The sequence below is a fragment of the Aerococcus sp. UMB7834 genome, assembly GCF_030215145.1.
Classification (GTDB): Bacteria; Bacillota; Bacilli; order Lactobacillales; family Aerococcaceae; genus Aerococcus.
This window is the reverse complement of record NZ_JASOLI010000001.1, coordinates 171,905-229,575: the sequence shown is the minus strand read 5'-3', so window position 1 is coordinate 229,575 and position 57,671 is coordinate 171,905. Positions and strand designations below refer to the sequence as shown.

General features: G+C 45.6%; 48 protein-coding genes and 1 tRNA gene (2 of these 49 running past the window's edge). 36 read left to right on the top strand and 13 right to left on the bottom strand.

Going from position 1 to position 57,671, the window contains the following annotated elements; translation table 11 throughout:
• From QP339_RS01090 to fsa, 4 genes are all read left to right on the top strand, one after another.
• Positions 1-701, top strand: the 3' portion of a protein-coding gene (locus QP339_RS01090; protein ID WP_284910127.1) for an aminotransferase class V-fold PLP-dependent enzyme. The gene continues 529 nt to the left of window position 1, outside the view; only the last 701 of its 1,230 coding nucleotides appear in the window; its start codon lies beyond the left edge, outside the window; the stop codon is at positions 699-701.
• A complete protein-coding gene (gene sufU / locus QP339_RS01085) occupies positions 688-1,173 on the top strand; it encodes a Fe-S cluster assembly sulfur transfer protein SufU (RefSeq protein ID WP_284910059.1) in 486 nt (161 codons plus the stop codon). Before QP339_RS01090 ends, sufU begins: the two co-directional genes overlap by 14 nt.
• Positions 1,174-2,574: a Fe-S cluster assembly protein SufB gene (sufB, locus tag QP339_RS01080; protein ID WP_284910058.1), complete on the top strand. Its 1,401-nt coding sequence runs from the start codon at positions 1,174-1,176 to the stop codon at positions 2,572-2,574.
• Between the two features lie 828 nt (positions 2,575-3,402).
• A complete protein-coding gene (gene fsa, locus QP339_RS01075; RefSeq protein WP_284910057.1) occupies positions 3,403-4,050 on the top strand; it encodes a fructose-6-phosphate aldolase in 648 nt (215 codons plus the stop codon).
• A gap of 265 nt (positions 4,051-4,315) precedes the next feature.
• Here fsa and QP339_RS01070 read toward each other — a convergent pair whose 3' ends face one another.
• Positions 4,316-4,621 carry a helix-turn-helix transcriptional regulator gene (locus QP339_RS01070; RefSeq protein ID WP_070617297.1) on the bottom strand — a complete coding sequence of 102 codons (306 nt, stop codon included), beginning with the start codon at positions 4,619-4,621 and terminating at the stop codon, positions 4,316-4,318.
• Positions 4,622-4,801: 180 nt separating this feature from the next.
• On the opposite strand from QP339_RS01070, the gene QP339_RS01065 reads away from it, so the two are divergent.
• Positions 4,802-5,002 carry a helix-turn-helix domain-containing protein gene (locus tag QP339_RS01065; protein ID WP_070617299.1) on the top strand — a complete coding sequence of 67 codons (201 nt, stop codon included), beginning with the start codon at positions 4,802-4,804 and terminating at the stop codon, positions 5,000-5,002.
• A 40-nt stretch (positions 5,003-5,042) separates the two neighbouring features.
• Here QP339_RS01065 and QP339_RS01060 read toward each other — a convergent pair whose 3' ends face one another.
• Entirely contained in the window at positions 5,043-5,330 is a 288-nt protein-coding gene (locus QP339_RS01060) for a hypothetical protein (protein ID WP_070486541.1), read from the bottom strand.
• Between the two features lie 239 nt (positions 5,331-5,569).
• Between QP339_RS01060 and QP339_RS01055 the strand changes: the two genes are divergently transcribed.
• A complete protein-coding gene (locus QP339_RS01055; protein WP_284910056.1) occupies positions 5,570-7,468 on the top strand; it encodes a M13 family metallopeptidase in 1,899 nt (632 codons plus the stop codon).
• Positions 7,469-7,556: 88 nt separating this feature from the next.
• The gene (argS, locus tag QP339_RS01050) at positions 7,557-9,248 is read left to right on the top strand and encodes an arginine--tRNA ligase (RefSeq protein WP_284910055.1); all 1,692 of its coding nucleotides are present in this window, start codon (positions 7,557-7,559) and stop codon (positions 9,246-9,248) included.
• A gap of 86 nt (positions 9,249-9,334) precedes the next feature.
• Here the strand turns inward: argS and QP339_RS01045 are convergent, their stop codons facing one another.
• Positions 9,335-10,531, bottom strand: coding sequence for an O-antigen ligase family protein (locus tag QP339_RS01045; RefSeq protein WP_284910054.1), 1,197 nt, complete (start codon positions 10,529-10,531; stop codon positions 9,335-9,337).
• A 180-nt stretch (positions 10,532-10,711) separates the two neighbouring features.
• Between QP339_RS01045 and QP339_RS01040 the strand changes: the two genes are divergently transcribed.
• A complete protein-coding gene (locus QP339_RS01040) occupies positions 10,712-11,395 on the top strand; it encodes a dihydrolipoamide dehydrogenase (protein ID WP_284910053.1) in 684 nt (227 codons plus the stop codon).
• An 88-nt stretch (positions 11,396-11,483) separates the two neighbouring features.
• Here QP339_RS01040 and QP339_RS01035 read toward each other — a convergent pair whose 3' ends face one another.
• The gene (locus QP339_RS01035; protein WP_284910126.1) at positions 11,484-14,153 is read right to left on the bottom strand and encodes a cation-translocating P-type ATPase; all 2,670 of its coding nucleotides are present in this window, start codon (positions 14,151-14,153) and stop codon (positions 11,484-11,486) included.
• Positions 14,154-14,902: 749 nt separating this feature from the next.
• On the opposite strand from QP339_RS01035, the gene QP339_RS01030 reads away from it, so the two are divergent.
• The 10 genes from QP339_RS01030 (at position 14,903) to glgA (ending at position 25,656) form a co-directional block, all read left to right on the top strand.
• Positions 14,903-17,050 (top strand): Tex family protein, encoded by a 2,148-nt coding sequence (locus QP339_RS01030; RefSeq protein WP_284910052.1) that lies wholly within the window; start codon positions 14,903-14,905, stop codon positions 17,048-17,050.
• Entirely contained in the window at positions 17,040-17,528 is a 489-nt protein-coding gene (locus tag QP339_RS01025; RefSeq protein WP_284910050.1) for a SprT family protein, read from the top strand. The genes QP339_RS01030 and QP339_RS01025 overlap by 11 nt, the downstream gene beginning before the upstream one ends.
• 286 nt (positions 17,529-17,814) lie before the next feature.
• Positions 17,815-18,615, top strand: a complete 801-nt coding sequence (locus tag QP339_RS01020; protein ID WP_284910049.1) for a hypothetical protein — start codon at positions 17,815-17,817, stop codon at positions 18,613-18,615.
• A 66-nt stretch (positions 18,616-18,681) separates the two neighbouring features.
• Positions 18,682-18,766: transfer RNA gene (locus QP339_RS01015), tRNA-Leu, on the top strand.
• On the top strand, positions 18,740-18,973 hold the full coding sequence (locus QP339_RS01010; protein WP_284910048.1) for a hypothetical protein: 234 nt from the start codon (positions 18,740-18,742) through the stop codon (positions 18,971-18,973). Before QP339_RS01015 ends, QP339_RS01010 begins: the two co-directional genes overlap by 27 nt.
• A gap of 340 nt (positions 18,974-19,313) precedes the next feature.
• On the top strand, positions 19,314-19,700 hold the full coding sequence (gloA, locus tag QP339_RS01005; protein WP_067971571.1) for a lactoylglutathione lyase: 387 nt from the start codon (positions 19,314-19,316) through the stop codon (positions 19,698-19,700).
• Positions 19,701-19,941: 241 nt separating this feature from the next.
• Positions 19,942-21,900: a 1,4-alpha-glucan branching protein GlgB gene (glgB, locus tag QP339_RS01000; protein ID WP_284910047.1), complete on the top strand. Its 1,959-nt coding sequence runs from the start codon at positions 19,942-19,944 to the stop codon at positions 21,898-21,900.
• A gap of 11 nt (positions 21,901-21,911) precedes the next feature.
• Entirely contained in the window at positions 21,912-23,054 is a 1,143-nt protein-coding gene (locus QP339_RS00995) for a glucose-1-phosphate adenylyltransferase (protein WP_284910046.1), read from the top strand.
• Positions 23,041-24,186 (top strand): glucose-1-phosphate adenylyltransferase subunit GlgD, encoded by a 1,146-nt coding sequence (gene glgD, locus QP339_RS00990; protein WP_284910045.1) that lies wholly within the window; start codon positions 23,041-23,043, stop codon positions 24,184-24,186. The genes QP339_RS00995 and glgD overlap by 14 nt, the downstream gene beginning before the upstream one ends.
• Positions 24,187-24,210: 24 nt before the next feature.
• On the top strand, positions 24,211-25,656 hold the full coding sequence (glgA, locus tag QP339_RS00985) for a glycogen synthase GlgA (RefSeq protein ID WP_284910044.1): 1,446 nt from the start codon (positions 24,211-24,213) through the stop codon (positions 25,654-25,656).
• 55 nt (positions 25,657-25,711) lie between these two features.
• Here glgA and QP339_RS00980 read toward each other — a convergent pair whose 3' ends face one another.
• Positions 25,712-27,025, bottom strand: coding sequence for an amidohydrolase (locus tag QP339_RS00980; RefSeq protein ID WP_284910043.1), 1,314 nt, complete (start codon positions 27,023-27,025; stop codon positions 25,712-25,714).
• A 172-nt stretch (positions 27,026-27,197) separates the two neighbouring features.
• Between QP339_RS00980 and QP339_RS00975 the strand changes: the two genes are divergently transcribed.
• A complete protein-coding gene (locus QP339_RS00975) occupies positions 27,198-28,562 on the top strand; it encodes an aspartate kinase (RefSeq protein ID WP_070617392.1) in 1,365 nt (454 codons plus the stop codon).
• 616 nt (positions 28,563-29,178) lie between these two features.
• Here QP339_RS00975 and QP339_RS00970 read toward each other — a convergent pair.
• Positions 29,179-30,006 carry an undecaprenyl-diphosphate phosphatase gene (locus QP339_RS00970; protein WP_284910042.1) on the bottom strand — a complete coding sequence of 276 codons (828 nt, stop codon included), beginning with the start codon at positions 30,004-30,006 and terminating at the stop codon, positions 29,179-29,181.
• A gap of 109 nt (positions 30,007-30,115) precedes the next feature.
• Positions 30,116-31,144: a lactonase family protein gene (locus tag QP339_RS00965; RefSeq protein ID WP_284910041.1), complete on the bottom strand. Its 1,029-nt coding sequence runs from the start codon at positions 31,142-31,144 to the stop codon at positions 30,116-30,118.
• Between the two features lie 116 nt (positions 31,145-31,260).
• On the opposite strand from QP339_RS00965, the gene QP339_RS00960 reads away from it, so the two are divergent.
• Positions 31,261-32,475: an AI-2E family transporter gene (locus QP339_RS00960; RefSeq protein WP_284910040.1), complete on the top strand. Its 1,215-nt coding sequence runs from the start codon at positions 31,261-31,263 to the stop codon at positions 32,473-32,475.
• 178 nt (positions 32,476-32,653) lie between these two features.
• Here the strand turns inward: QP339_RS00960 and QP339_RS00955 are convergent, their stop codons facing one another.
• Positions 32,654-33,295: a type 1 glutamine amidotransferase gene (locus QP339_RS00955; protein ID WP_284910039.1), complete on the bottom strand. Its 642-nt coding sequence runs from the start codon at positions 33,293-33,295 to the stop codon at positions 32,654-32,656.
• Entirely contained in the window at positions 33,292-34,650 is a 1,359-nt protein-coding gene (locus tag QP339_RS00950) for a Mur ligase family protein (protein ID WP_284910038.1), read from the bottom strand. The genes QP339_RS00955 and QP339_RS00950 overlap by 4 nt, the downstream gene beginning before the upstream one ends.
• Before the next feature lie 852 nt (positions 34,651-35,502).
• On the opposite strand from QP339_RS00950, the gene QP339_RS00945 reads away from it, so the two are divergent.
• From QP339_RS00945 to QP339_RS00915, 7 genes are all read left to right on the top strand, one after another.
• A complete protein-coding gene (locus QP339_RS00945) occupies positions 35,503-36,105 on the top strand; it encodes a thymidine kinase (RefSeq protein ID WP_284910036.1) in 603 nt (200 codons plus the stop codon).
• 23 nt (positions 36,106-36,128) lie between these two features.
• Positions 36,129-37,211: a peptide chain release factor 1 gene (gene prfA / locus QP339_RS00940; RefSeq protein WP_070617339.1), complete on the top strand. Its 1,083-nt coding sequence runs from the start codon at positions 36,129-36,131 to the stop codon at positions 37,209-37,211.
• Positions 37,195-38,097, top strand: a complete 903-nt coding sequence (gene prmC, locus QP339_RS00935; RefSeq protein WP_284910035.1) for a peptide chain release factor N(5)-glutamine methyltransferase — start codon at positions 37,195-37,197, stop codon at positions 38,095-38,097. The genes prfA and prmC overlap by 17 nt, the downstream gene beginning before the upstream one ends.
• A complete protein-coding gene (locus tag QP339_RS00930) occupies positions 38,075-39,091 on the top strand; it encodes an L-threonylcarbamoyladenylate synthase (RefSeq protein WP_284910034.1) in 1,017 nt (338 codons plus the stop codon). Before prmC ends, QP339_RS00930 begins: the two co-directional genes overlap by 23 nt.
• A gap of 107 nt (positions 39,092-39,198) precedes the next feature.
• The gene (gene upp, locus QP339_RS00925; RefSeq protein ID WP_070617351.1) at positions 39,199-39,834 is read left to right on the top strand and encodes a uracil phosphoribosyltransferase; all 636 of its coding nucleotides are present in this window, start codon (positions 39,199-39,201) and stop codon (positions 39,832-39,834) included.
• 119 nt (positions 39,835-39,953) lie between these two features.
• Positions 39,954-41,255 carry a UDP-N-acetylglucosamine 1-carboxyvinyltransferase gene (gene murA, locus QP339_RS00920; RefSeq protein WP_284910033.1) on the top strand — a complete coding sequence of 434 codons (1,302 nt, stop codon included), beginning with the start codon at positions 39,954-39,956 and terminating at the stop codon, positions 41,253-41,255.
• An 8-nt stretch (positions 41,256-41,263) separates the two neighbouring features.
• Positions 41,264-41,443 carry a DNA-directed RNA polymerase subunit beta gene (locus QP339_RS00915; RefSeq protein ID WP_284910032.1) on the top strand — a complete coding sequence of 60 codons (180 nt, stop codon included), beginning with the start codon at positions 41,264-41,266 and terminating at the stop codon, positions 41,441-41,443.
• A 566-nt stretch (positions 41,444-42,009) separates the two neighbouring features.
• On the opposite strand, the gene QP339_RS00910 is transcribed toward QP339_RS00915, so the two are convergent.
• A complete protein-coding gene (locus QP339_RS00910) occupies positions 42,010-44,217 on the bottom strand; it encodes an LPXTG cell wall anchor domain-containing protein (RefSeq protein ID WP_284910031.1) in 2,208 nt (735 codons plus the stop codon).
• A gap of 204 nt (positions 44,218-44,421) precedes the next feature.
• Between QP339_RS00910 and QP339_RS00905 the strand changes: the two genes are divergently transcribed.
• From QP339_RS00905 to QP339_RS00895, 3 genes are all read left to right on the top strand, one after another.
• On the top strand, positions 44,422-45,609 hold the full coding sequence (locus QP339_RS00905; RefSeq protein WP_284910030.1) for a phosphoenolpyruvate hydrolase family protein: 1,188 nt from the start codon (positions 44,422-44,424) through the stop codon (positions 45,607-45,609).
• An 87-nt stretch (positions 45,610-45,696) separates the two neighbouring features.
• Entirely contained in the window at positions 45,697-46,917 is a 1,221-nt protein-coding gene (locus QP339_RS00900; RefSeq protein WP_284910029.1) for a Tm-1-like ATP-binding domain-containing protein, read from the top strand.
• 2 nt (positions 46,918-46,919) lie between these two features.
• A complete protein-coding gene (locus tag QP339_RS00895) occupies positions 46,920-47,747 on the top strand; it encodes a phosphoenolpyruvate hydrolase family protein (protein ID WP_284910028.1) in 828 nt (275 codons plus the stop codon).
• On the opposite strand, the gene QP339_RS00890 is transcribed toward QP339_RS00895, so the two are convergent.
• Complete coding sequence (locus tag QP339_RS00890; RefSeq protein ID WP_284910027.1) at positions 47,737-47,871, bottom strand: hypothetical protein; 135 nt, start codon at positions 47,869-47,871, stop codon at positions 47,737-47,739. The genes QP339_RS00895 and QP339_RS00890 overlap by 11 nt on opposite strands.
• Before the next feature lie 51 nt (positions 47,872-47,922).
• Between QP339_RS00890 and QP339_RS00885 the strand changes: the two genes are divergently transcribed.
• From QP339_RS00885 to QP339_RS00860, 6 genes are all read left to right on the top strand, one after another.
• A complete protein-coding gene (locus QP339_RS00885) occupies positions 47,923-49,833 on the top strand; it encodes a BglG family transcription antiterminator (RefSeq protein WP_284910026.1) in 1,911 nt (636 codons plus the stop codon).
• On the top strand, positions 49,833-50,288 hold the full coding sequence (locus tag QP339_RS00880; RefSeq protein ID WP_284910025.1) for a PTS sugar transporter subunit IIA: 456 nt from the start codon (positions 49,833-49,835) through the stop codon (positions 50,286-50,288). The genes QP339_RS00885 and QP339_RS00880 overlap by 1 nt, the downstream gene beginning before the upstream one ends.
• Positions 50,289-50,307: 19 nt before the next feature.
• Positions 50,308-52,947 (top strand): glycoside hydrolase family 38 N-terminal domain-containing protein, encoded by a 2,640-nt coding sequence (locus QP339_RS00875; RefSeq protein ID WP_284910024.1) that lies wholly within the window; start codon positions 50,308-50,310, stop codon positions 52,945-52,947.
• Positions 52,948-52,965: 18 nt separating this feature from the next.
• Positions 52,966-53,274, top strand: a complete 309-nt coding sequence (locus QP339_RS00870) for a PTS fructose transporter subunit IIB (RefSeq protein WP_070617383.1) — start codon at positions 52,966-52,968, stop codon at positions 53,272-53,274.
• A 12-nt stretch (positions 53,275-53,286) separates the two neighbouring features.
• Positions 53,287-54,312 (top strand): PTS fructose transporter subunit IIC, encoded by a 1,026-nt coding sequence (locus QP339_RS00865; RefSeq protein ID WP_284910023.1) that lies wholly within the window; start codon positions 53,287-53,289, stop codon positions 54,310-54,312.
• Positions 54,313-54,676: 364 nt separating this feature from the next.
• Positions 54,677-55,798 (top strand): AbiH family protein, encoded by a 1,122-nt coding sequence (locus QP339_RS00860; protein WP_284910022.1) that lies wholly within the window; start codon positions 54,677-54,679, stop codon positions 55,796-55,798.
• 244 nt (positions 55,799-56,042) lie between these two features.
• Here QP339_RS00860 and QP339_RS00855 read toward each other — a convergent pair whose 3' ends face one another.
• Together QP339_RS00855 and QP339_RS00850 are read right to left on the bottom strand one after the other, a co-directional pair.
• Complete coding sequence (locus QP339_RS00855; RefSeq protein WP_284910021.1) at positions 56,043-56,813, bottom strand: hypothetical protein; 771 nt, start codon at positions 56,811-56,813, stop codon at positions 56,043-56,045.
• A 56-nt stretch (positions 56,814-56,869) separates the two neighbouring features.
• On the bottom strand, positions 56,870-57,671 hold the 3' portion of the coding sequence (locus QP339_RS00850; RefSeq protein WP_284910020.1) for a glycerophosphodiester phosphodiesterase family protein. Its footprint extends 53 nt past the window's final position; 802 of the gene's 855 nt are visible here — the last part of the coding sequence; its start codon lies off the right edge, out of view; it ends in the stop codon at positions 56,870-56,872.

The following is a 57,671-nucleotide window of genomic DNA, read 5'->3' as shown; positions in this document are numbered from 1 at the left end:
AAGATATTCAAGCCCTGGCTCAAGTCATCCATGATAACCAAGGCTATATCGTAGTGGACGGGGCCCAGGGAGCGGCCCACTTACCCGTTGATGTCCAGGCCCTGGACTGCGACTTCTATTGCTTCAGTGCCCACAAAGTCTATGGGCCGACCGGGGTGGGTGTCCTCTATGGCAAGCGCGAGCTTCTCGAAGACATGGAACCCTTGGAGTACGGGGGCGAGATGATTACCCTGGTCCAACGTGAATCAAGCAGCTGGGCAGAGCTGCCTTATAAATTCGAAGGCGGGACGCAAAATATAGCTGGTGTGGTTGCCTTTTCGGCGGCTCTCGATTGGATTGAGAGCGTCGGTGGGATGGCGGCCATTGCCGACCATGAAAAAGAACTTACCCGCTATGCCATGGCTGCCCTAGCTGACTATGAGGCGGTGGCTATATACGGCTCTGCTAATCCAGACCACCACCACGGTGTGATTAGCTTCAACCTGGCAGGGGTCCACCCCCATGATCTGGCAACTGGTCTTGACCAACTAGGCGTTGCTGTCCGGGCCGGACACCACTGCGCCCAGGTCTTGATGCGGGAACTCTGCCAAGGGGCAACTGCCCGGGCGAGTTTCGCTTACTATAATACGAAAGCTGATGTTGACCGCTTAGTCAGCGCCTTAAAAGAAGTGGAGGAATTTTTCACCGATGGCTTTATCTAAAATGGAAAATCTATACCGCGCTGTCATCGTGGACCACTACCAAAATCCCCACCACCATGGGGCTTTGGACCAGGCCACTCAGACGATTGAAATGCTCAATCCAACTTGCGGTGATGTCATTTTCTTAGACTTGAAGATCGAAGATGACAAGATCACAGACCTCGCCTTCCATGGCCAAGGTTGTGCTATCTCTACGGCAAGTACTAGTATGATGACGGACTTAATTAAGGGCAAGACTGTGGAAGAAGCCCTTAGCTTAGCTCATAATTTTAATGAAATGATTACCTTGCCTGAATTGGATGAGGCTACTGACTACCATGACCAACTCGGCGAAGCTTCCCTCCTATCTGGAGTCCGCAAGTTTCCGGCCCGGGTCAAGTGTGCCACTTTAGGTTGGCAGGCCCTCCAAGAAGGTATTCATAGTGACGAAGAAACAGTTGAAGAAGATGTAGAAGAGGGGGAAGACGAATAAATGAGTGAACTTCCAGTAATTGATGATTATAAATATGGTTTTCACGACGATGTGGATTCCAAAGTTGAAATTGGGATTGATACTGGCCTAACCGAGGAAGTCATCCGTGAAATATCCGCCCAAAAAGAGGAACCTGAGTGGATGTTAGACTTCCGACTCAAGAGCCTTAAACGCTTTCAAAACAGTCACATTCCGGACTGGAACCCAGATATCTCCGACTTAAACTTAAATGACATTACCCTGTATAAGAAGAAATCAGACACGAATTCCAGAACTTGGGATGATGTCCCTGATAAGATTAAAGAAACTTTTGAACGGATTGGTATCCCGCAAGCTGAACGGGATAGCCTAGCCGGTGTCGTTGCCCAGTATGAATCTGAAGCCGTTTACCACAACACCAAGGCAATTTATGAAGACCAAGGGGTTATTTTCACCGATACCGATACGGCCTTGAAAGAATATCCCGAACTCTTCAAAAAATACTTCGCTACTTTAGTGCCACCATCGGATAACTTCCAAGCGGCCCTCAACTCCAGTGTCTGGTCAGGGGGGACCTTTATCTATGTGCCTAAGGGTGTTAAGGTCGACATCCCGCTCCAGACCTACTTCCGGATGAATGACGAAAGCATGGGGCAGTTTGAACGGACTCTGATCATTGTCGACGAAGGGGCCTCAGTGGAATACATCGAAGGTTGTACGGCCCCAACTTATTCTGCCAACAGCCTGCACGCTGCGATTGTTGAGATCTTCGTTGAAGAGGGGGGTTACTGCCGCTACTCCACCATCCAAAACTGGTCGGACAATGTTTACAACCTGGTTACCAAACGGTCCAAGGTTGGTAAAAATGCGACCATGGAATGGGTAGACGGCAACCTCGGCGCCAAGCTTACCCAAAAATATCCATCCTGCTACTTGGATGGCGAAGGGGCCCGGGGAACCATGTTGTCTGTCGCCTTTGCGAATTCAGGCCAGCACCAACATACTGGGGCCAAGATGATCCACAATGCCCCTCATACCTCATCTTCCATTATTTCCAAGTCGATCGCCAAGGGGTCAGGAATCACCGACTACCTAGGGGATGTGAAATTTGGTAAAAATTCAAAGGGCTCTAAGTCCCACATTGAATGCGATACTATCCTGATCGACAAGGACTCCAAGTCAGATACTATTCCGATGAACGAGATCCATAACTCCCAAGTTGACCTGGAACACGAGGCCAAGGTCTCCAAGATTTCAGAAGAACAGCTCTATTATCTCATGAGCCGGGGCCTCACTGAAGCCCAAGCGACTGAGATGATTATCATGGGCTTTGTGGAACCCTTCTCCAAGGAACTCCCACTGGAATATGCGGTTGAATTGAACCGTCTGATTTCTTATGAAATGGAAGGGTCTGTAGGCTAGAAGATGATAGGAGGTTGATGGCCAGGCCTTTCTTAGCTCTGTCATCGTTAATCTCTTCAAATCTTGCCCCTTATATTGCCCCTAGGAAAAATTTATGTGGTAATTTTTTATAAAATAGCTAGAGACGTCCAGTGTCGTCGTGGTGGTCCATCCATCAGATGACGCTGGGCGTCTTTTTATTTAGCTGGAAATTTATAGAGTGCTTGGAGATACAAAAGAGAGTATGACAAAAGTCGATCAGGCCTGAAGCACTGGAGCAAACTAAGAGAAAACGTTTACTAACGATTTCTCATAGTTCGTGAAGTGGATGTCAGGCCTGACTTTTGGAGTAGTTTTTTGAAAAATATTTGTTATTTAAAAGGAGGCTGGAACTTTTGTCCCAGCCTCTAGAAGTAGAGATTTAGTCTGTGGATAGAATATCCATTGCCTATCGTTTCCTTTGCTACAATAACTATAAAGGGAAGTAAGTTTAGCCCCCTTAGTCACAAGGTGAAAAAAGTTTGATTAACTAACTATGGAAAGATATGTAAATAATCTGAAACAGATACTTTTTCATAAGCTACTGTATACTAAATGAATCAAGCATACTAGAAAAAGCTCTGCATGTATGATAGGCAATATCTTCCCGAAAGGCTCTTATTTCTTTCTTATTCTACTTTCCTAGCCATGACCATGCTCAGTTTTTAAACTTGTACACTTGAAATCCCTACCAACATTTATATTTCAATTGCCTAAAACTTTTTAACTGGGATATAGCTTGTTAGGTCTTGGCAGGGTGTGGTAGAATGAAGATATAAAATTAGAAAATGATTATAAGGAGGAGATCAGGTGAAATTTTTCCTAGATACAGCCAATGTGGATGAAATCAAACGCATCGCCGCTTTGGGCTTGGTGGATGGGGTAACAACTAATCCTAGCATCATCGCGCGTGAGGGACGGCCTTTTGAAGAAGTGATTAAGGAAATCTGCTCCGTTGTTGATGGGCCCGTCAGCGCGGAAGTGGTCAGCTTAGATACAGAAGGCATGGTCAAAGAAGCACGTGAACTGGCTAAGTGGTCAGCCAATGTAGTCGTTAAAATCCCCATGACCGAAGCTGGGCTGGCTGCAGTCCACCAATTAGCAGGAGAAGGCATCAAGACCAATGTAACCCTGGTCTTTACCCTCAGCCAAGCGGTCATGGCTGCCAAGGCTGGAGCTAGCTATGTGAGTCCTTTTGTCGGCCGTTTAGAAGATATTGGGACAGACGCTTATGCCCTAATCTCTGATATTCGGGACATGTTGGATTTCTACGGCTATGATACGGAAATTATTGCAGCTAGCATCCGGACCCTGCCTCACTTTGAAGAAGTCGTTCGACGCGGCGCTCACATCGCTACCATCCCAGGCAAATTATTCCCTAAATTATGGAAACACCCCTTAACCGACTCCGGAATCGAAGGCTTCCTCAAAGACTGGGAAAACTTCTCTAATAAATAAGGGTGTGAGGGAGCGCGGGTAGAAGTGGACCTCTGGAGCAAAAGGGATAAGAACGGCTGCAAGCCGAACGTTCCCTTTTGTGAAGAAGACCTATTTCTGCCAGCATGAACCCGACTATAAGGGGGGGTGAGACTTGGCGGTTAGCTTTTGTTCGCTGGAGCCAGTTAGCAGTCCATCCTGAAAGGCTTATTGCAGCCCTAGTAAAATTGAACAAAATAAAAGAGAATCTACACGTCACTAGTTGCTAGTGGGTAGATTCTCTTTTTTATTCCTTTAGGTCTTGAGCATAGTGAAGCAGCTGAGCCTGTTTATCGGTATCTAGTGATTCATAAATTTCAATGAGTTGGTCGCTAGGACTCTGGTATTTTTCTCGTAAATCTTCTTTCAAGAGTTCGTCGATGCCGACATGGTATATGGCGGCTAACTCTTCGACGACATCCAGGGAAGGGGCGTACTTACCGTTTTCCCAGTCAGAAATTGTTGAATTTGTTTTACGGTTGAGCTTTTTGGCGATGTCCTTTTGGTAATAATTATTTTTTTCGCGTAAAAATTTTAAATTTTCTGCCAACATAGGCAAGCCTCCTTAGTATTTATATTAATCATAGCATGTTCATATAAATAATGAAACTAAATTCATGAAATTAATTTCGTTTCTATTTAATAGAATTACAGTTCGCTATTTTAGAAATATAGGCGTATAAATTTGACTTACATATACCCTAACTATATAATTCATATGAGGAGGCTTGCTATGAAAAGAAAATATTTAGGAGATTGGCGCAAGAGTAGGGGAATGACCCAGGAACAATTGGCTCAGGCTGTCCACATTACGACCAGGACCATTGCCAATTATGAGAAAGACCCCAAGAATCTCTACCATGCCTCTTATGCTAATGTATTAAAAATAGCAGAGGTTTTAAATATTCATCCGGACCAATTAGAAATCAAATAAAAAAGCAGCAAAGTTTAGCAGATACTTTGCTGCTTTTTGCTTAATTAAAGTTGGGAAGGATGGCTTCATAGACGTCTGAATTTTCCTTTAATTTGAGGGGATAATTGGTTCGGTAGAGTGAGCCTTCTTGGTTCTGCTCCATGTACATGACGAAGTCTCGGGTCTCGTTAATCGGATAGATGGTTAACAATTTAGTGAAGACATCATCCTGGTCAATAATGACATTGCGGATTAAATAATCCTCAGTAAAGGAATAATCAAATTGAAAATATTGGCCGGGCTGGACCCGGTACTCGTACTCTAAGAAAGTGATCAGTTCTTTGGACATGTAAATTTCCTCCTAGCTCTACAGTGACTTTCCTTTATTAATTGTACCTATAAATGTATGCGTTTACAAGTGTTTGTAAATAAATTCACAGATTGAGTGGATAATATTTTTATTATGGGCACTTGTTACTAGCTGGCAAAAGTGAGTTAAAACTACTTTTTAGTAAACTTTAAAAGGTCAGGGGCCGAGTCCGTATGTTAAAATAGAGGGTACAGACTATATGGAGAGGGAGAGCGATAATGACTATCGATTACGATTCGATTAAAGATGACCTTTACCTAGCAGTTAACGGAGACTGGCTAGCCCAAGCGGAGATTCCTGCTGATAAGCCAGCTACAGGCGGATTTACCAGTTTAAGAGACCAGATGGAAGACCTCTTATTAGAAGAAACCCAAGCCATGCGCGAGGGCAAATTAGCCTTGGACCAGCCAGAATTGGAAGAATTCGTGGCCTATTACAATAAGGCCCTCGACTTCGAGGGGCGCGAAGCCCAAGGGAGTCAGCCCTTAGAAGAAGAAATTGACCAAGTCAAAGCCTTGGAGAGCTTAGCTGACCTGCAAGCCTTTGCAAAAGACTGGACCCTTAAGAATAATGACTTGCCCTTTGCGATCAGCGTGGAAGCGGATATGAAGGATACCGACCACTATACCCTCTACCTGGATACCCCAGGCTTGGTCTTGCCAGACACGACCTATTATGAAGAAGGAAACGAAGTGGGCCAAAGCTTACTAGCTGTCTATGCCAAGCAGTCCGAGGAATTATTGAGCTATTGTGGGATTGATCAAGCGGAACAAGTCACCGCTCATGCCTTGGCCTTTGACCGGTCCTTGGTCCAGTATATGAAGAGCAATGAAGAATTAGCGGACTATCCCAAGCTCTATAACCCACGGTCGATGGACCAGGTGCAAGCTTACTCGGCTAGCTTTGATTTTAAAGCTTACTTTGAAGCCCTCTTAGGTCAAGTGCCGGACCAGGTGATTGTGACCCAGCCGGTTTTCTTTGAGCATTTTGATGAGCTTGTTAATGCCGATTCCTTCGACCAAATGAAAGCTTGGCTCCTCGTCCAAGTGGTCAATGCAGCGTCGAATTGCCTCAGTGAAGAAATGCGCCAGATCGGCAGCCAGTATAGCCTGGCCCTGTCCGGTAATCCTGAGACCCTATCTAAGGAGAAACAAGCCTTCTACGCTAGCACAGCCATGTTTGACCAAGTCATCGGGCTCTATTACGGCAAGAAACACTTTGGCCCCCAAGCCCGTGAAGATGTCCGCCAGATGGTTGTGGAAATGATTGAAGTTTACAAGAAACGCTTAGAAGCTAACGATTGGTTGAGTCCAGAAACCATTGACAAGGCCATTGTCAAGCTCGATGCCATCGATATCTTGGTCGGCTATCCGGATACCTATCCTGACATATACAGCAAATTCAAGGTAGACCCTGAGCTCAGCTTCTACGGCAACCTCCAAGCTTTCAGCCGGATAAAGATTGCTGACCGTTTGGGGCGTTATGGCCAAAAGGTTGACCGGACGGAATGGGGGATGTCACCAGCGACGGTCAATGCCTACTATAACCCAAGTTTCAACCATATCTGTTTCCCTGCGGCCATCTTACAGGCGCCTTTCTATGCCATTGACCAGAGCCGGAGCCAGAACTACGGGGGGATTGGAGCCGTGATTGCCCATGAAATTTCCCACGCCTTCGACAACAATGGGGCCCAGTTCGATGAGAAGGGGAATATGACCAATTGGTGGCAAGCAAAAGATTATGAGGTCTTTTCTGCTAAAGCAGAAGAGATGGTCGACCAATTTGACGGCCTGCCTTTTGCTGGGGGCCAAGTGAATGGACGGATGACGGTTTCTGAAAATATTGCCGATGCCGGCGGTCTCCAAGCGGCTCTTGAGGCCTGCCAGCACGAGGAAGATTATGACCAAGAAGCCTTCTTCATTAATTGGGCAAGGATCTGGTGCCAAAAAGCTCGGGACCAATACAAGCAATTGCTGCTCAATATGGACGTCCATGCCCCAAGTCCACTGAGAGCTAATGTCCAAGTCAAGAATATCGATGCCTTCCATACTTGCTTTGGCATCCAGGAGGGCGATCCCATGTACCTAGCCAAAGAAAATCGTGTGGTGATTTGGTAGGTGCTATAAGTATAGAAGATTCTATGCTAAAATAGTTAAGATGAAAGAGGTGCTCAAATCCGCACCCAAAAAGACAAGGAGTTGTGTTATGGATTTAAAACATCATGTTGCCGAAGTGATTTATGAGTCAGTTTCTGACCACTTGGATGTGGATCAGATTGAAGCTGCCCTCGAAACTCCTAAGCATAGTGACCACGGCGATATTGCCTTTCCCTGCTTCCTCTTAGCCAAGGCCTTGCGCAAGGCACCCCAAGCCATTGCTCAAGAACTCGCTGCTGAGATAAATGACCCTGCTTTAGACAAGATTGAAGCAGTGGGCCCTTACTTGAATTTCTTCCTCAAGCCGGACCAAGTGTCTAAGCAAGTCTTAAAAGAAATTCTCAGCCAGGGTTCAGATTACGGCCAACAGGACTTAGGCCATGGGGGCAATGTCACCATCGATATGTCCAGCCCGAATATTGCAAAACCTATGTCCATGGGCCACCTGCGTTCTACGGTGATTGGGAATGCGATTGGGAATATTTTGGCCAAGGTCGGCTTTAACCCCATTCGGATCAACCACCTGGGTGACTGGGGGACACAGTTCGGGAAATTAATTGTGGCCTATCGCTTATGGGGAACGGAAGAAGGGGTCCGGGCGAATCCGATCCAAGAACTCTTACGCCTCTACGTGAAGTTCCACGAAGAAGCCGAGGAAGATGAGAGCTTAAACGACAAGGGCCGCCAAGCTTTTAAGGCCTTGGAAGAAGGTTCGGAAGAAGAATTGACCCTCTGGCGTTGGTTTAGAAGCGAGTCCCTCAAAGAATTCAACCGCATCTATGCGATGTTAGGCATTGAATTCGATTCTGACAAGGGTGAAGCCTTCTACAATGACAAGATGGACCGAGTGATCGAGCTCCTGGAAGAAAAGGACCTGCTCAAGGTCGATAATGGGGCGACGATTGTTGACTTAGACAAGTATGATTTGATTCCTGCCTTAGTCAAAAAGTCAGATGGAGCGACCCTTTATATGACCCGCGACCTGGCCGCTGCCCTCTATCGTAAGGACCACTATGACTTTGCTCAGTCCCTCTATGTGGTGGGCAATGAGCAGAGTATCCACTTCAAGCAATTGAAGGCGGTCCTCAAAGAAATGGGTTACGACTGGTACGATGATATCCACCATATTCCGTTCGGTCTGGTGACCAAGGATGGGAAGAAGCTATCTACCCGTAAAGGTAAGGTGGTCCTTCTCGAAGAGGTTCTCAATGAAGCCATCCGCCTGGCTGAAGCACAAATTGAAGAAAAGAACCCAGATTTAGCCAATAAAGACCAGGTCGCCCACCAAGTTGGGGTCGGAGCTGTCATCTTCCACGACCTGAAGAATGACCGGATGAATAACTTTGACTTCAAACTCAGTGAAATTGTCCAGTTTGAAGGGGAGACCGGTCCTTATGTCCAATACGCCAATGCTCGGGCGCATTCCATCCTGCGCAAATCAGGTCGCGACCTTGACCTGGCGGCTGACTATAGCTTGGAAGATTCAGAGGCCTATACTATTGTTAAGGCCTTGAATGACTTCCCAGAAACCATTGAAAAGGCCTACCGCCACTATGAGCCAAGCGTGATTGCTAAATATGCGATCAACCTCGCTCAGAACTTTAACCGCTACTATGCTCACAACCGTATCCTTGAAGAGGATGAAGGCTTAGAGTCACGTTTAGCCCTCGTTAAAGCAACGACAATTGTTCTAGAAGCAGCTTTGAACCTGCTCGGTGTCGCTGCACCACATGAAATGTAGGGAAGGGCTAAAAACTTGAGCAATCAATTATCATATTAAAAGAAGCCTTGACCAATCAGTTGGACTGAAAGGGTCAAGGCTTCTTTTTATTTTTCGGGATAGAGTCCGGCTTCGGCTTCTTGGATCATATTTTTAATCGGTAGGACGATGATAAGGAAGAGGAAGCTGGTTTGGATCCAAAAGATCGTCAGGTCTAGGAGACCGTGGAGGAGGACAATGGAAATAAAGGAGCAGATCAGGGCCAAACGAAGACGGAGAGCAGGATGCTTTCTCATGGTATTAATCAAGCTAGCAAAGCGGTAGAAAGGGAGAAAGAGGATGCTGCACCCGACAATCCCATAGCTGAGGAGGGGGTCCAGGTAGATGCTGTGGGAATGGATGGTTGATTTTCCTCCCGGATATTCGTTCCAAACCTGCAAGTAGGTCAAGGGCCCCTGACCAAAGAGATAGTTATGGCGGAGCGCTCGCAAGGCTGTCTGCCAGATATGGATCCGGTCCCCCAAGGCCCAAGATAGGGAGTCCATGCGGGGGAAGAGGTCGGTCACCATTAAACCAAGAACGCCAAGCCCCATCAGCCCTAAGCTGACCAAGGCCTGTTTGTGGTAGCCGTAAACATAGTAGAAGACGACGATTGATCCGACAACCACCATAAAGCTGGTCCTAGCTCCAGTAAAGAATATAGCGGACAGATTACAGAGGGTAATGAAGGCGAAGGCTAATTTCTTTCGCAATTTCTTGGTTCGCGTCAACTTGTAGAGGCCAATAATGATGAAGAATTCAAGCATCATAGCATAGTAATTCGGATTAAAAAAAGTCGCTTCGACCCGGTCCGCATGCTGCTTGCCCATAGCTTCGGAAATAAAGGTGTAGTCCCATTCCTGGATGAACTGAAAGTGCTCGAGCAGGGCAAAAATAAAAAGAATAAAACTGGCGATAAGGCTGACATTGATCAAGTCTTCCACAAAATAAGGCTTGATGGCATCAAAATAATACTTGAAAAAAATTAAGTAGATAGCAAAGCCAAAAGATATGAGGACACCCAACCAGTTTTGATAGACGAGGGAAATGCTAATATTGTAAGCGATAAATATCCAAAAGGCTGCCATGACCCCACTATTATCCGTAAAGCTGGGGCGAAAAAGCCCGCAGACCCCTAAAATAATAAAGATGACCGTCATTACGGTGACCGTAATATAGAAGGGGAAGAAGTTGCTGATTAATAAGATCATCAAGAGCAGGGCTTGCAGGTCCCAGGGTAAACGATCGCTTGAGAGGGTCTTCATGCGAATCACCTCCTCCTTTATAACTTATCATTAGTTACTATGATACCACGTTATAGCTAGAGAAGTACAAAGAATTTCTAAAATCAAGACCAGCTTTGCTCGGCCGATCCTCATCCTCTGACAAAGGCAAGTAAGAATGGTAGAATAGGAATATGATATTCGCGATATGGAGGGAAATGAATGGTTGAACAATGGCAGGGTCTGCCAGCAGACCGCTTTGCAAAATATAGAAGTTGGATTAACCGCGAGGAGCCTGGAATTTGTGGGTCCTATGTCACTGCTGCCTTAGTCCATGACCGTGTTCTGGCTGATACAGGACGGGCCTTGGACCCGGGCCGCTTACTCGGGGCCAGCCAAGAGTTAGTCGATGACAAGCACTTACACAAGGGTACCTTTATTTGGAACATTTATTCGGGCTTAGACAGTCTCTTGGGACCCCAGGGCTACCGGGTTAAGGTCGGTCTCTTTTCAGAAGTTAAAGTCCCTGACTTAATGGCTGCAGGCTACGGGCCCTTTGTCGTGGGAACAGCAGGTCTCCTAGGGTCTCCCTATGGTAATCACTGGCTTCTGGCCTACGCCTATCGCTATAATGACCAGGGGGACTTGGAATTTCGCTGCTACGACAACCACGGTCAGTCCCAAGCCGTCCTCCCAGCTAAGTATTGTTTCTCCTACGCTTATTTAGAAAAGCTGCCAGAGACAGCAGATGACCAGTCTGCGAAAGAAGAGAGAAGTCATAAAGATGAAACTATCCACTTCCATAGCAATGGCTACCGCCAAGAGGCCCTTGAGCAGGCCGAAGCAGAGGAAGGGAAGACCATTTTTGGAAAGTCTCTAAGCGATATTTTGGATCTTTTTATTTAATTTTTTCGACAACACAAAAACAGAGCTTCCCGTCTTTTGGACAGGAGGCTCTGTTTTTTACTTAAGCCGAGTTAAGAGACTTGGCTTCTTATTTGTGATCTTCTGATTTGGCTGCATAGCCGGATTGACGTAGGAAGAATTTGATAATCTCTACGTAAGGGATGATAGACAGGGCAGCAACAATGATAACTGTCCACATTTGACCGGCATTTGGATCATTAACCAAGTGGATGGTACCGAAGGCATCGTTTAAGCCTGGAACAAAGACGGTAATGATCAGCATGGCAGCAGAAACTAGGATGGCCAAGTTGAAGGCCTTGTTGTTAAATGGATTACTTGAGAAGAGTGACCGGTATACGGACTTACAGTTGAAGGCGTGGGCCAATTGGATAAAGGCCAGGGTTAAGAAGGCCATGGCTTCCGCGTCAACGTGTTCGACCTGCATCCGGTTAATGGCATACCAGTAAACGAAGAGGGTAATCCCACCTTCATAAATCCCTTGGTAGATAATGCCTTCCAAGACCCCACCAGATAAGAGGTTGGTCCGGCGACCGCGTGGGGTGTGTTCCATCACGTCAGGTTCCGCTTCTTCTAGACCTAGGGCGATGGCTGGGAAGGTATCGGTAACCAGGTTAATCCAGAGAATATGGATAGGTTCTAAGATCGTCCAGTTGGCAAAGGTGGCAATGAAGAGGGTCATGACTTCACCTAGGTTAGCTGATAAGAGGTATTGAACCGCTTTTTGGATATTAGCGAAGACTTTACGTCCTTCTTCGACCGCATGGACAATGGTGGCGAAGTTGTCGTCAGCCAGCACCATGTCGGAAGCACCCTTGGAAACTTCTGTACCAGTGATCCCCATACCAATCCCGATGTCGGCTTGTTTGAGGGATGGTGCATCGTTGACCCCGTCACCGGTCATAGCAACAACCTTGTTGTGGGTCTTGGATTGCCAAGCGCGAACAATTCTTACCTTATGTTCAGGGGCAACCCGAGCATAAACAGAGTATTGTTCGACTTCTTGTTCTAATTGCTGATCGTCGATGGTATCGAGGTAAGCCCCAGTGGTTACCGCAGATTCATCATGTTCTTCGGTAATGATACCTAAACGTTCTGCAATGGCAGCAGCTGTTGTTTGGTGGTCACCCGTGATCATAACAGTCCGGATACCAGCTGCCTTAGCGGTAGCGATCGCGTCCTTAGCTTCTGGACGTTCAGGGTCGATTTCACCGACCATACCAGCATATACCAAATGACGTTCATGTTCTTCACTGGTATACTCGTCAGCTTCTTCATCGATATACTTGAAAGCCATAGCGAGGACACGCAGGGCTTCAACAGCCATATCGTGGTTAGCTGTTAAGAGTTTGTCACGGTAGGCTTCGGTCATTTCATGGATCTGACCATTTTCATAGTAATAGTCACAGTTGTCAATAATAACGTCAGGCGCACCCTTCGTCATCACAACGAATTGACCTTGAGCCTTGTCTGAGCTTGGATGAACAGTGGTTGACATCTTACGTTCAGAATCGAAAGGAATTTCACCAATCCGAGGTTGGGCTTGGAGAGCTTCATCGAGTTTGAAACCCTTGTCGATCCCGAATTGAACCATGGCGGTCTCGGTTGGGTCCCCAGCCAGGCTCTTGTCGGATGAAACCGTGGTGTCATTCGCCATATTCATGATCTTGAAGACAGGTTCTTCGAAGTCAATGTCTTCACTAGCATCATGGATTTGGCCATTGTAGTAGACCTTTTCGATGGTCATCTTATTTTGGGTCAGGGTACCTGTCTTATCGGAACAAATCACTTCAGTTCCACCCAGGGTTTCAACAGCTGGCAACTTACGCACAAGGGCATTGCGGTCGGCCATCTTTTGTGTCCCCAGGGCGAGGATAATGGTTGAGATGGCTGGCAGACCTTCAGGAAGGGCAGCAACGGCGATTGAAATCGCGGTTAAGAGTATATCGACCCAGTAGCGGCCTTGAACTAAACCAACCACAAAGATAATAACAGCGATAACAATGATTGCCACGGTAAGGAATTTAGACAACTTATCTTGGTCTTCCTGGAGTGGCGTCTTCTTAGTTTCGGCATTATCCAGCATGGTCGCGATATGGCCGACTTCTGTATTCATTCCAGTCCCAGTAACGATCCCGGCACCGCGTCCATAAGTGACGTTAGTGGAGGAGAAGGCCATATTTTTACGGTCCCCGATAGCTGCTGTGTCGTCCGCCAATTCTAAGTTCTTGGTAACAGGTACAGATTCCCCGGTAAGGGCCGCTTCTTCAATCTGCAAAGAATTGCTTTCGATCAAGCGCATATCGGCTGGCACAACATTCCCAGCTTCTAGTAAAACAACGTCGCCAGGCACAATTTCGCGTGAATCAATGGCACGAATCTCACCGTCACGGCGGACATTGGCTTGGGGCGAAGACATTTCTTTCAATGAATTAATGGCGTCTTCAGCCTTGTTCTCTTGGATAACCCCAAGAATGGCATTAATAATAACAACGGCAAGAATAATGATCGCGTCGACCATCCCCTCATAGCCTTCCAGGACAACGGAAAGCACAGCTGCAATAAGCAGGATAATGATCATGAGGTCCTTGAACTGATCAATAAACTTTTGGAAAGTAGACTTACTTTCACCTTCTTGGATCTCGTTGGGGCCGTATTGGTCCAGGCGTTCTTTGGCTTGGGCATTGGTCAAGCCTGTCGTTGACGTTTGGAATTCATCTTCAACGGCAGGAACATCCATGGTGAAATACTTCTTCCCTAACTCTTGTTGGTCCAATTATAAACACTCCTTCTTCGCTCAACTGAGCAGTTTATTATATAATAGTGTAAAAAAAGACTCATACTACTGTCGTCCCCCAGTAGCATAAGTCTCACCAAATTAAGGTAATACCAGCAATACAATTGACTGCGCCTGTTGATATTACCGCAGACATGCTGCAGGTTACTCCCTTATGATTTGTACACTAATATGTATAGTTAGTATAGAGGATAAAAGAAGAAAATGCAATTTTTAACTCGAATTCTTGTTAATTATTTTAAGGTGTGCAAGTAGGAGAAGAATGCTATAATGGAGCAGCATAGAGAAGGTTGAATTAGACGGGGCGTAAGCCCTGTCTTTATTTAGGAAGGTAAGCAGTATGATAATTAATACTAAAGAAATTGAATATCTTTTATTCGATAGTGATTTTTCAATTTATGAGATTTGTGTAGAGTGCGAAATACCATCGCGTTCTTCTCTTAATAATGCACGAAATAGAAAGAGAATAGATAATCTAACGCTAGCTACGTTGACAAAGCTTCAAAAATTTTATAATAAGAATGTAACTCGATAAAATATCTATCAATTTTACTATATCTAGAATCAGTAGGATAGAGAATAAAAGCATTGCATTAATAGCGTGCAAGTAAAATTAGATTTACTTATATTTCGCGTGTTATAATAAAAAAATTATAAGGGAATTTTTAAAGGAAGTTAGGTGTCAAATATTCATGAATGAAGATTATTTGAAGTTAGTGCATCAAGAGATGCCGACTTATTCGAAGAAACAAATCCAAAGTGTCCTCAGCTTGTTGGAGGAGGGCAATACGGTTCCTTTTATCGCCCGCTACCGGAAGGAACAGACGGGATCCCTCGATGAAGTGGAAATTCGTAAGATCCAAAAAACTTATGATTATATTGAAAATCTGGAGAAACGCCGGGAAACGATTCTCGACACCATTGAAGCCGCAGGTAAGCTAGAACCCAAGCTGAAAAAAGAAATCCTAAAGGCAGATAAGCTCCAAGAATTAGAAGACCTCTATGAACCCTACAAACCCAAGCGCCGGACCAAGGCAACGATTGCCAAAGACCAAGGCTTGGAAGGTTTGGCTGAATGGCTCTATGCCAGTCCTAAAACGGGGGACCCTAAAGAGGAAGCGGCCAAGTATGTCACTGATGAAGTCACAAGCCTAGAAGAGGCCTTAGCTGGAGCCCATGAAATCCTCTGTGAGTGGATCAGCGAAACGGCTCGCTACCGGCAATGGCTGCGCCGCTATGTCAAAGAAGAAGGGCGGTTAGTGAGTGAGAAGGCCAAGGGAGCGGAAGATAATAAGCAAGTCTACAAGGTTTACTATGACTTCTCCCAAGCTCTCGGTAAGCTCAAACCCTACCAAGTTCTGGCTTTGAACCGCGGCGAGAAAGAAAAAATCCTGCGCTTGAACTTTGAGTTTGATGAATTTCCAGTCTTAGAGTACTTAGTTAACCAGGTGATCGATGGGCACCCTGTCAGCTTGAAGGAGCTCCAGGCAGCGATCCAGGACGCCATGCAGCGCTTCCTCCTGCCGGCAGTGGAAAGGGAAATCCGCTCCGAATTGACCGAGGAGGCTGAAGCCCACGCCATTGAAACCTTCTCTGACAACCTCTACCACCTGCTCATGCAGGCTCCGCTCAAGGGCCGGGTTGTCCTCGGGCTCGATCCTGCCTTCCGTACCGGATGCAAGCTCGCGGTGGTGGATGAAACGGGGAAATTCCTCGATAAGGCAATTATCTATCCAACCCACCCAGTCAATAAAGTCGAAGAAGCTGCTAAAATTTTCGGCCAACTAGTTGAAAAATATGGGGTAGAAATGGTGGCCATTGGGAATGGGACCGCGAGTCGGGAATCGGAGCAATTCGTGGCCGACCAAATCCAAAATCGTTTCCCAAATCTCAAATATATGATTGTTAATGAGAGCGGGGCTTCGGTCTATTCCGCCAGTAAAGTGGCCCGGGCGGAGTTCCCAGACTTTAATGTCGAAGAACGGTCTGCCGTCAGCATTGCCCGCCGCCTCCAAGACCCGCTGGCAGAATTGGTGAAGATTGATCCGAAATCCATTGGGGTCGGCCAATACCAACACGACGTCTCCCAAAAAGAACTCTCCGACTCTCTTGACTTTACCGTCGAAACCGTGGTGAACCGGGTAGGGGTGAACTTGAATACGGCGAGTCCTTCCTTGCTGGTCCATGTGTCAGGCGTCAACAAGTCGGTGGCCAAGAATATTGTGGCCCATCGCAATGACAATGGGCTCTTTAAGAACCGTAAAGAACTCAAGGATGTTTCCCGCTTAGGTCCTAAAGCCTTCGAACAATGTGCCGGCTTCTTGCGTATCCTCAACGGGGAAGAAGTCCTCGATGCGACGGCTATCCACCCGGAAAGCTACAAACTCACTAATAAAATTCTAGCTGACCAGGGCATTGACCTGGCCGACATCCATGAAGATGCTGTCCGCCAGCAGATTAAACACTGGAATATTTCACGTCTTGCGGCTGATTACCAGATAGGGGAAGAGAGCCTCACGGACATCCAAGATTCCCTCCTGGCACCTGGTCGCGACCCGCGGGATGACTTGGATGCGCCAATCTTGCGCTCAGATGTCTTGAAACTGAGTGACCTCAAAGAAGGCATGGCCTTACAAGGAACCGTCCGCAATGTGGTCGATTTTGGGGCCTTTGTCGACGTTGGTGTCAAGCAGGACGGCCTGGTCCATATCTCCAAGCTCAGCAAGAAATTTGTGAAACACCCAAGTGATGTCGTGGCTGTGGGTGAAATTGTCAATGTTTGGGTGGAATCGGTGGATACCCAAACAGGCCGGATTGGACTGACGATGATTGAAAATTAAAAAGACTTATTCAGATGCTGCCTTACAGGCTCTAGTGGAGAAGGTGTCTCTTGAAGACTTTGGACGACCTTTTTGCCACCAGGCGGTATGGAACCGGCGCTTGCGGACAACCGGCGGCCGCTTCCATTCCCCGTCCTGTAAGTTAGATTTTAATCCTAGAATTCTTGACCGTTATGACCAAGACCTGCTCGTTAAAGTGATCCGCCATGAGCTTTGCCACTACCACCTTTACCGACAAGGAAGTGGTTACCGGCATGGCAACTCGCAATTCAAGGAGCTTTTAGAAGCAGTTGGGGGGATTGACTATGTGCCCGACTTGCTTGATCCCTCCGAGCGGAAGCTCTATTACTACCGCTGTCAATACTGCCATGAACTTTATGAGCGCGAGCGCCGCATCAACCCTCGCGCCATGTGTGGCGACTGCTTAGGGGTCTTAGTACAAGTCGAGGGGCCTGAAGATGGCCTTGGTGACAGTTAAGGGCTAGCCTTTGCTCGCACCCTTAGTTGGGTTCGCAGTTGCAGACTTGAAGTGACTTCAGCCAATCGGAACGACCGGCTAAAGCCGTTCTTTTCCGTTTGGCCTCCACTCATTCAAGTCAGGGCGCAACTGCTCGCACCCTTAGTTGGGTTTGCAAAGGCAGAAAGAGCGTGACTTCTGCAAAGTGGAACGATCGGCTAAAGCCGCTCTTATCCTCTTTGCCTCCAGTCAGCCCTTTCTGAACGCCTTTTCTCACACCCTTACATTAAAATGAAAGGAGTCTGCCGTGATTAAAAGATGTCAAAATTGTGACTGCCAGCTTGCAGAGGATGACCTGGTTTGTCCTAAGTGTGGGCAGGTTATCCAGACTGAGCAAGATTTCTACCTGCAAGAAGCGGACAGTCAGACTGAAGAAGAAACAGATAAGAAGGCCAAAAAAATGAGCCGGAAAAGACGGGCTGACCAGGAGAAGTGGACCGCCTATGCCAAAGACTTCTCCCGTTGCTTCTTGGCCTTTTTGAAGAATCCGATTAAGAATATCCAAAATCCTAGTTATATCAATTCCTACTATGGGGTGGCTATGCTGGTGATCCTCACCCTGACCAATACAGTGACCCTAACAGCCATGGCGAATTTTGCTTTCTCTAATTATGCCTGGCTATCCAGCATCTCGATCTTACCCAACATTGATTATTACTTTAATCCTTGGTTGTTCTTTATCCAGGCCTTGGTGTACTTCTTTGTGATGTTCTGGTTAATCGCCGCGATTAGTCAGGCCACCATGCGCTTGATTTTTAAGCTGGACCAGAGCAACTTGGAATGGTTGACGCGCTTTATGGGCATGAATAGTCTGACCGTGGTCCTCGCCATTTTGGCCATGCTCTGTAGTTTAATCGCGCCCTTGCTCTTCTCCATCCTGGTTCTCTTCTTAATGCTCTTGGAGTTCATCGTCTTCCTGATTTCGATCCCGCTCCTCTATTACCTCTATGAGTCGCGGGTATCCTGGATCAACCGCTACTATGCAGCATTAATCGCTATTGCTTGCTTTGTCTTGCTTAATATTTTCTTAGTGAACATTATTTTCTAAAAAAATTAGGAAAAACGGTTGACAGCTTAACCGATATGCGGTAAGATATATCTTGTGTTAAGCAACGCGGGTATGGCGGAATAGGCAGACGCGCTACCTTGAGGGGGTAGTGGGAGTAACTCCCGTGCAGGTTCAAGTCCTGTTACCCGCATTCATAAAAAAGCTCAAGAAGCTTACTGAATGTGAGAAAAGGCTAGAAAGTATTGTAGAAGCAATGCTTTCTAGCCTTTTTCTATTTGTAAAAAAATTTGAGCTTTCAGGAGAAGTGCAAAGAATTAAAAATATTTTTGCATGCATTTTGCACCCGAAATCGTTTGCGCTTGCCCGAAATGCTTGCCACAAAGGAGGGCCTTTTTAACAATCAAGCAGGCAAATATCCTCACTTCATGATAGAATGAACTTATGACCTGTCATGAAAGGAGGGGCTGGCTGTCTGGGCCTGATGATGATGTTAACAAGGAATCTGATCTTAGCCAGTTTGTGGCTGCTATTGTTTACTTTGAGAAAAGTTTTGAGTCGGTTTTTAGGGAAGAAAGCTTGCTAGGATAAGTTTTTCATTCTGAAAAAGAGAAAGCTATCAGTGTGCTGGGCTATGTGCTTTAAAGAATTTCTTTGATAAACTTATCATTTTTTTATCATATTTCTTTAAAAAAGGATGAAAGTTAGGTAGAATAGACATAAGGAAAGGTGATGATTGAATGCCAGTAGTGGATCATACATGTGTACGCGTTAAAAATTTAGAAGCGTCCATTACGTTTTACCAAGATGCCTTTGGTTTTGAAGAGGTGGAGCGTCGGGATTTCCCAGATAATGAATTTACGCTTTGCTATCTTTCTTTACCAGGCCAAGACTATAAATTAGAGTTAACTTATAACTATGACCATGAAGCCTATGATTTAGGGAATGGTTATGGGCATATTGCGATTGTAACCGCAGATGCCGAAGGACTCCACCAAGCTCATAAGGAAGCGGGTTATCCTGTAACAGACTATGTCGGCTTACCTGGGACAGAGCCGTTCTACTACTTTGTGACTGACCCAGATGGCTACAAGATTGAAGTTATTGACGAAGAGGCTTGGAAATAACTTGCCTTTTTAGTGGAAACTGTGCTATACTTATCTCGCGATGAGCTGAGTACACTTAACTGTGTATTGAGAATATAGAGAGCACACGTTGCTTAGCAACACTACAGGAAGTAGGTGCTCGGATAAAGTTGCTGTGAACAGCTTTATCCCTTGTCTAGGAGAAAGCGAGAACAATTAACTTTGTTCTCGCTTTTTTTAGAAATAAATGCAAGCGTTTTTATAAAAAGGGAGGAGGGGGAATATGCCGCAATTGACCAAAGACCAACTGGCAACAGAAATGTATTATTTCAATTTAGGCAATCATTTTTCCGCTTATCATTTTCTAGGTGCCAAGCCTTGCCGCGATGAATCCGGCCAAGAGGGTTATCGTTTTACAGTCTGGGCACCCCGGGCTAAGACCGTTGCAATTATTGGAAGCTTTAACCAGTGGCAGGAAGAGGCCCTTGAAGCAGTGGGGGAGACTGGGGCTTGGACCATCTTTAAGGCTGGGGCTAAGGAATGGGACCTCTATAAATTTGTGATCACGGACCAAGCAGGGCGTAAAAAGGAAAAGCAAGACCCCTTCGCCTTTGCCAGTGAGGTCCCACCCAAGACAGCTTCGGTGATCCAGAACTTGCCCCACTATGACTGGCAGGATGCCGAGTGGCTGGCCGAGCGTCGGAAAGCTAAGCGCTATGACCGGCCATTAAACATCTACGAGGTCCATATGTCCTCCTGGCGCCGTCATCCGGATGGGTCGGCTTATAGCTTCGATGACTTGAGGAAGGAACTTATTCCTTATGTCAAAGAAATGGGCTATACCCATATCGAATTCATGCCTTTGATGGAGCACCCTTTGGAGGCTTCATGGGGCTATCAGATTTCGGGCTATTTTTCGATCGCAGGTCGCTTCGGCCACGACTTTGAACCCCTAATGCGTTTTGTGGATGCCTGCCACCAGGCGGGGATTGGGGTCTTGGTGGATTGGGTGCCCGGCCACTTTGTCCGCAATGATGATGCTCTGGCCTATTACGACGGGACCCCGTGCTTTGAATTTCAAGATCCCCAGCGTGCGGTTAATAATCGCTGGGGGACCTATAATTTTGACCTAGGCAAGAGCCAAGTCCACAGCTTCTTGATTTCGAACGCTATTTTTTGGCTGGAGGAGTTCCATGTCGATGGCTTGAGGGTGGATGCCGTCTCTAATATGCTCTACTTGGACTATGATATTGGGGACTGGCAGCCTAACCGCTATGGCAATAATGTCAACTTGGAGGGGGTAGACTTCCTTCGCCGTTTGAACCAGGAGATTTTCTTGCGGGATGACTCCTATCTCATGATTGCGGAAGAATCCACGGCTTGGGATGGGGTGACTCGGCCCACTTCTGAGGGGGGCTTGGGCTTTAACTTCAAATGGAACATGGGTTGGATGAACGATACCTTGAATTTCTTTAGCTTGGACCCCATCCACCGGTCTCACCATTATAAGTTAGTGAACTTTACCTTCATGTATATGTTCCATGAGAACTTCATCTTGCCCTTCTCCCACGACGAAGTGGTCCATGGCAAGGAATCCCTCTTAGGGCGGATGCCGGGGCAGACGCGTTATGATGAGTTCTCAAACTTGCGAACATTAGAGGGTTACCGGATGTGCTATCCAGGTAAGAAATTATCCTTCATGGGCAATGAAATTGGCCAATTTTTAGAGTGGCGCTTCTACAGCCAGCTGGAATGGGAGGACCTGGACCGGCTCTATAACCGGGAATACCAGCACTACATCCAGTGTTTGAACCAGCTCTACCAAGACCAAGCAGCCCTCCACCAATTGGACCTGAGCCCAGAAGGTATCCGTTTCCTGGAAGCGGATGATGACCAGGAGACTACGGCAGCCTTTATCCGAAAGAGCCAAGATCCAGAAGATTTTATTGTGTGTGCTTATAACTTTACCCCCGTGGAACGTCAGAATTACCGCTTGGGGGTACCGTATCCAGGAACTTATCGTGTCCTCTTGAACAGTGAAATGCAGGAATTTGGAGGCAATTGGGAATACCAGCAGGAAACTTATACGGCAGAGCAAATGCCCCACCAAGGCTTTGATTATTCGCTATCTGTCGTATTGCCCTCCCTGTCGACCTTCCTATTGAAGCCCGATCAGCTTTTGACGGAGAGGCCAGAACCATTAAAGAAAGAAGATTTAGTTGAAGGAGGGGAAAGAGAGTAATCTCGATCATTATGAAAAAACAACTATTAGCTATGATACTTGCTGGGGGTAAGGGGACCCGCCTCGGTAAATTAACCAAAGAAATTGCCAAACCAGCTGTTCCTTTTGGAGGCAAATACCGTATTATTGATTTTCCTTTGAGTAACTGTGCCAATTCTGGCATCAAAAAAGTGGGGGTCATGACCCAGTATGAACCCTTAGTCCTCAATGACCATATTGGGGTGGGAGTGCCTTGGGACTTAGATTCTAACGAAGGTGGCGCCTATGTCCTCCAACCTTACTCTTCCACGGAAGATGGGGAAAAATGGTTTAGAGGGACAGCCAATGCTATCTACCAAAACATTAGCTTTATCGATAGCCAGAAGCCGGAATATGTCTTAGTCCTGTCGGGGGACCATATCTATAAGATGGACTATGAACGCATGCTAGAAGACCATGTGGCCAACGGGGCAGACTGTACCGTTGCGGTCATTCCGGTGCCCATGGAAGAGGCATCACGCTTTGGGATTATGAATACCGATGCCGATGATAAGATTATTGAGTTTGAAGAGAAACCTGAGCATCCCAAGTCGAACCTAGCTTCCATGGGGATCTATATCTTTACTTGGGACAAGCTGCGGGACTATCTCACTTCAGACCCTGAAAAAATGGAAGACTTCGGGAAAGACGTGATTCCAGCCTATCTGGACAATGATGAAGCCCTCTATGCTTACTCTTTTGATGGCTATTGGAAGGATGTGGGGACCATCGAAAGTCTCTGGGAAGCCAATATGGAATTCCTGGACCCTGACCACCCCCTCAATATTCGCTCAAATGACTGGCCTATTTATAGTAAAAATATCGTGTCACCTCCTCAATTATTAACGGAAGAGGCGGATGTGACGGAATCCATGGTCTGTGATGGAGCCTTCATCCGTGGCCGGGTCAACCGCTCAGTTATTTCACAAGACGTGAAGATCGGCAAAGACAGCCAAGTGGAGAAGTCAATCCTGATGACTGGAGCGCGCGTGGGACAAAATGCCGTGATTAAGTATGCTATTCTCGGGGAAGGCGCCCAAATTGCGGACAATGCCCAAGTGATTGGGACCCCAGAAGAAATTAAAGTCGTCGGTTATGAAGAAGTAGTGGGAGGTAGCGACAATGAAGAAGAATAAATTAAGTGCCATTATTAATATGACTGAAGATGATAACAAGCTAGCTCCGCTGACGGATAGTCGACCAATTGGCGCCCTGCCTTTTGCCTGCCGCTATCGCCTTCTAGATTTTACCCTGTCGAGCTTGTCACACGCCGATGTGCGCTCAGCAGCTATCTTCATTAATGAAACGGGTCGGTCCGTCTATGACCACATCCGCAGCGGCCAGGCTTGGGACCTGGATACGAATTCAGGCGGGATCTTCACTTATTCGCAGATGAAGCATAAGAAGGCTCTCTATGAAGCGGCCAGCCGGATTGGTGACTTCTATGAAGACCACAAGATCTTTATCGAACGGGCCAATAGCGAGTATGTCTTTATTTCGGGGTCTAAGATCCTATCTAGCGTCAACTTAGTGGACATGCTGGATACTTTTGAAGCGGGCAGCGCCGAAGTGATGCGGATGTATGCTAAGAAGGAAAAGAGTTTCGTCGAATATCATCCTGATGAGAATTTATTGACCATCGATGACAAGGGCTATGTGACTGACCTGGCTAAGGAAGGCGTTACGCCAATTGAAGGCGAAACAGTTAACTTCGATATGAACATGACCATCATGCCTGCCAATATCTTGCTTGAAATTATTGACAAGGCCAATGCGGAGAACCTCAATGATAATCTCGACCAAATTATTGAGAAATATCTCCTGGATTATACCGTCCAAGCTTATGAACACAAGGGCTTTGTGGCCAATATTGATTCCGTTAAGGCCTATTATGATACCAGTCTCTCCATGCTGGAAGGGGAAGCCTTCACTAGCCTTTTCCACACCGAGTTGCCGATTATTACCCGGACCCATAATGGGGCTCCAACTTATTACGGCAAAAAGGCTGAGGTTCACAATGCCCAGATCGCGACCCATACCGATATCCGAGGTAAGATTTCCCACTCGCAAATTTCACGCAAGGTTGAGGTTCATGAGGGGGCAGAAGTCGAGAATTCTATCCTCTTCCAAGGCTGTGTCATTGAAGAGGGCGCCCGGGTCAAGCATGCCATCCTGGATAAGCGGGTCTATGTTGAGGCCGGGGCTGTGGTCGAAGGAACGCCCGAAGAGCCCCTAGTGGTTGCTAAGAATACACGGATTAAAGCCTAATGCAATAGTTTAAAGGAGACAAAAATGAAAATTTTATTTGCTTCAGCTGAAGCAGCCCCCTTTTTTAAAACAGGGGGCTTGGGCGATGTGTCCTATGCCCTGCCTAAGGCCCTAAAAGCCCAGGGCATTGATGTTCGGGTAGTCCTTCCTTATTACACCCTCATGTCTGAGGAGTATAAGGAGGCTTGTGAAGACCTTTTGAACTTCCAAGTGGAGATGGGCTACCAACGTCAAGCTTATGTAGGGATCAAACGCCTGATTTTAGACGATTTAACCTATTACTTTGTGGATAATTTGGATTATTTCAACCGACCTTCCTTGTATGGTTATGAGGATGACTGTGAACGCTTTGCCTTCTTTGACTTAGCTGTGATTGAAATGATGCAGAAAGTAGACTTTATTCCAAACATTATCCATGTCAATGACTGGCAGACGGCCATGATTCCTGCCCTCCTAGTGGACAAGTACCATTGGCTGGAAGATTACCGCGATATCCGTAAGGTCCTGACCATCCACAATATTCAATTCCAGGGTTGGACGGACAAGGAAGCCCTTTACTCTTATTTCAATACGACGGACGCTACCTTCCACGACAAGGGTTGTGAGCACCATGGCGCGGTTAACTATCTCAAAGGGGGCATTAACTTCTCCGATATTGTGACAACAGTGAGTCCCCGCTATGCTGGTGAGATCCAGACGCCAGAATTCGGTGAGGGACTAGATGCCTGCTTGCGTGACAACCACTTTAAGATTCGGGGGATTATTAACGGTATTGACTATGACTTAAATAATCCGAAAACAGATCCGAATCTAGCGGTGAATTATGACGCTCAGACTGTCCAGTCCGCTAAGCTTAAGAATAAGATTAAGCTCCAGGAGCGAGTTGGACTAGCTAAAGACCCAGATGCAGTTCTATTGGGTCTGGTGTCACGGCTGACACCGCAGAAGGGCATGCAGTTGATCCAGGAGAAGGCGGAAGAGCTCTTGAATACGCGCCGGGTCCAAGTCTTGGTTTTGGGAACGGGAGACGATGAATTTGAACATTCCTTCCGTTACTTTGAGCACAAGTATCCAGGCCGTTTTTGTGCCTATATTGACTTTGACATCCATCTGGCCCAACAGATCTATGCGGGTTCTGACCTCTTCTTGATGCCGAGTGCCTTTGAACCCTGTGGCCTGTCCCAGATGATTGCTATGCGCTACGGAACCCTGCCCCTAGTCCATGAGGTGGGGGGCTTGGCCGATACAGTTGAACCCTACAACCACTTTACAGGCGAGGGAACTGGCTTTAGCTTCAACCAATTCAATGGCCGCGCCTTCTTGAAGATTCTTAACTATGCGGTTGATGTTTATGAGCATGATAAGAAGGCCTGGCATGCTTTGATCCAAGAGGCCATGAGCCGCGATTTCAGCTGGCAAGGACCGGCTGAAGATTATATCCAAGTCTACCAATCCTTATTGGAAGCCTAAAATAAAAGGCCCTGCCCCCAGTCAAGTTCTGGGGCAGGGCCTTTGTGTTGGATGATTAACATCGGTTGGTCTGGTAGAGGGTAGAGAGGAAGGCTTTGGCGCCTGCTTTAAGACAGGCTTCGTCGAAGTCGAAGGCATCGTTGTGGTTGCCGGCAGCTAGGGGGCAGGCGAGGACAGCGTAGGTTGCCTGGCCGCCCTGGTCTTGGACGGCTTGCATCATATAGGCGAAGTCATCGGTCGCTCCGCGGTTGGCATATTGGCGGTAGGAATGGTCGAAGTCGGGGACTGCCTTGCTAGCCTGGTAGACCTTTTCGGCGAATTCGCGGCTGGCCTGGGCATTGATGGAGCCGCCGACGATTTCTAGCTCATACTGGCAGTCATAGATCTCACAGGCTGCTCGAATGGAGGTCACCGCCTTGTCATAGAGGTGCTGGTTGACTTCCCGGCTGGGCCCCCGGGTCTCGGCTTCAAAGTAACAGAAGTCGGGAATGACATTGCGTCCGGTTCCACCGTTAATGGTCCCGATATTGAGTCGGCCATTGCCATGGGAATCCTGGAAAAACATGTTCATATTGGCGATGGCAGAGGTGGCTGCGAGAATGGCATTGTGGCCAGACTCTGGGGCCAGGCCAGCATGGGCCGACCGACCGTGGATGCTGACATTGAATTTACTAGTGGCGTAGAGGCCGGACCAGTCGCTATAGAAGGCCAGCTCATTCTCGGGGCTCTTCAGGATATGGCAGGCTAGGAGGTAGTCAACACCTTCTAAGACGCCTGCCTCGACCATGGCCCGGGCCCCGCGTACCCCTTCTTCGGCGATTTGGAAGATAAAGCTAATTTTCCCGTAAAAATCTTCTTGGTAATGGTGGACCACTTTGGCGAGCACGAGGCCGATAGCTGTATGGCCGTCATGACCGCAGCCGTGCATGGCATCCGGATTCTTTGACCGGAAGCCGGCTTGGTTAGGGAAGTGGTCGGCTTTCAGTGTTTCATGGAGGTCATTGGCATCGATATCGAAGCGGAAGGCCAGGTGGGGCCCCGGTCGACCTGTATCAATTTGGGCGATTGCTCCAGGAAAGCCAGCCATCTGCCGGATAATCTGAGGATCAGCCCCTTGGTCGATGGCGCGGTCCCTGGCTGCTTGGCGACTGGCATAGTCAGGGCGCCCCCAGGCAAAGTCGGGATTGACCAGGTCAGGACCGAAGTGGACTGGAATCCCGGCTTCTTCTAGGTAAGTGATGATTTGTGAAGTCGTTCGAAATTCCAACCAGGCTGTCTCCGGATACTGGTGGAAGTCCCGCCTCAGCTGGATCAAGTCCTCCTCCATGTCATCAACTGCCGTTAATAAAGCCTCTAAGTCCCCATTCATTGTTATTCTCCCTTTCTCCTAGCGTTCAAAATATAATACCTCTACCATAGCCTAAAGGCCGTCGAAAAACAATACTTTCCTGAAAAAGCCAATGAAAGATTCTTGTCTAGCAGGAACAGGTATGATATATTATAGAGAAATGAGAAAATTAAACATGAATGAGGTTATGCTGATGAAAGTGATTAAATTTGGTGGAAGCTCGGTGGCAAGCGCTGAGCAGATTAAAAAAATTAAAGATATCATTGTAAGTGACGCTGACCGACGTATCGTGGTCGTTTCGGCTCCTGGTAAGCGTTTTCCAGAAGATACCAAGGTGACCGACCTCTTAATCGACTTAGCTTCTCAGGTGCTTAATGGGAATAAGGGGGTCTCTCATGTCTTTAATCAAATTGTCAACCGTTACAAAGAAATTGCGACGGACCTGGCCATTGATGAGGATATTGTGAGTGAAATTTCCCACAGCCTGCAAGAGCTGATTGAAGGGGACACGACGGAAGAATCTTATTTCATGGACGCTTTGAAAGCCAGCGGGGAAGATAATAGTGCCAAACTCATTGCCGCCTACCTGCGCTCAGAAGGCATTCCTGCCCGCTATATTAGCCCGAAGGAAGCGGGCCTCTACTTATCCGACGAGCCGGGCAATGCCCAAATCTTGCCCGAATCCTATCAAAATCTCTTTGCCTTGAGAGACTATGACGAGATTATTATTTTCCCAGGCTTCTTCGGCTTTACCAAGACTGGCAAGTTGGTGACCTTCTCACGCGGGGGGAGCGATGTGACCGGGGCTATCCTGGCTAATGGGGTCAAGGCGACCTTGTATGAAAACTTTACTGATGTGGATTGTATCTATTCAGCCAGTCCAAGTATTATCGAGAAGCCAGTGCCGATTGAAGACTTAACCTATACCGAAATGCGAGAACTCTCTTATTCTGGCTTCTCTGTTGTCCACGATGAAGCCCTCTATCCTGCTTTTGCGGAAGGGATTCCCGTTGTGGTCAAGAACACGAATAATCCAACAGCGCCAGGGACTAAGATCACCCGGACGCGGTCTGAATCTGAATACCCCCTCGCTGGCGTTGCTAGCAAGTCTGGTTTTGCTTCCATCTACATCAGCAAGTACATGATGAACCGGGAAGTTGGCTTCATCAACCGGGTCCTGGATGTCTTGGAAGATTATAATATCAGTTTGGAACACATTGTTTCGGGGATCGACGACATTGATATTGTCTTCAAGGAAGAAATGATTACTGCTAAACAGTTCCAAGACCTCTTAGTGGAGATCAAGGTCAAGACAGCGGCCGACGTGGTGGAAAAACGGGACAATCTTTGCTTAGTTATGCTGGTGGGGCAAAATATGCGACATAAGATTGGACTGATGGCTCGGGCAACCAAGGCCTTAGGTGAAGCTCAGGTTAATATCGACATGATCAACCAAGGTTCATCCGAGAATTCCATTATGTTTGGTATCAACGAAAATGAAGAAGAACGCGCCGTTGCCGCTATCTATAAGGAATTTTTCGAATCTGATAATAAATAAAGATATTACCACTTCTTTACCAAATCGGCTTTGTGAGCATCCGTTCTGCTTTTGAACTTAGCCCTTAAGGAGCCATAGCACCGGTTCGGGCCAAGGTCCCTCACCTAGCGAGTCTCAAACGGAGAGTAAGGCTTGCGCCAACTCTCCATAATTCGCTACGCTTGCTTGTTCATGGCTAAGGGCCAACTTCAACGCTCCACTCCTGCTCACAAGTAATAGATATAGCAATAACATTTTATTTGCTAGTCATCAATTTGATTAAAAATAAAGAAAAAATGTAACTAGGGAAGCTAAGTCTTCCCTTTTTTGTTGTAATAAAAAAGCCCAGCTAAACTGGGCGGTAAGGCCGTAGCAAGGCTACTGAAAATATCTTTGATTTCAACTCTGAACGCTATCGATTTTTGAAATATCACGCTGTTCGAATAGCTATCGCATAAGTTACTTTGCTCCAAGCACTGAACTTGATCGAACAGGTGCTTTGCTCTAGCCGATAGACTGCTAGGGAAATATGGATAAGGCACAAGAGGGCTTTAGACAAATTGATTCTCAAAATATTTAACAATTAAATTCAAAAGCGAAACGCATGCTCCTTAACTATTTTGTTTCAACGACTCGCTTAACGAATCCAAGCGAAGTAGATGATAACGACTAATCCCAGGACAATCCGGTACCATCCGAAAGGCTTGAAGTCGTTGCGTTGGATGTAGCGGAGGAGGAGCTTGATAGTGATAACGGAGACCAGGAAGGCAACGACCATGCCCACTGCCAGGTAGCTGAGCTCGAGTCCGGTGAAGCGGAAGCCTTCAAGGAAGCCTTTGACCAGTTTTAGGAAGCTGGCGCCGAACATGATGGGGATACTCATAAAGAAAGAGAAGTCAGCGGCAACGGGACGGGAGGTGCCCATGATGGTGGCCCCGAGGATTGAAGACCCGGAACGGGAGGTGCCGGGCACTAGGGACAGGCACTGGAAGAGGCCGATTTCAAAGGCCCGTCGGTAGGAGAGTTCGTGCATGCTGTTGACTTGGCTGGTCCGGGTCTTGTTGTAATTTTCTACCAGGATAAAGGCGATACCGTAGATAATTAGAGCCAGGGCCACGACCAACCAGTTCATCAGGTGGGCTTCCATCCAGTCATCGATCAAGAGACCGAGGACGGCGGCAGGGATACAGCCAACCGCTACTTTAAACCAGGTCTCCCAGGTTTCTCGTTTTTCTTCCTTAGTTTTTTGCGGGGAGAAGGGGTTGAGTCGGTTAAAGTAAATCCAAATGACTGCCAAGATAGCGCCGAGCTGGATGACAACGATGAAGATGTCCCAGAATTCGGGGCGGACTTGGAGTTGGACGAATTCCTCCACGAGGATCATATGGCCGGTACTCGAGATGGGCAGCCACTCGGTGATGCCCTCAATCAGGCCGATTAAGATAATTTTTAAGAGTTCAAGCATAGACAGCTTTTCCTTTCTGTGAGTTACTTCTTAGCGCTTAAATAAGCAGCTTCCAATATAACAAAGTTTCGCCTCTACCACGGGCTTCTGACCTAAATTTGAAGAAAATTTAAGAAATACTTTGGACACAGACGACCTGGTCGAGCTGGTAGTCGAAGTCTTTAGCTGTTAGAAGGCCAGTTTCGGGATCGCGATCGAAGAGGCGCAAGTGGCCATCGTTTTGGTGGGCCACCAGGAGATAGGATTCATCGGGGGATAGGTTGAAGTCCCGAGGAAAGTCGCCCTGGCTGGCAATGACTTGGATGCGGTCCAGGCTTCGACCATCTCTACTCAGGGCAAAGACTGTCAAAGTGTTTTCTCCTCGGTTGGAGCAGTAGAGGAAGCGACCGTCGGAAGAAATCCGGATAGCTGCGCTGGAGTTGAAGGCTTGGGGGGCTTGATCCAGGGTCTGGTAGCGGCCGAGAGCTGTTAGCTGGCTGGGCGTCTCGTCGATCTGGACCACATCTACCGTATAAGAGAGTTCGCTCAGGACATAGACATAGGGGAGCGTGGGATGGGCGACCAAGTGGCGGGGGCCTGAGCCGGCTGGGATAGTGAGAATATCGACCAGCTGGAGCTTGTCTTCCTGGATGCGGTAGCTGAGGACTTCATCCGTCCCTAGGTCGCAGGCTAGGAAGTAGGGGCTATCCCGGTACTGTTTGAAGTAATGGCAGTGGGGTTGGTCCTGGTTGGGATGGGGCCCTGAGCCGGTGCGCTGGACAATATCCGCTAGCTCGAGTTTGCCATTTGCCTGGACTTTGATTAAGATAAGACTAGCTTGCCGATAAGAGGCACAGAGAACGTAACGCTCATCTGCGCTCAGGCTCACATAGCAGGCTGGCTCTTCGAGAAAAGCTAAGCGGTCTGCGAGCTGGTAGCCTTCACCCGTCCAACGGTAGTAGCTAACCCCCGGCTCTGACCCTGCATTGGACAGAGTGAAGAGCGACTTCTGGTCGGCTGACAGACAGAAGTAGCAGGGGTCGGCCTCTTCTATGAGGCGATCAACTTTAAGCGGCTGGTCTAAGTTAGGGTCCACGCTCAGGCTGTGGATGCCCGTATTGGAGCCATCGGTATAGGCCCCGAGATAAAATTGGTCCATGTTAATCCACCTTTCATATTAATTTTACTATAAGTTCAGGACCTGGGTTAGGCCAAAAACAAAATATATTGTATACTTAAGCAATAAAAGTAAATTATTCCTAGAGGGGGAGTTCGATGACTGATAAGCGAAACCCAAATGATAAAATGAACCAGTACTGGCAAGAACGAAGCGACCAACTGCAGAAGATTAACTACCATTCCTTCCGGTCTTTCTTGAGCAATCGCTGGCTTCAATTGCTGCTTGTACTCATCTTAATTGCCTTATTCCTATTGATCTTTAGTCGGATTGCCCACTTATTCCATCCCGTCTTGGATTTCGTGAGCGTGATTGCCTTGCCCATTATCTTAGCAGCCATCCTCTATTACCTGACCGTGCCTATCGTCAACCGCTTGGAAAAGCGGGGCGTCAAGCGGCAGTGGGGGGCTATCCTGGTCCTCGTCTTGATGGGGATAGCAGTCTTGATCCTGACCTATCTGACGCCGGTCTTCTTTGCCCAGTCCCAGTCTCTAGTATCCAACTGGGATGAGCTGATCTCGAGCTACGACCAGCCCTTGCAGCGTTTCTACCACAATCCCTTGTTTGAAGAGGGGGTCAATCTCTTGAACGACTGGGGACTCAACTTCATCCAGGGCAATTCCATTAATTGGTCGACGATTTTTAATTCGGCCATTGATTCTATCGGGTCAATTGTGGGCGTCCTGTCCAACTTCATCCTAGCCATTGTAACGGCGCCCTTTATCCTCTTTTACATGTTAAAGGACGGGCCCAAGTTGAAACAAAACCTGGCCTTGGTCGTTCCTAACCCCATCCGTTCGTCGACCATGCAGCTGCTCTTTGAGATGAACCAACAAGTCTCAGCCTATGTGCGTGGGCAGATTATGGTCGGCATCTCGGTAGCCATTATGTTTATGCTGGGCTATTCGATTATTGGCCTTCAGTACGGGATTATTCTCGGTGTCTTGGCGGGCTTCCTAAACTTGATCCCTTACCTGGGTTCTTTCTTAGCCATGATCCCAGCGATTATTATCGCTCTTGTCCAAGGGCCTATCATGGTGGTCAAAGTCCTCGTCGTCTTCATGATTGAGCAGACCATCGAAGGCCGGGTCATTTCGCCCCATATCTTGGGTTCCAACTTGGACATCCATCCCGTTACCATTATGTTGCTCTTGATCGCTGGGGGGAAACTCTTCGGCATTATCGGGATTATTATTATCATTCCAAGCTACGCCATCCTCAAGCTGATCTTTACCTACTTCTTCAAGTGGTACCGCAAAGTTTCAGGGCTCTATGAGGAAGACCTGCTGGCTGAATGGGATTCGGATGAATAAAATCCTCTAAAAAAACTTGTTCTAATTTGAATTGTGCTGGTGAGCATCCGTTTTGCTTTTGAATTTTGGATTTAAATATAAAGGAGGCTGGACAAGTATCCAGCCTCTTTTTAGTGGAAAAAATATTATTGTTTTTTAAAGTCCAGTGGGTAAAGAGATTTTTTATAGGCTTTTATTTTTAGTCCACTTTCCGGGCGAGGTCGATGATGATCTCTGCCAGCTTGGGATTGCGGACGAGGAGGGGGCCGTGGAAGTAGGAGCAGAAGGTGTTCTTGTAGAGGCAGCCTTCTGTTTGGTCCTGGCCGTTATTGCCGAAGCCGTTTTTGACTTGGCCCAGAGCTTGGACGCCAGGACCCAGATAGGTGCGGCCGGCGTGATTTTCATAGCCCTGGAGGGTCAGGTCAAAGCGCTCGTTATAGATCTCGATGTCTCCAATCAGACGGTTGGCTTCGGTTTCGGTATAGTAGTCAATCGCTCCTAAGCCTTCCAAACGCTCGTGTTGGGCATTGATATAGTAGTGGCCCAGAAGCTGGAAGCCGCCACAGATGCCCACAAGGACGCCGCCTGATTCAATGTATTGGGTCAGGGGCGCTTTTTTTGTTTGGATATCCTTAGCTACCAAGGATTGTTCATAGTCCTGGCCGCCGCCGAAGAAGACCAGGTCATAAGAATCGGGATCGAAAGGATCATTGAGGGAGACGAGGTCGGTTTTAACTGCTTCTCCCTTCTCCTTGGCCATATATTGGAGCATGAGGAGGTTGCCATTGTCGCCGTAGGTATTCATCAAGTTGCCATAGAGATGGCAGATTCTGAGGGTCATGCTTGCATCCGCTCCTTCACATAGCCCTCCGCAGCCAGGGCCCGTCTGAGTTCGAGCATGGCGGTATAGGTAGCTAAGATATAAACTTTCTGTGACTGTGATTCTTTAATGTATTTAATGAGACTGACCGCGTCTTCAACCGGGTCTAGCTGGTCCTTGTCAAAGCCAGCTACTACCAGGCGCTGTTTCAAGTCAGCGGCCCGCATGCCGGCATAGGCGGTGTCTTGAACCTTGTCGAGTTGGGCTAGGTCCTCGAAGTTGCCGTCCCAGATCCAAGAAATGTCTTGGCCATCAGCCGGCTGGTCGTTGAGGATAGAGATGAGGTCAAAATCATCTTTTTCAAGCTTGATCAGTTCAATGATTTGGTTGAGGCCAACGGGGTTCTTGATCAGGTTGATCCGGACCTCTTTGTTTTCAATCTGGATCGTTTCTTGCCGACCGAAGATCCGTTGGGCAGAGGCTAGGCCGCGCTTAATGGTCAAGTGGTCGAGGCCAAAGTGCTTGGCCACGGAATAGGCGGCTAGGGCATTGTAGACATTGTAGAGTCCGGCCACGGGAATGGTGTAGTCCTCGCCGTCAATCGCGAAGCTAGCCTGGTCTGGGGTCAGGTCGTGGATAGCCGTCACCGCATGCTGGAGCTCGGGGCGTTGGAAGCCGCAATTCGGGCAGAAGAAGTCACCCAGATTGGAATAAGTAATCATATGATAGTGGAGGATCTGTTCACATTTAGGGCAGATCACCCCATCGGTATTGTAGTGGGCTAGGAAGTCTTCTTCCTTATTTCCATTAGCGAAGCCGAAGTAGGCTCGTTCATTAGCTGTCTCTTTAGAAGAAAAAATAGGGGCATCCCCGTTCAAGAGCAGGCGGGCTTGAGGCGTCTTAGCGGCCCCTTCTAAGATCAAGTCGTAAGTGGTATAGATCTCGCCGTAACGGTCCATCTGGTCGCGGAAAATATTGGTCGCAACAATTAATTCAGGTGTCACTTGGGCGGTGACATGGCGCAGGCTCGCCTCATCCACTTCGAGAATAGCAATTTTGTCTTGGCCTGACTTGGTCGAAGCCTGGCTCACGAAGGTCGACGTAATGCCCTGGATCATATTGGACCCAGTAGGATTGGTCAAGACATGGGGGTAGACTTGCTTGAGGATATTGACCGCTAAAGCAGTCGTCACCGTCTTGCCATTGGTTCCTGTAATCAGCACAATGCGGTAGTCCTTAGCTAGCTCCTGTAAGACATCCGGATCGACTTTCTTGGCAATCTTACCAGGCAAACTCGATCCCCCCTTAGTAAAGGTATGGAGCCCCCAGTAAGAAGCTCGGCCAGCCAAAGCCGCCAATTGAGTTTTCAAACGCATGGATAAATTCCTTTCTAATTTAAAGGGTGTGAGAGGATGCGGGAGAAAGGGACCTCTGGAGTAAAAGCCTTCGACGGGCTTTTGCGAAGAGGAGCCCTTTCTGCATCCTCGAACCCGACTAGCAGGGTGAGAGGGCTGGCGGTTAGCTTTCGTTCACTGGAGCAAGTCACCAGAGCAGTCTCATAGACTGCGGCGGGGACTTGTGAAGTGATACGAAAGCTGCCAGACCGAACCCGACTACACAGGGTGTGAGCAGTTGCGCCCAGACTTGAATGACTGGAAGCTAATCGGAAAAGAGCGGCATCAGCCGATCGTTCCGATTAGATGAAGTCACTTTAAGTCTGCAACTGCGAACCCGACTGTAAGGGGGTGAAGGCGCACGGTCAGAAGTGGACCTCTGGAGCAAAAGATCGAGGAAGTCTGGAAGACTTCAGCGAAATTTTGTGAAGAAGAGCCACTTCTGTGCGCCTAAACACGACTGTAAAGGGTATGAAGGCTGGCGTTTAGCTTTCCTTCACTGGAGCAAGTCAGCAGAGCAGTCTAACAGACTGCGGCGGAGACTTGTGAAGTGACAGGAAAGCTGCCAGACCGAACCCCACTAGGGTGTGAACCAGAGCGCTTAGTTCTTACTCCACTTCATCGGGTTTTGGACCCTGTCTGCTCCCTATGATACCATAATTTGAAGGGCCTAAATGTATAAATTTATGCAAACATGTTATAATTTAAGCGTTCGAACTTCCCATCTTCTGCCAAGAACTTGGGGGCAAATATTGACTAAGTGCCGGCTGCCAAGTATGATTAATAAGGTATTTATCTGACTAAGTGAATAGTCGGGAAGGAATAGGTGGTATTTTGGCACAATTATATTTTCGCTATGGAGCAATGAACAGTGGGAAATCGATTGAAATTCTCAAGGTGGCCCACAATTATGAAGAACAGGCTAAGCGGGTGATCGTGATGACGAGCGCCGTGGATACCCGGTCCGGCCAAGGCGTGATTGCCAGCCGGGTGGGTCATGAGCGGCCTGCTGTGGCGATTGATGGAACCTTAAATATTTATGACTATGTTGCTCGGGAAAACCAGGCAGAGCGTGTTTTCTGTGTCCTTATCGATGAGAGCCAGTTCTTGAGCGCTGACCATATCGACCAGTGCGCCCAGATCGTCTACGACTTGAATATCCCGGTCATGGCTTTTGGCTTGAAGAATGATTTTCAAAACCATCTCTTCACCGGTTCAGAACGGCTCTTGCTAGTGGCCGATAAGATTGAAGAAGTGAAGACCATCTGCTGGTTCTGCGAGAAGAAGGCGATCATGAATATGCGGGTCCATAATGAGGTGCCTTGCTATGATGGCGACCAGGTGCAAATTGGGGGAAATGAATCCTACTATCCCGTTTGCCGTAAACACTACAAGCAACCGCCCATGCAGGACGGTAAGATTGCTAAGCGAGCATAAAAGGAAAAGAGAGTGAAGATTGCATGCTATTAGATCAAATTGATACTTTTATCAACCGTTACCAGGAATTGGCCGAGTTATTGAGCGACCCCGATGTCATCAATGATGCCAAGCGCTTCCGCGACCTATCCAAGGAAGAAGCTGACCTCCGACCTAAAGTTGAGGCCTTCAGACACTATAAGGATGTCGTGGACCAAATTGAAGGGGCCGAAGAAATCCTGGCTGATGAATCAGACGAAGAACTCTTAGAAATGGCCAAGGAAGAACTGAAAGAGCTCAAGGAAGAGCGCGACCAATTAGAAGAAGAAATCCGTGTCCTCATGCTGCCGAGCGATCCTAATGATGACAAGAACATTATCATGGAAATCCGCGGGGCAGCAGGTGGGGATGAGGCCCAGCTCTTTGCGGCTGACCTCTATGAAATGTACTCTCGCTATGCGGAGAGCCAGGGCTGGCGGATCTCCGTGGTCGAAGCCCACAGCAATGACATCGGCGGCTACAAGGAAATTATCCTCCAAATTACTGGCGACAAGGTCTATTCCAAGCTCAAATACGAGAGTGGGGCCCACCGTGTCCAACGGGTACCCAAGACCGAATCCCAGGGCAGGGTCCATACCTCAACAGCGACAGTCGGCGTGATGCCAGAATTGGAAGACCTAGACTTTGAAATCGATGCCAACGATATCCGGACCGACATCTACCATGCCTCAGGGGCTGGGGGCCAGCACGTCAACAAGACGGCTTCCGCTGTCCGTCTGACCCACATTCCAACTGGGATTGTAGTGGCCATGCAAGATCAACGGTCCCAGCAACAGAACCGGGAGAAAGCTATGCTGATCTTACGGTCCCGGGTCTATGAACACGTCCAAGCGGAACAACAGAGTGAATACGACAGCAAGCGGAAGAACCTGGTAGGGACAGGGGACCGGTCAGAACGGATCCGGACCTATAACTACCCCCAAAACCGGGTCACCGACCACCGGATCAACCTGACCATCCAAAAATTAGATCGGATCATGCAAGGTGAACTGGAAGAAATTATCAATGCCCTCATCTTGGCTGACCAGGCTCAGAAATTAGAGGAACTCAATGAACAAAGTATTTAACGGCTCCTACCGAGAAGCTCTCTTAGGGGCTTCTTCTTTTTTAAGCGACCGGGGCTGTGAGGAGGCCATTGCCTACCACTATCTCCTAGGGCTGATGGATTGGGAGCCGAGCGACTGGTACCGATACCAATTCCAAAGCATGTCAGTGGAAGACTATGCGGCTTATGAAGCGGGCATCCAGCGTATTGCCAAGGACCATTGTCCCTACCAGTATCTTCTGGGGGAGGCCTACTTCTACCGCTACAAGTTTAAGGTGACGCCGGCCACCCTGATTCCCCGCCAGGAGACTGAACTCTTGGTGGACCGGGTGAAAGACTTGCTTGCTAAGGGAGAGCTTCCCCGTCAGGCCCAGGTCGTCGATATTGGAACAGGGACGGGAGCCATTGCCCTGACCCTGAAGAAGGAATGCCCCGACCTGCAAATCACAGCGACTGACCTGTCAGAAGAGGCTTTGGCCGTGGCCAGGGACAATGCCCAAGCCCTAGAGGCAGATATCCAATTGGCCCAGGGCGACCTCTACCAGGCCATCCAGGGGCAGACTTTTGACTTGATCGTGTCCAATCCGCCCTATATTGGTCGCCAGGAGATAGATGAAGTAGCGGAAGATGTCCAGCGCTATGAACCCGACCTAGCGCTCTTTGCTGAAGAAGAGGGCTATGCTATCTACTACCGACTTATCGATGACCTGGATGCCTATCTCAAAGCAGGCGGCAGTTTCATCGCAGAAATCGGCTACCGCCAAGGCGACCGGCTCCTAGCTTACTGCCAGACTCACTTGCCGCATAATTACCACTACCGTATTGAAGAAGATTTTGCCGGGCACGACCGCTTCCTGGTGGTGTCCAAGGAAGGAGAGCGAGAAGATGACGGAAATTTATCAGAGTGACCGTATTGACGAAGCGGCCCAGCAATTACGGGATGGCCAATTGGTGGCTTTTCCCACAGAGACGGTCTTTGGTCTCGGCGCCATCGCCAACAACGACCAAGCCGTCCAATCCGTCTACCAAGTCAAAGGACGGCCGAGCGACAATCCCCTGATTGTCCACCTGGCCCACAAGGAAGACCTCTTCGCCTATGTGAGAGACCTGACCCCTGACCAAGTAAGCTGGGTGAAAAAACTCCAGGAGGCTTTCTGGCCAGGCCCTTTGACTCTAATCCTGCCCGTCAAGGAAGGGGTCTTCGCCCCTACAGTGACGGGTGGCTTGGATACGGTAGGGCTCAGGATGCCGGACCATCCCTTGACCCTAGAGTTAATCGAAGCGGTGGGCTTTCCGCTTGTGGGGCCTTCTGCCAACCTGTCAGGGAAGCCTAGTCCGACCAAGCTAGACCATGTCCGCCACGACTTCGACGGGAAGATTGCGGGTATCCTAGCCAGCCAACCCACTCGAATCGGGGTGGAATCGACGGTTCTCGACCTGTCCGATCCCCGCGGACTCTTTATCCTGCGCCCAGGCCAGATTGGCAAGGCCCAGATCGAGGGGGTTCTGGACGGGGTCAAAGTGTCTTACCCTGATCAATTAACTGTCGCTGCCGATGATCAACCCAAGGCACCCGGGATGAAGTACCGCCACTACAGCCCCCATGAGACGGTTTATGCCGTGGCGGCTGAGCGGATGGCGGAAGTCATTCAAGCTAATACTGACAAGGCCATCTTCTGCGCCGGACAGGAGGCTAGCTTGGCTGGCCTGCCTCCTGTCGCCCAGACCTATTCCTTGGGCCCAAGCCTGGAGACTGCTACCCAGCGCCTTTTCGACGCCTTGCGGAAAGCCGATGACAGCCAGGATATTGACCTGATCCTCGTGGAATGGATCGACGCGGGCGAAGCCTCAGCAGGCTACCAGAACCGCCTGCTCAAGGCCAGCAGCCAGGTCTTTGCCTAGGCTGAGCTTTTCATCGACTAAACAGCTATTTCTCTTTGCAATTAGCTGAATTAGTGGTAAAGTAAGTAGAGAAGTTTGACTACGAATCTAAATATTGGAGGCAAAAAATGGGAAAATTACACGTGATTGATCATCCATTGGTCCAACATAAGATGACCTTGTTACGGGATAAGAACTTAGGGAGCAAGGGCTTCCGTGAACTTGTCAATGAGATTACGGTCTTCCTCGGCTATGAAGTCACCCGCAGTCTACCACTTGAAGAAGTGGAAGTCGAAACACCAGTTGCTATGACCAAGCAAAAAATGATCACCGGTAAAAAAGTCGCTATCGCACCGATCCTGAGAGCTGGTTTGGGTATGGTTGATGGGATCCTCACCCTGGTACCAGCTGCTAAGGTGGGCCATATTGGCATGTTCCGTGATGAAGAAACCTTGGAACCCCAAGAATACTTCTTCAAGATGCCTAATGACATTGAAGAGCGTCAAGTGATTATCGTCGACCCTATGCTCGCAACTGGGGGCTCAGCCCTTATGGCTATCGACTCCTTGGTGAAACGTGATGTGGACCCTGCCCACATTGACTTTGTCTGCCTGGTTTCCGCACCAGAAGGGGTTAAGGCTATCCAAGACAAGTATCCAGAAGTCGACATCTATACAGCCGCTCTGGACGAAAAACTAAATGAACATGGCTATATTGTTCCGGGCCTCGGTGACGCTGGTGACCGTCTCTTCGGGACCCTCTAAGCCAGCCGCATACAAAAATCCAAGTCAGTCCCTCACTAGAAGTGGGGAGACTTTATCACTTGGATTTTTTTGTGTATAATAGTTAATTGAATACTGATGAAGGTGGTGTTTCCAGTTACATGGAGAATATAATTGTGCGGGGAGGCAAGACCCTCCAGGGAGAGGTCAAGGTTGATGGGGCCAAGAATGCGGTCCTACCGATTTTAGCTGCGACCCTCTTAGCCTCTGAAGGGAAAAATTTAATCAACAACGTTCCGCTCTTATCGGACGTCTATATTATGAAAGAAGTGCTGGCTTACTTGGACGCAGAAGTCCACTTTGACGAAGGCAAGCAACAAATTGAAGTGGTCTCAGAAGGCCAGTTAAGGACCGAAACGCCCTTTGAACTGGTCTGCAAGATGCGTGCTTCCGTTGTAGTCATGGGTCCGCTCCTGGCCCGTTTTGGCCATGTCAAGGTCGCTATGCCAGGTGGCTGTGCCATTGGCTCGCGGCCGATCGACCTCCATATCAAGGGCTTTGAAGCCTTGGGAGCTGAGGTCACCATGACCAATGGCTATGTTGAAGCCCGGGCCGACCAGCTTGTGGGGACTGATATATATCTGGACTTCCCCAGCGTCGGTGCGACCGAAAACATCATGATGGCCGCCGTCCTGGCCGAAGGGGTTACCACGATTGAAAATGTGGCCAAGGAACCAGAAATCGTCGACTTAGCCAACTACCTCAACCGGATGGGAGCCCAAGTCCAGGGCGCCGGGACCGATACCATTAAGATTACGGGTGTCGAATCCATGCACGGGACCGACCACTGCGTCATCCCCGACCGGATTGAAGCCGGAACCTTTATCCTAGCCACTGCCGTTGCCGGGGGCGAGGTCCTGGTCAAGGATGCTCTGGTCGAACACAACTTGCCCCTGATCTCCAAGTTACGAGAAATGGGAGTCGAAATCGTGGAAGAAATGGACGCTGTCCTGGTGAAATCAGACGGCCAGTTGAAGGCAACCAATGTCAAAACCCTGCCTTATCCCGGCTTCCCAACCGACCTCCAGGCGCCCTTTACCATCGCCCAAATTCGTGCAGAGGGCAGTTCGATTATGGAAGAGACCGTTTTTGAGAACCGCTTCATGCACCTGGAAGAACTCCGCCGTATGGATGCCCAATTTAAAATCCACGGCGACACCGTGAGTTTTGAAGGCCCAAGTCAGCTCCAAGCCGCAAGTGTCCAAGCGACCGACCTGAGAGCCGCTGCAGCCTTGATTATCGCGGGTCTGATGGCAGAAGGCACAACTGTTGTCTCTCAATTGCAGTACCTGGACCGGGGCTACCACTACTTGGAAGACAAGCTTCAAGCCTTGGGGGCGGATATCAAGCGGATTGACGCCGACGAATTGCAAAGCCGGCCAGCCAGCGACTTCTTCGACTAGGTGGCCCTATGGCGAAATCAAGGCGCGGTCTGAGGACTTGGCAGCGCTGGGGCCTCTATTTCCTGGCCCTGGTCTGCCTCTTTATCATTGGACTCATGCTAGGCTATGGCCTGGTCAGCGACTATTTCTTCCTTAAGGTCTTTGACGGCGAGGTCTGGCAGCATTTGTTGGGTTATTTTAGGGGATAGGGTTTTATTTAATGAAAAATCTTTAAACAAATTGTCCTGGTGAGCATACCTTGCACTTTTGAATTTGGCCCTTGAATATTCAGAGGACCAACACGGCTGAAGCCGTCTTGTACTTTATCCGTAAGTCGCTAAAGCTCCAACGGCTAAAGCATAGCACCGGCTCGAGCCAAGGTCTCTCGCCTAGGAGCTTCAAATGGAGAGTAAGGCTTACGCCAACTCTCCCTAATTCACATCTAGTCGGGTTCAGGCTAGCAGAAATAGCTTCTCTTCACCAAAATCCACCGAAGACTTTCAGTCTTCTCTGGCTCTTTGCTCCAGAGATCTATTTCTCCCGCTAGCCTTTACACCCTGAGGCTTTCTCGTTCATGTCTAAGGGCCAAATTCAACGCTCCACTTCTGCTCACGAGGGAAACAGCAGAAAATTTTGTAATACTAGTTTTATTTAAATCCTAAAAACAATGCTCATTTATATTTTATAAGTCAAAAAAACAATAAATTCAGCAGCTTCCACGGAGAAATCAGTGAAGCTGCTGGATTTTTATTTTTACTATAAATTATGAAGGAGCTTAGGCTTTCTTGCTTCTGAAACTCAATAAGCTGCCCACCGCAATCAAACTGAGGCCGAGTCCAGCGAGACTGGTCGCTCCTGTTTGAGGGAGTTGAGACTGGCTAGAGACAGCTTTATTTGCTTTATTTACTTCAGTTGTCTGGCCAGATGCTTTTGAGTTAGTTTGCTTGGAATCAAGATTTGTCCTTACAAGCTCTTGACCAGATTGGTCCTTAGTTTCTTTAGAGGTATTATGATCTTTTTGAGGCTCTGAGCGCACTTCTCCAGTCACTAGCCCAACTCCTTGGCCGCTAGGAATAGGAGTCACTGGACGGCTAGATTGCTTGTCGCCTTGGTCTTGAGAGGGCTCTGGCTTACTAGTAGGATCTAAGCTTGTTTCTGAAGGCTGAGAGGGTAGGGGAGTGCTTGGGCTTGCTTCTACTGCCCAAACAAAGATAGGGTTGGAGTAGAACCATAAGTCGCTATAGTTTCGATCGTTGACTTCGTTCAGGTGGGCAGCCATGCGTTCAATATAGGAAGCATCCGATTCACCCTCTTCTTTTTGAGGCTTGGTCAAATGGTAGTCGGGGAGGGGATTCCCTTCAGCATCTGTTTCACCTGGCACGTTCAAGCCATGGTTGGTACCGCGGAGTCGGTAGTAGCGGTCCTGGTCTACCTGGATGGGAAGATTAACCGTATAGAAACCCTCTGCATCTTTCTTGCCAAATTGGTCGCGGGTGATGCGATAGATGAGCTCGGTAGTTGGATTGGTCGCTTGAGAGGCATCTGCACTAGGCCCCAGGATGCGACCAGAAATGACATCAATGTGGTCTAAGTGTGGCTGGTTGGTCAGCCCGGACTGGTGGTCAGGGCTAATGGGCTGGTAATTGTTAAAGTCGCCCTCTCTAAAACGGATGACAAGTTTAGCATCCTGACCCTTGATAGCATTTAGGTCACCACCCATATCAGCAATTTGGTTGCCTTGCTCAATGCTGAAATCGAGTCCCGTGATGAGGTCACCATAAACACTGAAGGATTGGCCAGCCCGCATCCCATCGGCGACATCTTCGAAGGTATTGCCTTCAACATAGGTATAGGTCCGCGAATACTCGCTTGGCCAGTAGCCCGAGCTATAGATGCGGTTATCGCTCACCTTGAAGTGAAAGTCTGAATTGGCGAAGTTGTAGAGGTGACGTCCTTCTCCCAAGAGAGCGTCCCATACCCCACCAAGTTCAGCAATCATCTTGTCAGCACCACCGAGCGTATAGCCATTAGGTAATTCTGCCCGGTCATAGCCCAGCTGGTTACCCGGCATGCCTTCAAGACCGATAAAGACATCGGGAGCGGTGTCGTGCATCTTGCGTAAATGTTCAATTCTTACTTCGCCATTGCCTTCTGCGTGGCGGGAAGGGTGGTTGGCGATTACAATAGATTTCGGATAATTCTCTTGCAGCCAGTGGACTCCTTTGAAGGTGTTATTAATATCTGCCTTCTCATTTTGGCGTTCACCGAAATTGTCTCGCTCATTGTCATTAAAGATCTCAGTAGGCGTGTCATAGGCAAACTTCCACTCAAATTCTTGAATGGCTTCAATCGGCACGCGGTTGGTCCCAGCTTCAATGATACCTACAGTGCCGTGGTCGAGCTGGAACATATCCCATTCAAAACCTGAATAGAAGATCTTACCCTTATATTTGCCCTGTTCTTTAAGTTGGTTAAATTGATCAACCTGCTGTTCAATGACCTTGTACTGTGGTGTGACTTCTTCCTGACCCTGAGGATTCCGGGAAGACTTGCGCAGGTGGTCCGCCACCATTAAATAATCAAAACTGCTATTGTGATCGAGACTGGCTTGACCAGCAGCTGGGATTTGGTCCACATCTTCCCGGTAGGCGGCATTTAGAATGTTTTCAAATTCATTATAAGAAGCATTCGCATCATTGGAAGAAGTGGTGTGGACATGGACCTCACCACTGGTCCAGCGTCCTTGGCTAGGAATGGCGGGGTCGTCTATGATCTGACCAGGTGCTTCTGCTGACGACGGTGGTAAGGTCTGGGACTCAGTCTCCGAACTAAGAACAGAATTGCTTTGGCTATCCACTGAGCCTGAATGGCTTGAAGTTTCAGCCGCTTGAACCTCATTAGCAGCGATGAAGATTGCTCCAGAAGCCATCAAAGACAGAAGAAAACGACTGGACTTGGTGCAGAAAATTTTGGGCGTGTGCATGGCTGACCTCCTCGTAAAATATAAGTGTGGTATTCTAATTCAAATATAGCAGAGGCGTGTTGAGATTGGGTTAAGATTGTGTGTGGAATGTGTAAAGGGGGAATTAGTTTGGATTGGAATGCTAAAGTACTTGCTAGGACAAGAGATTTCACCTTTGAATGTCTAATGCTATAATAAAATAAATTCATTTGGAGGGAGAGGGCTATGAAGCGACACGATATCCTCAAAAGTCTTGAGCGCAAAAGAGATAATCATGAATATTTAATTGGTGCTTCAGTGGGATCAGGGTTAACCGCTAAGAATGCAGAAGAGAGTGATGTCGATTTTTTGCTTATTTTAAGCTCAGGAATTTACCGTCAAAGAGGTGTTAGTTCTTACGGAGCCTACTTGTCTTCATCTAATAGTAACGAGGAGGTTCTAAAGCTCTACCAGCATGAAATTTGGCCACGCAACTTGGCAAGTCCATTGATATTAGGCCTATTTGCTAGTGATCCAACGATTGATCTGGACCAGTACATGGATGATCTAATAGATGGAGGAGTCGCAGGTATCACGAATTATCCTACGGTCACTTTAATTGATGGTCGTTTTCGTTCAGCCTTAGAGAGTCGGGAGTTAGGCTTCATGACCGAGGTCAAGTTATTAGAAGCAGCCAAAAAGAAAGGCCTTTTTACCGTGGCCTTTGTCCATACTCTTGAAGAAGCGCTGACTATGCAGAAAATTAGCCCTGATATCCTATGCTTGCATCTTGGATTGACAACTGGAGGCTCTCTAGGTGCCAAGAAGATATCTTCATTACAATCTACCCATCGTTTCGTCTTAAATACTTTCAAACGTATCAACAAACAAAGCAATCAATTTTTTATGATATACGGTGGACCAATTGATAATGCGCCAGATACTCATTTTATTTTTAATAATAATCCTTACGTGGATGGATATATTGGGGGATCAGTCTTTGAACGGATACCTTCTGAACATAGTTTTAAGTATCTAGTGAATGAATTTCGTAATGAAGAGACTCGTAATTATTTAATGAATCTAACAGATGATACGATGGAACCATCGGACTATATCCGCTTTATAAAGAGCTTTATTGATGAGCATTACGCATCGGAGATTTCCTTATCTGAATTAGCTGATTTGTTGCATTTATCTACTGCTTATCTCTCACGCTTATTTAAGAAGGAGATTGGAATAAGTTTTACGGAATATGTAGTTAATTATCGATTGAATTTGAGTAAAAAATTACTCCGCCGCTCGGTTCTCTCCCTTAAAGAAGTAGCACAACAAGTCGGTTACCCTAATTACAGTCATTTTAGTAAACTGTTTAAAAAATATTACGGGCAATCACCAAGTTTTTATCGTAAGTCATATAAAGACAAGGACTAGTTATCTAAAGACATGTATAATTGGTTTTGTAAACGGTATCATAGCCTTGTAAGTTATCGATAACTAATAATTTATGAGGTGACAATTATGGATAAAACAGTTGCCATTGTTGGAACTTTTGACACAAAAGCACGCGAATTTAGTTTTGTTAAAGAAGAATTTGAAGTACTTGGTTTAAAGACCTATTTGATTCATATTGGTGTTTTTGAATCAGAATTAGAAGTCGAGGTGAATAATAAAGAGATTGCAAGAGCAGTCAATGAAGATATTGAAAAAATCGTAAAAGATAAAAACCGAGCTAAAGCAACTAAAGTTCTTAGTCAAGGACTGGAAAAAATCCTTCCGAAACTCTACCAAGAAGGAAAATTTGATGGTGTAATTGCTCTTGGAGGATCTGGCGGTTCTTCCATCGCTACAGCGGGAATGCGTCAATTACCAATTGGCGTTCCTAAGATCATGGTATCTACAATGGCTAGCGGAAATGTTAGTCAGTATATTGGGACAAGCGATATCATCATGTTTCCTTCGATTGTGGATGTAGAAGGATTAAATGACATCTCGAGGCATATCTTTTCAAATGCGATTCATGCCATGGTTGGTATGTTAAGTTATGACTACAAAGCGAAAGAGGATAATAAACCGCTTATTGCTGCTAGTATGTTTGGCTTGACCACACCAGCTATTAAATATGCTGAAAAAGAACTTGAAGCAAGAGGCTATGAGACGATTGTTTTCCATGCGACAGGTAGCGGCGGACGAACAATGGAGCGTTTGATTTCTGAAAATTATTTCGATGGCGTTCTTGACTTGACAACAACCGAATGGTGTGATGAAGTCGTAGGCGGCGTTTTGAATGCAGGCCCCCACCGCTTAGAAGCAGCCGTTTCCAAGAAAGTACCCCAAGTCGTATCTCTAGGGGCTCTGGATATGGTCAACTTTGGACCCAAGGAAACTGTACCCAAAGAATTTTCAAATCGTTTATTCTATGAACATAATCCGACAGTAACTCTGATGCGAGTGACTAAAGAAGAGGCTAAGAATATTGCTGGAATAATCGCTCAGAAACTTAAAAATGCAAGCAAAGAAACGACTATTCTATTTCCTAAAAAAGGTTTCTCAGGGTTAGATGAAGTAGGTAAGGAATTTTATAATCCTGAAGTTGATCAACTAGTCATGGATACAATAAAGGAAGAACTGTCTGGAACAGATGTTACGATTATAGAAAAAGACTTGCATATTAATGATGAAGCATTTGCTAAATCTGCTGTAGATGAACTCATTAAAAATGTAGAAAAGGAAGGTAAATAGTCATGACACAATCAAGAGAAGCTCTATTAAAACAATTTAAACAACAAGTTGAAGAGGGGCATGTCTTACTGGGAGTTGGTGCGGGAACAGGAATTACTGCTAAGAGTAGTGAAGCTGGTGGTGCAGATCTCCTCATTATCTATAACTCAGGCCGTTACCGTATGGCCGGTCGAGGCTCATTAGCTGGCCTATTGGCTTATGGAGATGCTAATGCAATTGTTCAAGAAATGGGACATGAAGTTCTCCCAGTAGTGAAGGAAACCCCAGTGTTAGCTGGCGTTAATGGAACAGACCCATTCCGTGTGATGGATGTTTTCCTGAAAGAATTAAAAGCTCAAGGATTCGCCGGAGTGCAGAATTTCCCAACGGTCGGCCTAATCGATGGTACCTTCCGTCAAAACTTAGAAGAGACTGGAATGGGTTATGATCTAGAAGTTGAAATGATTCGAAAAGCTCATGAACTGGATATGCTAACGACACCTTACGTATTTGATGCTGACCAGGCTAAGCAAATGACAGAGGCTGGAGCAGATCTCTTGGTTGCTCATATGGGCTTGACGACGAAAGGTAATATCGGAGCTCAAACGGCTCTTACACTCGATGATTGTGTTAAGCGCATTCAAGAAATTGTAGATGCCGGCCGATCAGTCAATCCAGATATTTTAGTCATTTGTCATGGTGGCCCAATTGCAGAACCAGATGATGCGAAGTATATCATCGATCGTGTAGATGGTATTGTTGGTTTCTTTGGAGCTTCAAGTATCGAACGGTTAGCTTCAGAACGAAGCATCAAAGCTCAAACAGAAGCTTTTAAACAAATTAACCAATAAATAATAATATGGATTTATCAAGACGCCTCGAGGCAGTTGGGTTAACTGCTCCAAGGCGTTTTTTTAATTTATTAATAGGTACCTCATGGATTTGAAAGCGTTTTAAAATAGCTGCCGTTTTCAAAAAATCTTCCTAAAGTATAATAAGTATGAAAGGTTTAGGAGGGGATGAGATGTGAATCAATCTGAAAAACTCATCAAACTAATTTTAGATAATAGTCATTTAACTTATAGTGATTTGTCCAGAGAATTAAATCTTTCGCGATATAAAGTAAGCAGTCTAATTGAAGATATTAATCAACAATTCAAGGAGAAAGGCTATGATATTCAAATTGAAATGATTCCCTACCAGGGAGCTCAAATTAAGGGAGACTTGTCAAAAATAGAAAAATCACAATTGAATGAAACTAATGACTATCAAGTGAATGAAAAGCGTAAATTAGAAACACTCGCAATGTTATTGAATGCTGAAGAGGAGTTAACAATTCAATACCTTTCTGATCAGTTATTTGTTAGTCGCACAATCTTTGAACGTTTACTTCAAGAAGTTAGGGATGAGTTAGCTGAATATGATATCGAAATTATAGGAAATGCGCGGGGCTTAAAAATTGATTGTAATGAAAAAGGAAAGAGGCAATTATTATCAACCTTAATCAATTCTTACAAAAATAAAATTGTAGCAAAATCAAATCCAAAAAATCATTTGGATCTGTCTCTTCGCATATCGAAAGCTGCTGAAGACTTAGTCAATTTAGAAACTGTGGATAGAGTTTGCAAACTTATCAATGAATTTACTGTTGAAACTAGTTTATATTTGGGGGAATTTGAATTCTCTTCCTTAGTCATTCACACAAGTATTGCAGTTGAAAGAATGTTAAAAAAATTTTTGGTTTCAAATATAAATAGTAAGGAACCATTAGAGCATAATACTATAATATTAAAAACTAAGGTTGAAAATGAATTTGGCCTTGAGATGCCAGATGAAGAACAATACTATTTGAATTTACATATTAAAATGATTCAGCAAAATAATGTTAATCAAATTAACTATCCAAAAAAAGATGATATACGAGCAAATAATAGTGACTTGCAGCAAAAAATTTACCAAGATCTTAGGACGATTAACCCTGATGCTGAATTACTCAGAGATTTAGAAATTCATTTACAAACAGCAGTTAATCGTATAAAAAACCATATGAGTATTCGAAATCCGTACTTAAATCAAATTAAAGAGAAATATTTTTATGCTTTTGAACTAAGCGAGGAACTTGTACGCCATTTATTCAAGTCAAAGGATTTCTCATTTACAGAGGATGAAATTGCATATGTAGCCATTCATATTCAGGCATTTTTTGAACGTAAAAAGCAAAGCTTAACAAATGATGTACTTATTGTATGTGGAAGTGGTCTAGGAACTGCTAAATTATTAGAGCAGCAGTTAAAAAATAAATTTGGCCATCAAATTAATATTATCGATACAGTTGGTTTAACACAATACCAGCAAAATAATTATAAGAATGTAACGATTATATCAACCATTCCTATTAATGAAACAAATACTCCAATCATTAATGTAAAGCCAATTATGGATGGTAACGATTTTAAACGTATTTCTCGTTATTTGAATGAACCTAGTGAAGGTACTGTGAGATTTATTGATTTAATGGATTCAGATTTATTTATAACTTCATCTACCGAGTTAGATACACAAGAATCTGTTATCGCTAAGCTTATTTCTAAAGCTGAAGAGAAAGAATTCATTTCAGCAGACTTTAAAACAAGTGTGTTAAATCGTGAAAAATTATCTTCCACAGCCATAGGAAGAATTGCAATGCCTCATGGTGATTACCATTATGTCAAGCAATCAGCTGTAATGGTTTATAAGAATGAATCAGGAATTAAATGGGATAAAGATAAAGTATATATAGTATTTATGTTTATGGTTAATCAAGAAATAAAAGAACATTTATCACAAATCTATTCTGATTTTAATGCTCTAATCTCTTCAGAATCAACTGTCAACAATCTTATCAAATCTCAAAGCTACAAGGAATTCAAGACAATTATTAGAGAGGAGCTAGGGTAGTGAGTAATATAACCATAGAAATAACAAAAGAAAATATAATTTATGATTTAGTAGCTACAGAACCATCGGATGTTATTGAATCTTTAAGTAAATGTTTATTGGAATCACATAATATTAGTAATTTAGATGAATTCATTGAAAGCGTATGGAAACGAGAAAAAGAAATCCCGACAAATATAGGAAAAGGAATTGCTATTCCTCATGGTAAGAGCAGAACGGTTAAATCGTCTTCAATTGCTATGGCCCGTTTGAAATATCCTGTTTCGTGGTCTCAGGAGGATGACGAACCAGTGCAATATGTTTTTTTACTAGCTATTAAAGATGGAGACGAAAAAGATGAACATTTGAGACAGTTAGCTTACCTGTCTACTAAATTAATGGATGATTCTTATGTTGAAGCTTTAAAACAAGCAGAAAATTTAGATGAATTAACTATAAGTTTGAATCAGCGTTAATTATAAGGAGTGAGATTATATGTCGAAAAAGATCCATATTATACCTCATACACACTGGGATAGAGAATGGTATTTCAACACATCACGATCGACAGTTTATCTTTTAAAACATGTTAAAGAAGTGATGGATGTTCTAGAGGAAGATAAAGAGTATAGGGCCTATATTTTAGATGCACAGAGCTTTTTAGCGGAAGATTATTTAGACTATCATCCAGAAGATATTGATAGATTTAAAAAATTAGTAACTGATAAAAGACTCTATATAGGACCTTGGTATACACAAACCGACCAGTTAGTTGTTAGTCAGGAATCAATTGTTAGAAACTTATTGTATGGTCAAAGATTAGCAAAAAGTTTAGGCCATTCTATGCAAATTGGTTATGTGCCAGATGCCTTTGGTCAAGGAGGCAATATGCCACAAATTTACCAAAGTTTTGGAATTACAGATGTTGTTTTTTGGCGAGGTATTGCAGATACAAGTTTTAAAGACACTCAATTTAAGTGGCAAGGTGACGATGGTAGCATAGTAATAGCTAACAACTTCAGACATGGCTATAATTTCGGAGGTGAATTTGGAGTACCAGAAAAAGAGGAGGATATGCTAGACTATTTAAATCGTTTCCAAAAAGTTGTTGCCGAGGAGTCAAATACTAATGTTGTATATGCTCCCTATGGCCATGATCAAGCTCCAATTCGTGAAAATTTACCGCAATTAGTTAAAAGAATGAACCAGGTTGATTCTTCTAATCAGTATGTGATGGGAGATCCTGAGAATTTCTTTAAAGAATTAAATGAAAAAGAAGAGGAGTTATCAACCTGGACGGGTGAATTGACTCAGGGGAAACATAGCCGAATTCATAAGACAATCTTCTCAACTCGCGCCGATTTAAAGCAACTAAATAATGAAACTGAAAGTTACTTGGTAAATGTATTGGAGCCAGTTCTGTTAATAAGTCAAAAATTAGGAATGGAATACCCACATGCGGTTGTGGAGAAGATTTGGAAGCAATTATTTAAAAATGCTGCTCACGACAGTATTGGTGGATGCAATAGCGATTGGACCAATCGTGATGTTGAATATCGTTATAAAGTAGCTAACGATTTAGCATCTAATTTATTGGAACGAACTATGCGAACAATTTCCAATCGAATCAGATCAAATGAGCAAATTTTACTAACAGTTTTCAATCCATTTCCAGAAAGATATACAGGAATGGTTGAAGTCGAAGCCTATGTGCCTAGTCTCAATTTTCAATTAAAAGATTTAAGTACTGATAAAACTGTTCCAATTGTAATTGAGAAAAGTGTAGACCTAACGGATTATGTACTTAATCAAACGATTAAAATTGACTCAAGTCAGCCAATCTTTATACCTGAAAAAGTATATAAAGTTAAATTTAAAGTTCATTTTATGGATCTTAATGGCCTGGGGTACAACTCTTATGCTATAGAGAGTAAAAATACCATTGACTCGAATCGGTATGAATTAATAGAAGATGATCTAAAGATTGAAAATGATAATTATGTAGTAACTTTACAAGATAATAATGCAATCAGTATTTTAGATAAACAAACAGGGAAAACTTATAAAGATCAAATGATATTTGTTGATCAAGGGGATGATGGAGATTCATATAACTATTCCCCACCACGCCAAGATTATAGAATTGATTCTACTCAAGCTACGCGCATAAAAGCTCAAAAATATCAATCTGAAATCAATGAGGCGTTAATCGTCCAATTGCAAGTAGAGCTACCTTACGATCTTAAGGAACGGGCGAAGAAAGAAAACTCGGTTACAGTTCCTCTCACAGTAAGAATTGATCTCGAAAAAGACAGTAAAATTATTAAATTTAAAGTTGATGTGGACAATCAAGTATTAAGTCATAAATTTGCTGTTGAATTTAAGACAGGCATTTCTTCAGAATATTCCTATGCTGATCAATTATTTGGCCCTATTCAACGTAAAGTTCATCTGCCAGAATTGGCTATATGGGAAGAAGAAGAGTGGGATGAAATGCCCATATCAATTGACCCCATGCAAAGCTATTGTGCTTTAAGTCAAGATAAGGAGACCTTCTCAGTAATAACTGGAGGAGTTCGGGAATACGAAATTGTGGGTGATGCAGACGATACCCTAAAATTGACTCTATTTAGAACTTTTAGTCATATGGGGAAGGAAGATCTCTTGTATCGTCCTGGACGTGCTTCAGGTGAATCGATTGTTGAAACACCAGATGCTCAATTATTAGGGAAGATAAGTTGTGAATTTGCAGTTCATATCAACGGCAGTCAAAATATTGAAGCTATGAATTTATCACGTCTTTCTAAAGATTATTTAACGCATATTCCTAGTTATGAACGTGCAGACTTCTTAAATGGACGGATGATATTTAGTCAAAAACGAGAAGAAAAACTCTACGAGATTTCTGACTCCTTTATGGAAGTTGATATGGAAGATTTAGGCGTATCATGCTTAAAAGGCGATATAAATAATAAAGGTCAAAGTGTTCTAAGGGTATTTAATCCTTATCTGAAAAGAACGGTAGACTTACCTGATGAATTACTTGAATGGACTCCAGTGAAATTAGATGAAACGAATCAAGAAGAATATGTAAAAGAATTGAATAAAAATAAATTTATTACTTTAATAAAGTAAAGGAACGAGGTAATCAAAATGAAAATAGTTGCAGTAACAGCCTGTATCGCCGGTTTAGCACATACCTATATGGCAAAAGCCAATCTAGAAAAATTTGCAGAAGCAGCAGGTCATCAGATTAAGGTTGAAACACAAGGTGCGATGGGTCTCGAAAACAAAATCTCAGCAGAAGAAGTTACTGAAGCTGATGTTGTCATTTTCTCTGTCGATACCAATGTAACAGAACGTGATCGATTTGAAGGAAAAGAGATACTAGAAGTATCAACTAAAGAAACAATTCGTGATGGCGAAGCAGTTATAAAGAAAGCTGAAGAACTTATAAAATAGGAGGAAAAGATCATGGCAGATCGAAAGTTTGGAAAGGATATCGTTAAGCACTTTCAAAGTGGTGTATCTTATATTATTCCTTTAGTAACCGCAGCTGGTTTATTAACTTCATTAGCTGTTATCTTTGGTGGGCAAGAAGTATGGGATCAAACCGATACTTTCTGGGGAGTCGTTCGACTTATTGGGCAGTCAGGTTTACAATTCATTGTTCCAATGATTTCGGCATATATTGCATATAGTGTAGCTGATCGTCCTGGTTTAGCTCCAGGTTTCATTACAGGTATTGTGGCAAATGAAATGGGAACCGGTTTCCTTGGTGGGATGATTACGGGCCTGGCAGTGGGATATTTTGTTCAGTTACTTAAGAAAGTTAAAGTTCCAATGAATCTAGCTTCGCTTAAGTCAATTATTTTTATTCCATTTGTTGCAACAGCAGTTGTTGGTATCTTAATGTGGTATGTTGTAGGTCCACCAATTACAGCTCTAACTAATTTATTAACATCATGGCTTAATGGTATGCAAGGAACAAATGCTGTAATATTATCAGCACTGTTAGGAGCTATGATGGCTGTGGATATGGGTGGCCCAATTAATAAAATTGCCTATGCTTTTGGTACAGCAGCATTTACATCGGGGTCGTATGTAGCAAGTACAGCCATGTTAATCGGTATAGGCTTACCTAATTTTGGGATGTGGCTAGCTACTGTACTAAATAAAAAATTATATACAGAAGCCGAACGAGATAATGGTAAATCTGCTTTAATCATGGGGATTATCGGTATTACTGAAGGAACGATTCCTTTTGCAGTTGCTGATCCAACGCGAGTTATTCCAAGTATTGTTGTCGGAACGGCGGTAGGTGCAGGATTGAACGGTTTCTTTGGTGGAACACACCAAACGATGATGTCTACTTTTATGGCAATCCCATTCGTAGATAACATGATTACGTATGTTATTTCTATTTTGATTGGTGGTTTAGTAACAGCTTTGATGGTTAATTTCTTAAAGAGCAGAAAGAAAGAGAAAATTGAAGCGTAGAGTAGGTAGATAGTAGTAACGATATTTAAAATATTAATGAAAAAAAGCTGATTGGCATTTTAGCTTATCATCACTAGCATTGCTCAAGTGATGAAAGAGATGTCAATTAGCTTTTTTTGATTAAAGTCTTTTATTATAAGGAGTTAAATTGTTCGATTCAGGAGTTAGTAAACACTTAGAAATATATTTTTGTTAATATTATTGCAACAATTATACAATATTGTTAATTATTATAACGCACACATCTACATTAGCTAGTATTATACTATTATATTTAAAATTACTGATGTAGTATTTATCTAAGGGTAAGTATTTATAGGTTAGCATCTTATGATAAAATAAAGAATAGTAACAAATTTAGGCGGTGGTTAATATATATATAGATTTTAAGGAATGTCAAAGTAAATTCGACTTAAAATTATTTAATAAATTAAATGATCAACATAATATTTTAGTATTGGTTGGTAATGGTTTCGATATGGCGGCATTAAAAAAGATTGCCAAACGAAAACTAAAAGGCAAAACAACTAGTTATCAAGATTTTTATGAATATATTACATACTTGAGGCTCATCGATGAAAATAATATCTTATATAAAAAAATGAAAAAAGATAAAGAAGAAGACAAAGAAAATTGGAGTGATTTTGAAAATTCAATACAAGATTTAATTTTATATTCTAATAATATCAATGAGATAGAACATTGTGTTGATGAGTTTCAAAGACATTTTACTCTATTTCTTAATGATTTAGTAGATTCTGATGTTCTTTTAGAATTAAATTCTTTAGCTATAAATAAGGAGTTATCTATCAGAAGTCTAAGCAAATTTTTAAATGATTTAGATGATGTAAATCAGCTAGCATTCACAAATAAAACAGCACACTATGATTTATTTAACTTTATCTTTATAAACTTTAATTATACTTTTCTATTAGATAATTACTTATATTTAGATAAAACTCAATTTGATCCTCATATACATAGAGATTCAGATCGTAACTTTTATTTCGAATTCCAACGACCTGGATGGAGTCCAACTTTTTATTCATCTTATGTTATGACTGAAATACTTCACCCGCATGGAATACAAACTGTTCCTAGATCTATCTTATTTGGAATTGATCTAGATAATTATGATAGAGGTCGAGATGATAAAAAAAGACTTGTAAAAGGGTATTGGAGTCAGTATAAATTAAAATATAAAAGTTATCTTTTAGAAGCAGAATTATTTATAATTTACGGTATGTCATTAGGGAGAACTGATGCTTGGTGGTTTGATAATATTTTTGATGCTCTACTATCACATAAATCTGAACTTATTATATATACATATGGAAATGCTTCAAAATGTTCAGTCAAAAATAAATTTATTGATAGCTGTGTTAGGCATTCTAACTGTAGTCAGAGTGAAAAAGAAGATGTTATGAATAGAATACATGTAGTCACCTTTGAAAATAATGATACTTTCTTCCTAGGCTTTGAATAGTTAACAATCAAGAATTTGTTACTGCAGATTTAATTTATAATAAATAAATTGTAATATCAAAAGCCTAAATTTTTAAAGAATTCCAGTTTCATGCAAAATATCTAAAAAAATTTAAATTTTCCTAATTTGTTCAGAACATCCCACAACCCCCATCTCCGCAACAAAAAGCCAGCTAATCCTTTACCATCTCTAATTAGAGCGGAGGATTGGCTGGCTATTTCTATAATGCTCTCGATACTAGCTCCTAAACCCGAAAGCGCACATAGGCTCGGTCATCAAAGGAGGCGAACTGACCTTGGCCCCTGGTCGCAATGTACTGGTTGATCAAGTGGGGATCTTGGGCCAGGAGCGCTTGGAGCTGGCTTTCGCTGGCTTCTAGGCTCGGTGCGAGCTCGGGGTAGCCGTTGCTGGCGAGGACAATTTCGACACTGTCCTTCCCATCTACTGGGATAATCTGGATGAGGTCTGCCGGTATGGGATCGCCGTTGAGGACGGCGTAGCCGTAGGGCGTGTCCGTTCGATTGGCGAATTCAGAAGTCCGCACCAACCAGGGCAAGACCTGCAGGTGGGCGCTGTCTTCTTGGGCGAAGTAGGAATCGGGGGCTTTATGGTCGATCCGCATTTCGGTGTAGGCGATGAGGCGGCGCATGTGGGCGAGGATCTGGTCGGCGGGACGGGGCTGGCTGTAGTGCTGGCCACCGACCAAGGCCTGGCAGTCACCGATCAGCCAGATTTCCTGACGCTGGCGGCTGTAGACCACGGCTACAGCTTGGAGGCCGACTGCTTTGAGCTTGGGGTCGGTCTGCTTGAGTGCATAGTAGTCTTGGATGCTGAGGTTGACTTCCTGGATGAAGTGGTCCCAGCTAGCCCGGGGGTGGAGGTCGGCTAAGACTTGTTGGATCATTTGCGCAGCGAGCTTGCCTGGGGCCTGGCCGTCGAAGCAGATCGAACTTTTTGCCGATTCCCCATCAATTACTGCAATGAAATTTGTCTGAGTTGTAGATGATATCCTCACAGGAGCGGGGCCCTGCCTTGCCTTGGATGAATTGTTCAATGATCTCCATAGAAGACTCACAATCCTTGCCGCTGGTCACGGAAGTCTGCCATAAAGTTGGGCCAGTCCGTGATGAAGTCATTGGTGCCGTGGCTGAGCATGGTCTCCCAAATCCCAAAGCCAGCTTCGCCTAAGAGGGCTTCCTGGTCACTGTAGTCCATGTAGAGGTGGGGCTGCTTGCCTAGTTTCTCCGAGTTGACGGTGAGGAGATAGCCCTGGTCGAGGAGGGCCTGTCGCCAGGCAGTATCCATCAGATCATTGGCTTCGCCCTTAACAATCAGTTCAAAGCCGACTAGGTGGATATTCTCATACTGGGCCACTTGGTCTACTTGGTCCTGGCTGTGGATGATGGCCATATAGTTAAGGGGCAGGTCGACCTGGTTGAGGGCCTGGAGGGGACCTTCCTCCACTTGCGACTTGAAGAGGAGTTGGTCCGCCTTGCCTGAATTCCTGATGATGTCAATAAAGGCTTCATCCCCAAAATAAGCCCAGGCCCGGTCGATATTGACCAGGTAATTTGCCGGTAGCCAGTCTAGGAAGTCGGCCAGGCGTTCGGGATAGAAGCCCGAGGGGTCGCCAGTGGAATTGATATATTCCAATTGGTCAATCAGGGTAGAGGGCAAGTCGGAGAAGTCCCGGCTCAGGATGCCGAGGAGCGTGGGCTCATTCGCATTGTGAAAGAGATAATAGACCCCATCGCAGGACCGGCAGACGTCTATTTCAATCACATCGGCGCCAGCCCGCTTAGCCAGGCTGGCCGCTTGCCGGGTGTTTTGGATGACATTGCCACCCCAGAAGCCGCGGTGGGCCATGATGAGG

What these genes read in the sequence shown, in the direction of transcription:
- sufU (WP_284910059.1), top strand. Translation starts at nt 688, where the DNA reads ATGGCTTTATCTAAAATGGAAAATCTATACCGCGCTGTCATCGTGGAC.
- sufB (WP_284910058.1), top strand. Translation starts at nt 1,174, where the DNA reads ATGAGTGAACTTCCAGTAATTGATGATTATAAATATGGTTTTCACGAC.
- QP339_RS01070 (WP_070617297.1), bottom strand. Translation starts at nt 4,621, where the DNA reads ATGTTGGCAGAAAATTTAAAATTTTTACGCGAAAAAAATAATTATTAC.
- QP339_RS01065 (WP_070617299.1), top strand. Translation starts at nt 4,802, where the DNA reads ATGAAAAGAAAATATTTAGGAGATTGGCGCAAGAGTAGGGGAATGACC.
- QP339_RS01060 (WP_070486541.1), bottom strand. Translation starts at nt 5,330, where the DNA reads ATGTCCAAAGAACTGATCACTTTCTTAGAGTACGAGTACCGGGTCCAG.
- QP339_RS01055 (WP_284910056.1), top strand. Translation starts at nt 5,570, where the DNA reads ATGACTATCGATTACGATTCGATTAAAGATGACCTTTACCTAGCAGTT.
- argS (WP_284910055.1), top strand. Translation starts at nt 7,557, where the DNA reads ATGGATTTAAAACATCATGTTGCCGAAGTGATTTATGAGTCAGTTTCT.
- QP339_RS01045 (WP_284910054.1), bottom strand. Translation starts at nt 10,531, where the DNA reads ATGAAGACCCTCTCAAGCGATCGTTTACCCTGGGACCTGCAAGCCCTG.
- QP339_RS01040 (WP_284910053.1), top strand. Translation starts at nt 10,712, where the DNA reads ATGGTTGAACAATGGCAGGGTCTGCCAGCAGACCGCTTTGCAAAATAT.
- QP339_RS01035 (WP_284910126.1), bottom strand. Translation starts at nt 14,153, where the DNA reads ATGGATGTTCCTGCCGTTGAAGATGAATTCCAAACGTCAACGACAGGC.
- QP339_RS01030 (WP_284910052.1), top strand. Translation starts at nt 14,903, where the DNA reads ATGAATGAAGATTATTTGAAGTTAGTGCATCAAGAGATGCCGACTTAT.
- gloA (WP_067971571.1), top strand. Translation starts at nt 19,314, where the DNA reads ATGCCAGTAGTGGATCATACATGTGTACGCGTTAAAAATTTAGAAGCG.
- glgB (WP_284910047.1), top strand. Translation starts at nt 19,942, where the DNA reads ATGCCGCAATTGACCAAAGACCAACTGGCAACAGAAATGTATTATTTC.
- QP339_RS00995 (WP_284910046.1), top strand. Translation starts at nt 21,912, where the DNA reads ATGAAAAAACAACTATTAGCTATGATACTTGCTGGGGGTAAGGGGACC.
- glgD (WP_284910045.1), top strand. Translation starts at nt 23,041, where the DNA reads ATGAAGAAGAATAAATTAAGTGCCATTATTAATATGACTGAAGATGAT.
- glgA (WP_284910044.1), top strand. Translation starts at nt 24,211, where the DNA reads ATGAAAATTTTATTTGCTTCAGCTGAAGCAGCCCCCTTTTTTAAAACA.
- QP339_RS00980 (WP_284910043.1), bottom strand. Translation starts at nt 27,025, where the DNA reads ATGAATGGGGACTTAGAGGCTTTATTAACGGCAGTTGATGACATGGAG.
- QP339_RS00975 (WP_070617392.1), top strand. Translation starts at nt 27,198, where the DNA reads ATGAAAGTGATTAAATTTGGTGGAAGCTCGGTGGCAAGCGCTGAGCAG.
- QP339_RS00970 (WP_284910042.1), bottom strand. Translation starts at nt 30,006, where the DNA reads ATGCTTGAACTCTTAAAAATTATCTTAATCGGCCTGATTGAGGGCATC.
- QP339_RS00965 (WP_284910041.1), bottom strand. Translation starts at nt 31,144, where the DNA reads ATGGACCAATTTTATCTCGGGGCCTATACCGATGGCTCCAATACGGGC.
- QP339_RS00960 (WP_284910040.1), top strand. Translation starts at nt 31,261, where the DNA reads ATGACTGATAAGCGAAACCCAAATGATAAAATGAACCAGTACTGGCAA.
- QP339_RS00955 (WP_284910039.1), bottom strand. Translation starts at nt 33,295, where the DNA reads ATGACCCTCAGAATCTGCCATCTCTATGGCAACTTGATGAATACCTAC.
- QP339_RS00950 (WP_284910038.1), bottom strand. Translation starts at nt 34,650, where the DNA reads ATGCGTTTGAAAACTCAATTGGCGGCTTTGGCTGGCCGAGCTTCTTAC.
- prfA (WP_070617339.1), top strand. Translation starts at nt 36,129, where the DNA reads ATGCTATTAGATCAAATTGATACTTTTATCAACCGTTACCAGGAATTG.
- prmC (WP_284910035.1), top strand. Translation starts at nt 37,195, where the DNA reads ATGAACAAAGTATTTAACGGCTCCTACCGAGAAGCTCTCTTAGGGGCT.
- QP339_RS00930 (WP_284910034.1), top strand. Translation starts at nt 38,075, where the DNA reads ATGACGGAAATTTATCAGAGTGACCGTATTGACGAAGCGGCCCAGCAA.
- upp (WP_070617351.1), top strand. Translation starts at nt 39,199, where the DNA reads ATGGGAAAATTACACGTGATTGATCATCCATTGGTCCAACATAAGATG.
- murA (WP_284910033.1), top strand. Translation starts at nt 39,954, where the DNA reads ATGGAGAATATAATTGTGCGGGGAGGCAAGACCCTCCAGGGAGAGGTC.
- QP339_RS00915 (WP_284910032.1), top strand. Translation starts at nt 41,264, where the DNA reads ATGGCGAAATCAAGGCGCGGTCTGAGGACTTGGCAGCGCTGGGGCCTC.
- QP339_RS00910 (WP_284910031.1), bottom strand. Translation starts at nt 44,217, where the DNA reads ATGCACACGCCCAAAATTTTCTGCACCAAGTCCAGTCGTTTTCTTCTG.
- QP339_RS00905 (WP_284910030.1), top strand. Translation starts at nt 44,422, where the DNA reads ATGAAGCGACACGATATCCTCAAAAGTCTTGAGCGCAAAAGAGATAAT.
- QP339_RS00900 (WP_284910029.1), top strand. Translation starts at nt 45,697, where the DNA reads ATGGATAAAACAGTTGCCATTGTTGGAACTTTTGACACAAAAGCACGC.
- QP339_RS00895 (WP_284910028.1), top strand. Translation starts at nt 46,920, where the DNA reads ATGACACAATCAAGAGAAGCTCTATTAAAACAATTTAAACAACAAGTT.
- QP339_RS00875 (WP_284910024.1), top strand. Translation starts at nt 50,308, where the DNA reads ATGTCGAAAAAGATCCATATTATACCTCATACACACTGGGATAGAGAA.
- QP339_RS00870 (WP_070617383.1), top strand. Translation starts at nt 52,966, where the DNA reads ATGAAAATAGTTGCAGTAACAGCCTGTATCGCCGGTTTAGCACATACC.
- QP339_RS00865 (WP_284910023.1), top strand. Translation starts at nt 53,287, where the DNA reads ATGGCAGATCGAAAGTTTGGAAAGGATATCGTTAAGCACTTTCAAAGT.